This window comes from Neorhizobium sp. IRS_2294 (genome assembly GCF_050500145.1).
Classification (GTDB): Bacteria; Pseudomonadota; Alphaproteobacteria; order Rhizobiales; family Rhizobiaceae; genus Neorhizobium; species Neorhizobium soli.
The window spans coordinates 637,501-693,965 of the sequence record NZ_CP191440.1 but is presented as its reverse complement, the minus strand read 5'-3'; the positions used below and the strand labels follow the sequence as shown (position 1 = coordinate 693,965).

General features: G+C 60.1%; 54 protein-coding genes (2 of these 54 only partly in view). 28 read left to right on the top strand and 26 right to left on the bottom strand.

Annotation, left to right across the window (positions count from 1 at the left end):
* The 4 genes from rutC to ACQY1K_RS20425 all read left to right on the top strand — a co-directional run.
* Positions 1–108, top strand: partial view of a pyrimidine utilization protein C gene (rutC, locus tag ACQY1K_RS20440; protein WP_062458958.1) — the 3' portion only. It extends 279 nt beyond the left edge of the window; the window shows 108 of its 387 coding nt (coding positions 280–387); the start codon falls outside the window, past its left edge; its stop codon occupies positions 106–108.
* Positions 109–112: 4 nt separating this feature from the next.
* Positions 113–892, top strand: a complete 780-nt coding sequence (gene rutD / locus ACQY1K_RS20435; RefSeq protein WP_430259083.1) for a pyrimidine utilization protein D — start codon at positions 113–115, stop codon at positions 890–892.
* A gap of 39 nt (positions 893–931) precedes the next feature.
* Positions 932–1,453, top strand: a complete 522-nt coding sequence (locus ACQY1K_RS20430; RefSeq protein WP_062458964.1) for a flavin reductase — start codon at positions 932–934, stop codon at positions 1,451–1,453.
* Between the two features lie 685 nt (positions 1,454–2,138).
* Positions 2,139–2,897: a WecB/TagA/CpsF family glycosyltransferase gene (locus ACQY1K_RS20425; protein ID WP_192078615.1), complete on the top strand. Its 759-nt coding sequence runs from the start codon at positions 2,139–2,141 to the stop codon at positions 2,895–2,897.
* 57 nt (positions 2,898–2,954) lie between these two features.
* On the opposite strand, the gene ACQY1K_RS20420 is transcribed toward ACQY1K_RS20425, so the two are convergent.
* The 4 genes from ACQY1K_RS20420 to ACQY1K_RS20405 all read right to left on the bottom strand — a co-directional run bounded on the left by ACQY1K_RS20420 (position 2,955) and on the right by ACQY1K_RS20405 (position 8,477).
* Positions 2,955–4,538: a glucosamine inositolphosphorylceramide transferase family protein gene (locus ACQY1K_RS20420; protein ID WP_430259080.1), complete on the bottom strand. Its 1,584-nt coding sequence runs from the start codon at positions 4,536–4,538 to the stop codon at positions 2,955–2,957.
* Positions 4,539–4,544: 6 nt separating this feature from the next.
* Positions 4,545–5,729 carry a glycosyltransferase family 4 protein gene (locus tag ACQY1K_RS20415; protein ID WP_192088036.1) on the bottom strand — a complete coding sequence of 395 codons (1,185 nt, stop codon included), beginning with the start codon at positions 5,727–5,729 and terminating at the stop codon, positions 4,545–4,547.
* 149 nt (positions 5,730–5,878) lie between these two features.
* Positions 5,879–7,063, bottom strand: coding sequence for a glycosyltransferase family 4 protein (locus tag ACQY1K_RS20410; RefSeq protein WP_430260567.1), 1,185 nt, complete (start codon positions 7,061–7,063; stop codon positions 5,879–5,881).
* Positions 7,064–7,181: 118 nt separating this feature from the next.
* On the bottom strand, positions 7,182–8,477 hold the full coding sequence (locus ACQY1K_RS20405) for an O-antigen ligase family protein (protein WP_092664206.1): 1,296 nt from the start codon (positions 8,475–8,477) through the stop codon (positions 7,182–7,184).
* A gap of 208 nt (positions 8,478–8,685) precedes the next feature.
* Here ACQY1K_RS20405 and ACQY1K_RS20400 point away from each other — a divergent pair, with 208 nt between their 5' ends.
* The 5 genes from ACQY1K_RS20400 to ACQY1K_RS20380 all read left to right on the top strand — a co-directional run bounded on the left by ACQY1K_RS20400 (position 8,686) and on the right by ACQY1K_RS20380 (position 15,024).
* A complete protein-coding gene (locus ACQY1K_RS20400) occupies positions 8,686–10,221 on the top strand; it encodes a GumC family protein (RefSeq protein ID WP_430260565.1) in 1,536 nt (511 codons plus the stop codon).
* Positions 10,222–10,450: 229 nt separating this feature from the next.
* Positions 10,451–11,386 carry a hypothetical protein gene (locus tag ACQY1K_RS20395; RefSeq protein ID WP_113165123.1) on the top strand — a complete coding sequence of 312 codons (936 nt, stop codon included), beginning with the start codon at positions 10,451–10,453 and terminating at the stop codon, positions 11,384–11,386.
* A 63-nt stretch (positions 11,387–11,449) separates the two neighbouring features.
* Positions 11,450–12,529, top strand: a complete 1,080-nt coding sequence (locus ACQY1K_RS20390) for a GNAT family N-acetyltransferase (RefSeq protein WP_184655220.1) — start codon at positions 11,450–11,452, stop codon at positions 12,527–12,529.
* Positions 12,519–13,877, top strand: coding sequence for a lipopolysaccharide biosynthesis protein (locus tag ACQY1K_RS20385; RefSeq protein WP_430260563.1), 1,359 nt, complete (start codon positions 12,519–12,521; stop codon positions 13,875–13,877). The genes ACQY1K_RS20390 and ACQY1K_RS20385 overlap by 11 nt, the downstream gene beginning before the upstream one ends.
* Before the next feature lie 109 nt (positions 13,878–13,986).
* On the top strand, positions 13,987–15,024 hold the full coding sequence (locus ACQY1K_RS20380; protein WP_430260561.1) for a dipeptidase: 1,038 nt from the start codon (positions 13,987–13,989) through the stop codon (positions 15,022–15,024).
* A gap of 99 nt (positions 15,025–15,123) precedes the next feature.
* Here ACQY1K_RS20380 and ACQY1K_RS20375 read toward each other — a convergent pair whose 3' ends face one another.
* The gene (locus tag ACQY1K_RS20375; RefSeq protein ID WP_256413830.1) at positions 15,124–15,249 is read right to left on the bottom strand and encodes a hypothetical protein; all 126 of its coding nucleotides are present in this window, start codon (positions 15,247–15,249) and stop codon (positions 15,124–15,126) included.
* A gap of 92 nt (positions 15,250–15,341) precedes the next feature.
* Positions 15,342–15,650: a helix-turn-helix domain-containing protein gene (locus tag ACQY1K_RS20370; RefSeq protein ID WP_062458994.1), complete on the bottom strand. Its 309-nt coding sequence runs from the start codon at positions 15,648–15,650 to the stop codon at positions 15,342–15,344.
* Between the two features lie 75 nt (positions 15,651–15,725).
* Between ACQY1K_RS20370 and ACQY1K_RS20365 the strand changes: the two genes are divergently transcribed.
* Genes ACQY1K_RS20365 through mnhG form a run of 6 tightly spaced genes read left to right on the top strand, consistent with a single transcriptional unit; the run spans position 15,726 to position 21,726 of the window.
* Entirely contained in the window at positions 15,726–18,647 is a 2,922-nt protein-coding gene (locus tag ACQY1K_RS20365) for a monovalent cation/H+ antiporter subunit A (RefSeq protein ID WP_430260611.1), read from the top strand.
* The gene (locus ACQY1K_RS20360; protein ID WP_062458996.1) at positions 18,647–18,985 is read left to right on the top strand and encodes a Na+/H+ antiporter subunit C; all 339 of its coding nucleotides are present in this window, start codon (positions 18,647–18,649) and stop codon (positions 18,983–18,985) included. Before ACQY1K_RS20365 ends, ACQY1K_RS20360 begins: the two co-directional genes overlap by 1 nt.
* Complete coding sequence (locus ACQY1K_RS20355) at positions 18,982–20,607, top strand: monovalent cation/H+ antiporter subunit D (protein WP_062576429.1); 1,626 nt, start codon at positions 18,982–18,984, stop codon at positions 20,605–20,607. Before ACQY1K_RS20360 ends, ACQY1K_RS20355 begins: the two co-directional genes overlap by 4 nt.
* Entirely contained in the window at positions 20,607–21,083 is a 477-nt protein-coding gene (locus ACQY1K_RS20350) for a Na+/H+ antiporter subunit E (RefSeq protein WP_062459002.1), read from the top strand. The genes ACQY1K_RS20355 and ACQY1K_RS20350 overlap by 1 nt, the downstream gene beginning before the upstream one ends.
* Positions 21,080–21,361, top strand: a complete 282-nt coding sequence (locus ACQY1K_RS20345; RefSeq protein WP_062459005.1) for a K+/H+ antiporter subunit F — start codon at positions 21,080–21,082, stop codon at positions 21,359–21,361. The genes ACQY1K_RS20350 and ACQY1K_RS20345 overlap by 4 nt, the downstream gene beginning before the upstream one ends.
* Positions 21,358–21,726, top strand: a complete 369-nt coding sequence (gene mnhG / locus ACQY1K_RS20340; RefSeq protein WP_192088045.1) for a monovalent cation/H(+) antiporter subunit G — start codon at positions 21,358–21,360, stop codon at positions 21,724–21,726. Before ACQY1K_RS20345 ends, mnhG begins: the two co-directional genes overlap by 4 nt.
* Before the next feature lie 36 nt (positions 21,727–21,762).
* Here mnhG and ACQY1K_RS20335 read toward each other — a convergent pair whose 3' ends face one another.
* The 3 genes from ACQY1K_RS20335 to ACQY1K_RS20325 form a co-directional block, all read right to left on the bottom strand.
* Positions 21,763–22,476: a GntR family transcriptional regulator gene (locus ACQY1K_RS20335; protein ID WP_062576427.1), complete on the bottom strand. Its 714-nt coding sequence runs from the start codon at positions 22,474–22,476 to the stop codon at positions 21,763–21,765.
* 106 nt (positions 22,477–22,582) lie between these two features.
* Entirely contained in the window at positions 22,583–23,401 is an 819-nt protein-coding gene (locus tag ACQY1K_RS20330; protein ID WP_430260559.1) for a sugar phosphate isomerase/epimerase family protein, read from the bottom strand.
* 9 nt (positions 23,402–23,410) lie between these two features.
* The gene (locus ACQY1K_RS20325) at positions 23,411–24,151 is read right to left on the bottom strand and encodes an SDR family NAD(P)-dependent oxidoreductase (protein WP_174197515.1); all 741 of its coding nucleotides are present in this window, start codon (positions 24,149–24,151) and stop codon (positions 23,411–23,413) included.
* A 198-nt stretch (positions 24,152–24,349) separates the two neighbouring features.
* Here ACQY1K_RS20325 and ACQY1K_RS20320 point away from each other — a divergent pair, with 198 nt between their 5' ends.
* Together ACQY1K_RS20320 and ACQY1K_RS20315 are read left to right on the top strand one after the other, a co-directional pair.
* Positions 24,350–25,048, top strand: a complete 699-nt coding sequence (locus tag ACQY1K_RS20320) for a hypothetical protein (RefSeq protein ID WP_062576421.1) — start codon at positions 24,350–24,352, stop codon at positions 25,046–25,048.
* Complete coding sequence (locus tag ACQY1K_RS20315) at positions 25,045–25,950, top strand: NAD-dependent epimerase/dehydratase family protein (protein ID WP_430260557.1); 906 nt, start codon at positions 25,045–25,047, stop codon at positions 25,948–25,950. The genes ACQY1K_RS20320 and ACQY1K_RS20315 overlap by 4 nt, the downstream gene beginning before the upstream one ends.
* Here ACQY1K_RS20315 and ACQY1K_RS20310 read toward each other — a convergent pair.
* Positions 25,923–26,534 (bottom strand): TetR family transcriptional regulator, encoded by a 612-nt coding sequence (locus ACQY1K_RS20310; RefSeq protein WP_162734756.1) that lies wholly within the window; start codon positions 26,532–26,534, stop codon positions 25,923–25,925. The genes ACQY1K_RS20315 and ACQY1K_RS20310 overlap by 28 nt on opposite strands.
* A gap of 288 nt (positions 26,535–26,822) precedes the next feature.
* Between ACQY1K_RS20310 and ACQY1K_RS20305 the strand changes: the two genes are divergently transcribed.
* The 9 genes from ACQY1K_RS20305 (at position 26,823) to ACQY1K_RS20265 (ending at position 35,012) form a co-directional block, all read left to right on the top strand.
* Positions 26,823–27,656, top strand: coding sequence for a transporter substrate-binding domain-containing protein (locus ACQY1K_RS20305; RefSeq protein ID WP_430260555.1), 834 nt, complete (start codon positions 26,823–26,825; stop codon positions 27,654–27,656).
* Between the two features lie 86 nt (positions 27,657–27,742).
* Positions 27,743–28,183, top strand: a complete 441-nt coding sequence (gene aroQ / locus ACQY1K_RS20300) for a type II 3-dehydroquinate dehydratase (protein ID WP_430260553.1) — start codon at positions 27,743–27,745, stop codon at positions 28,181–28,183.
* Positions 28,180–29,241 (top strand): Gfo/Idh/MocA family protein, encoded by a 1,062-nt coding sequence (locus ACQY1K_RS20295; protein WP_430260551.1) that lies wholly within the window; start codon positions 28,180–28,182, stop codon positions 29,239–29,241. Before aroQ ends, ACQY1K_RS20295 begins: the two co-directional genes overlap by 4 nt.
* Positions 29,238–30,062: a sugar phosphate isomerase/epimerase family protein gene (locus ACQY1K_RS20290; protein ID WP_430260549.1), complete on the top strand. Its 825-nt coding sequence runs from the start codon at positions 29,238–29,240 to the stop codon at positions 30,060–30,062. The genes ACQY1K_RS20295 and ACQY1K_RS20290 overlap by 4 nt, the downstream gene beginning before the upstream one ends.
* The gene (locus ACQY1K_RS20285) at positions 30,059–30,886 is read left to right on the top strand and encodes an aldo/keto reductase (protein WP_430260547.1); all 828 of its coding nucleotides are present in this window, start codon (positions 30,059–30,061) and stop codon (positions 30,884–30,886) included. The genes ACQY1K_RS20290 and ACQY1K_RS20285 overlap by 4 nt, the downstream gene beginning before the upstream one ends.
* 37 nt (positions 30,887–30,923) lie before the next feature.
* Positions 30,924–31,586, top strand: a complete 663-nt coding sequence (locus tag ACQY1K_RS20280) for an amino acid ABC transporter permease (protein WP_092664176.1) — start codon at positions 30,924–30,926, stop codon at positions 31,584–31,586.
* Between the two features lie 13 nt (positions 31,587–31,599).
* Positions 31,600–32,244 carry an amino acid ABC transporter permease gene (locus ACQY1K_RS20275; protein ID WP_062459043.1) on the top strand — a complete coding sequence of 215 codons (645 nt, stop codon included), beginning with the start codon at positions 31,600–31,602 and terminating at the stop codon, positions 32,242–32,244.
* A gap of 73 nt (positions 32,245–32,317) precedes the next feature.
* Complete coding sequence (locus tag ACQY1K_RS20270) at positions 32,318–33,040, top strand: amino acid ABC transporter ATP-binding protein (RefSeq protein WP_430260609.1); 723 nt, start codon at positions 32,318–32,320, stop codon at positions 33,038–33,040.
* 82 nt (positions 33,041–33,122) lie between these two features.
* On the top strand, positions 33,123–35,012 hold the full coding sequence (locus ACQY1K_RS20265) for a bifunctional sugar phosphate isomerase/epimerase/4-hydroxyphenylpyruvate dioxygenase family protein (protein WP_430260545.1): 1,890 nt from the start codon (positions 33,123–33,125) through the stop codon (positions 35,010–35,012).
* Positions 35,013–35,076: 64 nt separating this feature from the next.
* Here the strand turns inward: ACQY1K_RS20265 and ACQY1K_RS20260 are convergent, their stop codons facing one another.
* The 16 genes from ACQY1K_RS20260 to ACQY1K_RS20185 all read right to left on the bottom strand — a co-directional run bounded on the left by ACQY1K_RS20260 (position 35,077) and on the right by ACQY1K_RS20185 (position 53,841).
* Positions 35,077–36,732, bottom strand: coding sequence for an OFA family MFS transporter (locus tag ACQY1K_RS20260; RefSeq protein ID WP_062459050.1), 1,656 nt, complete (start codon positions 36,730–36,732; stop codon positions 35,077–35,079).
* Between the two features lie 126 nt (positions 36,733–36,858).
* Positions 36,859–37,176, bottom strand: a complete 318-nt coding sequence (locus ACQY1K_RS20255; protein ID WP_430260543.1) for a formate dehydrogenase subunit delta — start codon at positions 37,174–37,176, stop codon at positions 36,859–36,861.
* A 305-nt stretch (positions 37,177–37,481) separates the two neighbouring features.
* Positions 37,482–40,361: a formate dehydrogenase subunit alpha gene (gene fdhF, locus ACQY1K_RS20250; RefSeq protein WP_430260541.1), complete on the bottom strand. Its 2,880-nt coding sequence runs from the start codon at positions 40,359–40,361 to the stop codon at positions 37,482–37,484.
* Between the two features lie 288 nt (positions 40,362–40,649).
* Positions 40,650–42,206 carry a formate dehydrogenase beta subunit gene (locus ACQY1K_RS20245; protein WP_430260539.1) on the bottom strand — a complete coding sequence of 519 codons (1,557 nt, stop codon included), beginning with the start codon at positions 42,204–42,206 and terminating at the stop codon, positions 40,650–40,652.
* Positions 42,203–42,682 (bottom strand): formate dehydrogenase subunit gamma, encoded by a 480-nt coding sequence (locus ACQY1K_RS20240; RefSeq protein WP_430244483.1) that lies wholly within the window; start codon positions 42,680–42,682, stop codon positions 42,203–42,205. The genes ACQY1K_RS20245 and ACQY1K_RS20240 overlap by 4 nt, the downstream gene beginning before the upstream one ends.
* 237 nt (positions 42,683–42,919) lie before the next feature.
* Positions 42,920–43,528: a J domain-containing protein gene (locus ACQY1K_RS20235; protein ID WP_062459068.1), complete on the bottom strand. Its 609-nt coding sequence runs from the start codon at positions 43,526–43,528 to the stop codon at positions 42,920–42,922.
* A 151-nt stretch (positions 43,529–43,679) separates the two neighbouring features.
* Complete coding sequence (locus ACQY1K_RS20230) at positions 43,680–44,966, bottom strand: TRAP transporter large permease (RefSeq protein WP_430260537.1); 1,287 nt, start codon at positions 44,964–44,966, stop codon at positions 43,680–43,682.
* A gap of 2 nt (positions 44,967–44,968) precedes the next feature.
* Positions 44,969–45,478, bottom strand: coding sequence for a TRAP transporter small permease (locus tag ACQY1K_RS20225; RefSeq protein WP_062459070.1), 510 nt, complete (start codon positions 45,476–45,478; stop codon positions 44,969–44,971).
* Between the two features lie 90 nt (positions 45,479–45,568).
* The gene (locus ACQY1K_RS20220; RefSeq protein ID WP_430249322.1) at positions 45,569–46,573 is read right to left on the bottom strand and encodes a TRAP transporter substrate-binding protein; all 1,005 of its coding nucleotides are present in this window, start codon (positions 46,571–46,573) and stop codon (positions 45,569–45,571) included.
* A 239-nt stretch (positions 46,574–46,812) separates the two neighbouring features.
* Positions 46,813–47,613 (bottom strand): phosphodiesterase, encoded by an 801-nt coding sequence (locus ACQY1K_RS20215; protein ID WP_430260535.1) that lies wholly within the window; start codon positions 47,611–47,613, stop codon positions 46,813–46,815.
* A 68-nt stretch (positions 47,614–47,681) separates the two neighbouring features.
* Positions 47,682–48,974, bottom strand: a complete 1,293-nt coding sequence (locus ACQY1K_RS20210; RefSeq protein WP_430260533.1) for an ABC transporter substrate-binding protein — start codon at positions 48,972–48,974, stop codon at positions 47,682–47,684.
* A gap of 45 nt (positions 48,975–49,019) precedes the next feature.
* Complete coding sequence (locus ACQY1K_RS20205) at positions 49,020–49,841, bottom strand: carbohydrate ABC transporter permease (protein WP_113110022.1); 822 nt, start codon at positions 49,839–49,841, stop codon at positions 49,020–49,022.
* Complete coding sequence (locus tag ACQY1K_RS20200) at positions 49,841–50,761, bottom strand: carbohydrate ABC transporter permease (RefSeq protein ID WP_430260531.1); 921 nt, start codon at positions 50,759–50,761, stop codon at positions 49,841–49,843. Before ACQY1K_RS20200 ends, ACQY1K_RS20205 begins: the two co-directional genes overlap by 1 nt.
* Positions 50,762–50,763: 2 nt before the next feature.
* Positions 50,764–51,909, bottom strand: coding sequence for an ABC transporter ATP-binding protein (locus ACQY1K_RS20195; RefSeq protein ID WP_430260529.1), 1,146 nt, complete (start codon positions 51,907–51,909; stop codon positions 50,764–50,766).
* Between the two features lie 161 nt (positions 51,910–52,070).
* On the bottom strand, positions 52,071–52,859 hold the full coding sequence (locus tag ACQY1K_RS20190) for a potassium channel family protein (RefSeq protein WP_062576393.1): 789 nt from the start codon (positions 52,857–52,859) through the stop codon (positions 52,071–52,073).
* A 91-nt stretch (positions 52,860–52,950) separates the two neighbouring features.
* On the bottom strand, positions 52,951–53,841 hold the full coding sequence (locus ACQY1K_RS20185; RefSeq protein WP_430260527.1) for a LysR family transcriptional regulator: 891 nt from the start codon (positions 53,839–53,841) through the stop codon (positions 52,951–52,953).
* Between the two features lie 98 nt (positions 53,842–53,939).
* On the opposite strand from ACQY1K_RS20185, the gene ACQY1K_RS20180 reads away from it, so the two are divergent.
* Both ACQY1K_RS20180 and ACQY1K_RS20175 read left to right on the top strand, forming a co-directional pair.
* On the top strand, positions 53,940–55,043 hold the full coding sequence (locus ACQY1K_RS20180) for an aldo/keto reductase (RefSeq protein ID WP_430260525.1): 1,104 nt from the start codon (positions 53,940–53,942) through the stop codon (positions 55,041–55,043).
* Between the two features lie 211 nt (positions 55,044–55,254).
* Positions 55,255–56,465, top strand: partial view of an LLM class flavin-dependent oxidoreductase gene (locus ACQY1K_RS20175; RefSeq protein ID WP_430260523.1) — the 5' portion only. 139 nt of this gene lie beyond the right edge of the window; only the first 1,211 of its 1,350 coding nucleotides appear in the window; its start codon is at positions 55,255–55,257; its stop codon lies off the right edge, out of view.

Here is a 56,465-nt window from a genome sequence, read left to right as displayed (position 1 = left end):
GCGGAGTATTTCCCGGGCGACAAGCCGGCCAGGTATTGCGTTCAGTGCGGCCTGGTGAAGCCGGACGCTCTCGTTGAGATCGCCACAGTCGCCCATATCGGCAAGTAACGGCATGGTTCACTACGATATTTTCGGCGCGTCGGGCGAGGACGCGCCGACCATCATCCTGTCCTCCGGACTCGGTGGCAGCGGCACCTACTGGACGCCGCAGATCGAAGCGCTTTCGGAGCATTTCCGGGTGATCACCTACGATCACTTCGGGACCGGCCGTTCACCCGGCGAGGTTCCGGAGCAAGGCGGCATCGCGGCCATGGCGGATGACGTCCTGGAACTAGCGGAAGAGCTCGGCCTCAAGACATTCAGCTTCATGGGCCATGCGCTTGGTGGTCTAATCGGGCTCGAAATCGCCGCACGACAGCCGGAGATGATTGACAGGCTTGTGCTGATCAATGCATGGGACAAGGCCGATCCGCATTCCGGCCGCTGTTTCGACGTGCGGATTGCGCTTCTCAAAAACTCCGGCGTCCCGGCCTTCGTGAAGGCGCAACCGCTGTTTCTCTATCCGGCCGTCTGGATGTCTGAAAACGCCGAACGCATGAATGCCGAGGAGGCGCATGCAGCGGCCCATTTTCAGGGCGAGCAGAACATCATGAGGCGCATTGCAGCTCTGAGAAGCTTCGACATCGGCGACCGGCTTGCCGAAATCACCCATCAGACCTTGCTGGTCGCCACGAAGGATGATCTCCTTGTGCCCTACACCCGCTCGGTACGGCTTTCGAACATGATGCCCAATGCCGAACTCGCTTTGCTGGATTTCGGCGCACATGCGGTGAATATCGTTGATGCACCGAAATTCAACAAACTCGTGGTAGATTTTCTAAGCCGGGTTTGATTTCATCTGTACGCTCGAGCTGAAAGTTTTGAGATAGCCATGTCCGTGAATGCATCTGCCCCTGCGCTCGACGTTAATCCAGAAGTCGTTGACGCACGGATGAACTTCCGAAACGCGATGTCGCGCCTCGGCGCCGCCGTTCATATCGTCACCACGGATGGACCGGGTGGCCGTGCCGGATTTGCCGCAACCGCTGTTTGCAGCGTTTCCGACAGTCCCCCGACGCTTCTCGTTTGCCTCAACCGAACCTCGAGCGCCTATTTGCCGCTTAAGGAAAACGGCGTCCTCTGCGTCAACGTCCTCTCGGCCGACCATGCAGACCTCAGCCAGCTTTTCGGGGGCAAGACGCCCGTCGATGAACGGTTTGCCGGAGCAACGTGGGCGCCGCTAACAACGGGCAGCCCGGCACTCGACGACGCTCTCGTCTGTTTCGATTGCCGCGTTGTGTCCGTTGCCGACGGTCACACGCATGACATCCTGATCTGCGAAGTGCTCACCACGGTGCAGCCAAAGGCTGGTCAGTCGCTTATCTATCTCGATCGAAAGTATCACGCGCTTTAGTGGGGAGTGACATTGGGGTTTATTCAGACGAGCAATGCTCGGATGATCGCCCAAGGTCAAAGCGCATGGTCTGAACGTAAGGGCAGGAGTTCATGGGAAGCACAATGTGGTGCCTGGCAGCTGTCGCGGAAATCGCGATTGTCGTCGCGGCGGTCATCTATACGGCGCGCGACCGCCGGAAGCAGCAGCGGAAAAGCCGCCGAAACGCGTACAGAAACGGCAATCGTTAAGACGTTTCTTCTGCGGTAGAAAACCGATGTTCACCGGCAGATTGTGAACCGATCCCGTCATCAAGATCTTCTGCGACCGACCGGGTTACCGAGAATGCCGCGCGAATATGTCTCGGGGTCCGGTACGGTCAGCGTTCAAGCACGCTGATTCTCATGGATCGACGCTTTGCAGGTGAACGGCGAGGTTGTCCCGAATTGGAACGCACACTCTCGCGCATGGTCCTTTTTGGTAAGCATCTGAGTGAATATCAACCACCTCATTCGCGTTGTTTTTCAACGAGTTCTGACATTGTTTCAGAATTAACTATCGCACTACATATCAATTGAGTGATGGACGGCGAGGGCTATATCTCATCGGAGAAAGGTCCCCGCAAGCCGTGGTCTGACCTTCAAACGAGGCAGATATGGGTAAGCCATCACTACATCCTGGCGACGTTTACGCACAGGAAAGCACGATGGGCCACTGGCCCACGACGCTGCTTGGCGGTCTTCCCGTTGTCCGCTGCAGCATGGATGAGGCGGCGCAGGGTTTCATCGATGAAGCGCTCCTTCACCGGGGCAGCAGTGCCAAGCCGTTCTATTCCACCTCGGCAAACGGACAGGTGATCGCGATGTGCGCGAAGAAGGCCGACTTTCAGGATTTGATGCTGGAAGCCGACCAGATCCACGCCGATGGCATGCCCATGATCATGTATTCCAGAATGTTTTCGTCGCATCCTGTATCCGAACGGATCGCGACGACCGATCTCGTGCAGTCAGTGGCACTCAAGGCAGAGCGGGCAGGTGTCAGTTTCTATTTTCTCGGCGGAACCGAAGAGGTCAACGCCAAGGCAGTCGCCGCAATGCGGACCAGGTATCCAAACCTAACCTTCGCTGGGCGCAGAAACGGCTACTTCAAGCGTGGCGAAGAGGATGCGGTGATCGCCGACATCCAGGCAAGCAAGCCCGATATTCTATGGATCGGGTTGGGCTTTCCACTTGAGCAGGCCTTTGTCAGCCGGAACATCGACCGGTTGCGATCTGTCGGTGTGATCAAGACCTCAGGCGGTCTGTTCGACTTCGTCTCGGGGAAAAACGCCCGCGCGCCGTTGTGGATGCAGCGGTACGGGTTGGAGTGGGCCTACCGGATGTATAATGAGCCGCGCCGGCTGACGATGCGGTATCTGCTGTCAAACCCGGCTGCCATTCGCGCGCTGTTCACCCACTCGAATTGATCGGGTGCTGCCTTCCGATAAAGGCAGGTCGTTGATGCGCTCGTTACGAGCCGCGCGTCACGCGCCAGGTTTGTAGAAGCTGTCGACGATGCCGGCCGCGAAGGACCATTTCGGCCGGATAATACTTCCGTCGATCGCTTCCATGTAACCATTGCCATTCAGCGTATGCAGCTTTCGGCCGGGCCAGTGCTCGCCGGGGCTCAAGTGCTTTACGATCACCTGATCGAACCGTTCGTCATCCAGGCGCGTCACTTTGGCAAGGCTCAAAGCTGCCCCATAGCCGTTGCGGCAATCCTGCACGGGACGCAGCAGTTTGCCGTCGCGCCATATCATGTTGCCCGCGGGTCTCGCGGATCGGTCGTTGATGACAAGCGGGTTCGCGGCGTGCGGTCGCCAGGGGCCGAGAAGCGTTTCCGCCGACCATAAGCAGAGCGTATCGGAATAGCCGCCGATACCATCCCTTGTCACAGCGAACATCCAGAACTTTCCCGCGTGCTGGATGATCGTCGCATCGGCGGCCTCGATGCCGGAAACAAGTGTCGCGTGTTTTTCCCAGCCGAACGGAAAGCGCGTTGCCCTGTAGATGGAAATCTCGCCGCTGAGAGACGCCTCCGGAACCATCCAGATCTCACCATCCGCTTCGATGAGGAACGGATAAGACAGATGCCAGGACTCTTCCAGAACAGGGATGGCTGGGCCCGGCCGTCCTTGTTCGTCAAACTCGACGACGCTGATGATGCCCTTCTGGGTCTTCTGATCAAGATCCTCGAAGAAGAGATAGTCCTTGCCCTGCCAACGAAACGGAAACGGGTCTGCGTAAAAATGGTCGATTGGGTCCGCGAGAACCTCCCAGGGTGTCCCGCCGAGGTCGCGTCGTTGCCAAACGTCATTGTCAGAGGCGACCCGACGCCAGCCGATCCGCCAGTGGGGAGCGTGGCAGCATAGCCGATAGGCAGCGCGGGCCGCGGCAGATGCCAGCATCTTGGCGCTACGAACAGTCACCGCTTTGCGGGTGATAGCGCGTGCGTGTGGCTGGGCCGTGTTGTCTGCAATACGCGGCGCGCGCGGTTCTTCCGGCAAAGCCTTGATGAGAAGGATGGCTGTCCGTGACCAAACGGCTTCCATCGCGCCACCGATACCAGCCGCAGCTTCGAGGGACGCAAAGCCATCGGCAACAATCCAGCGCTCGCCGGAAGGCAGGGTGCACTCAATCTCGATATGCGGTGTTCCCTCGAAAAACAGCGCCGAAGCGAGACTGAATTCACCGGCGTGGCCGTTGAACAACGGCCGATAGATCCGTGTCGATCGGGGGGATGCGCTCCGGTTCGATGTGAGGTCGATGACAATATCCGGAGCTGCGTTGTCCGACCGGGTTCGCCAGTCCGCCAACGCATCCGGCTCAATACGGTCGCAGAGGCACGGCTGGTGGCGTCGAAGCACCATCTTCTCAAGCTGCAAAAGGCTTTCGAGGGCAGGCTGCGCTGCCTGATCAGCCCCCTGGACCAATTGAAGGCGCACCGTGGTACCGGCGGCGCGCTGCTCAAGCCGACGGCAGAGCCACTGTATCCACGCCGATGTGGAGGAGCGCTCCGCCACAATCTTGATGTTCATCGGAGCGACGGAGTTTGAAACGCTGTCCATCGTCATTTATTTCTGAAGCTGTCCGGACGCCTGCAACCTGTCTTCCGATGTTTTCGGCTGTCGCCGGATCAGGCGACGGTAGCCGTCGACCATTGCATCGAGCGAGTGTTGTTCGCGCAGCCGCTGCCCGCACTCCGATAGCCTTTGCCGCAGAAGGGGATCGGAAAGTACAGCGCGAACTGCTTTTGCAAATGACGCCGTATCGGTCGTATCGACGAAAAGGGCACAGGGCTCTCCCCTGACCTGCAAGACTTCTCGCATGACGGACAGGTCGGAACTCACAACCGGAATGCCGGCCTGAGCGGCTTCCACCGGCGCGAGGCCGAACGTCTCTCCAGACGTCGGGAAAACGAAGACGTCGAGGCTTTTCAGGAAGGCGCCGATTTCGCTGGACGGCATCTCGCCTGCGAAATGAAGCCGATCCGAAACGCCGAGTTCTGCGCCGAGAGCTCGCAGTCGTGGCGCTTCCGGTCCCTGACCTGCCAGTGCCAGATGGACATCTGGCATGACCGGCAACAATCTGATGGCGAGATCAATTCGTTTGATGGCGTTGAGACGGGCGACGCTTCCGATGATCGGGACGTCGGCTGGAAGGCCGAATTTTGCCCGCGCTTCCTGCCGCGTCATCGAAACGGTTCTGTCGGCAAAGCCGTGCGGAACATAGGTCAGTCGACGCTTGTAGGATGCCGGGTGTCCTTGGTAGTCCCGCCAGGTGGCCTTCGAATTTACAGTGATTTCGTCGTAGCAGCCGGCAATGCCAAGCACCTTATCGACAAGGGCGACCGGCCGGGAAATCGTCGCCTGCGGTGAGACGTGGTTGGCAATGATCAGGGGTACGCCGAGCAAGCGACCGACCGGAGCTGCGACAACATTGCCGAAATGCTGAAAGGTCAGCATCACGTCGGGCTTTATCGTGCGCACGAGCTGCGACAGACGACGAAGCATGGCAAGGTTCTGCGAAATCCCCTGCGGTCTCGGATCGGCCGCAAAATGCGCATTTTCGAAGTGGTCGCAGCCGCTGGTCTTGCGATAGAGGAACAGGTGATGCGCCTCGAATTCGGGCTGTCCGGAAATCGCTGGTTTCGACAGCTGTTCGGCGAGAAGGCGCGTGATCTCCTGAGCGCCCGCTGCTTCAGCTTGCGTCTGGATAAAGAGAAGACGTGTCGGACGTCGCTGCGCGCTCTCGGCCATAGGTTTTCCGGTTCACTCGTATAGTGACGATAAAGACAGGGAAAGCTCAAGAGAGGCTAAACACGATACTTAGCTTTCGAACGATACTGCGTATTACTGGGATTTTCTTGGAAGTCGTTCGGTGCGGACGTTTTGCGCGGCGCATGACCTCAACTCTTCGTCTTGAACGCAGAAGAGCGGCTGGGAGCCCCTTTTTCAGCGTTGCTCTTGATGATGATCTTCGTGTACTCGCTGACCATCAGATTGAGAGAGTAACGTTCGGCGAGTTCGCGTCCCGATGCAGAGAGCCGGTCATACAGCGCCTTGTCTGCAAGCAGCAACTCGATGCAGCTGACGAATTTATCAGTGTTTTCGGCATCGACGAAGAGGGCACAGGCGGATCGCTCCACCTGCAGGACTTCGCGCAGCACCGGCAGATCGTTCGCGATGACAGGCACGCCTGCCTGCGCGGCCTCAACGGCTGCAAGCCCGAATGTCTCTGCGGCCGTCGGAAACGCGAAGACGTCGAGACACGCAAGGAAAGTCCCGATCTGCTCCGGGTTGACCTCTCCTGCGAAATGGACACGGTCTGCAACGCTAAGCGTATGGGCGAGAGCCTCGAGGCATTCTCTATGTGGGCCTTGGCCGGCAATGGCCAGGTGCAGATTTGGCAAATGCGGCAGCGTTGAGATTGCCAGATCAATGCGCTTCAGAGGATGCAACCGGGCGACCGTTCCCATGATCGTCACATCCTTGGGCAGATCGAAACAGTCCCTTGCCTTCTCTTTCGATAACGACGTGGTTTTCTGCGCAAAGCCATGCGGAATATGGACCAGCCGTTTGCGGTAGCTTCGTGCATAGGACTGGAAGTAATTCCAGGTCGCATGGGAGTTGACGGTTATCACGTCATAGAAACCAAGTGTGCCGAGGATGCGATCGGCCAGGCCAACAAAGCGGTTCACGGTTGCGGGCGAGGACACCTGATTTGCGACGATATAGGGAATGCCCATTACCCGCCCGACAAGTGCACCGAGCACATTGCCGTAGTGCTGAAAGGTCAACATCGTATCCGGCTTGATCTTGCGCACGATGGAGAAAAAATTCCGCGCGAAGGTGAGACATTCGCCGAGGCTTTGAGGCCTGCGGGGTGCTGCAAAATGGACATTGGGGAAGTGATCGCAGCCATCGGTCTTCCGGTACAGGAAAAGATGGTGCGTTTCGTATTCCGGCACACCCGTCAGTTGCCCACACGAAAGCTCCTGGCCGAGAAGCCGCGAGATCTCCTGCGCGCCCGCCAATTCCGCCTGAGTTTGCAGAAAAAGCACACGCCTCGGCTGCCTGGCTCGGTTGGACAATTTCAACTCCTAATTGGTGGGGCAATAGTAGATTGTTCGTCTAAACAATAGGCTAACAGCATCGTTTCCAACAGTAACGATGATTTGTGTGGGTATCGTAAACGTACTATTTCACTTCTCACGTTGATGCCGGCAAACGACCGCGATGAACTCGGACGCCGCCATGCAGATAAGCTGCGTCTGCTTTTTGAAGTCCTGGATAGTGCTGGTACACTTGTCGCCTGATCGAGAAGACAAGGATGAGAAAGATGAAGATCAGGAGAGACGTCGACCGACCGATTTCGTTCTCGACGAGGTTGTTGACGGTGTACATGTTGACGTAGGCAAACGACAGGCCGATGAACTTGTCTCTGACATTTCCGACCGATACGACGAGCAGAAGATAGGTCGCTGACAGTGCTGCGAGAAACAGCAGGAAGCCGGCGATGCCGCCTTCGATGATGAGCGTGATATAGCCGTTGTGGAAGTTGTCGAGCACCCAGCCATAGACGCTTTTGAAGCTCGTCAGGCGTTCCGGAGTCCAGAAGCTGTCAAGGCCGAAGCCGAAGATCTCGCGTCCCTGCAATTCACGAAAGCCGTAGCTCCAGATCTTCATGCGGCTGTTGGTATCGACAGTGATGCCTGCAACGCCGATCTTGTCGGCATCGACCACGAACGTCGTCGAGACGAGATTGATGATCGGTATCGCGAACAGGAGACCGGTGAGCAGTGCTAGTCTTTGGAGGAGCTTTGGCAGTCTGGAAATCACAATCGATGCGACGCCCAGAACTGATATAAGCTGGCCGCCGCGCGATCCTGCCATATAGACCGCGAGCAAGGCGATCCCGACCATTGCGATACGACCGACAAGCGCGCCCCATTGCGCGAGCGGCGTGACGCGTTGGCGCAGGGGAAGACCAACGCCCGCGATCAGCGCGTAGGCCGCATATGCTGCGAGCCCGTTCTTTTGCCCGGCAATGCCGCGCCACTTTCCCGCATGCTCCCAGCTGCTGTCGACACCGATCGAAGGGACCAGCAGCGCGACCAGAACGCAGACGACAACGAAGGTGGAGAGGGCCGCGAACATGACCCGCAGCGACTGTTCGAGCGTCAGCGTGTTGGCGATCGCAAGCGACGTCACCAGCGCGTTGAAGATCAGGATTGCCTTGATGTAGCTGTCGGCACTTTGCACGCCCCACACCGCGGAAAAACTGACATAGAGCAGGAACGCTGCAAGCAGGGTGCATTCTATGCCGGAGGGGATCCTGAGCCCCACCTTGATAAACGCCACCACGACGATCCAGCCGGAGAGCATCAGGAAGACGAGATAACGGGCCTGCTCCGTCCAGGAGGGCAGCTTCAGCTCTTCGGCCGGCACCCACATGGAAAGAAGCAGAAGCAGGAACATGGCCGGTGCGATATAGCGATGCGCCATTTCAAAATCCGCCTCGTATCCGTTAATCCAAATGCCTCAAAGTCCCTACTCCTGAAACCCTTAAACCGGCATTAAGCGGCGGGTCGTCGGCAAGGTTATCCGTTCGATCGGTCAGGCTTGGCTTAAAACAATCTTAAGCACAGGCTGTGATAAATGCGGTGGAATGAGAGAGCCGGTGCTCTGCCATTAGCCGTGAGACGTGAACCGAATGCAGCCTCCATATCCAGCTCGGTCGAACAGCTCCGCACCTGAAGGGCTGACAAACTACCTTCAGATCGATCTGGGGCGGCTGGCCTATTGGCTGCGCCAAAAATTCCGCTGGATCGTCGCAGCTGCCCTCATCGGATTGGTACTTGCAGTTTCCTACACGGTCATTTCCAAGCCGCGTTATACGGTGACGAGCGAACTCGTCATCGATCCCGCCGGTCTGCAGATCGTGGGCGAAGAGACGGGTTCGCGCAACGACATGCGCGAAACGCTGCTCCTCAACGCCGACAGCAAGCTTCAAACCCTGCTGTCGCGCAACGTGCTTCTCCGGGTGATCGAAAAGCTCGATCTTACCAACGACATCGAATTCGTTCCAGCTGGCGGTTTTAGTCTGTTCAGCTTCGGTGGACCCGCGACGCCGGTCGATCCGAGAATCATCGCGCTGGAATCTCTCAACAAGAGACTTGCAGCCCAGCGGGATGAGAAATCCTTCGTGCTGTTCATGTCGGTCTGGACATGGGATGCCGAAAAATCCATTCGGATCTCGCAAGCGCTGATCGAGGAGTTCAAGGCCGAACTCAATGCCGGCGATGTCGACGGCGCGAAGAGAACGACAGACTCGCTTCTTGCACGGCTCACCGAGCTGAAGAAGGGTGTCATCGAGGCCGAAGAGGCCGTCGAAACATTTCGGCGCGAAAGCGGCCTTCGCTCTTCGCAAGGCGAGCTTTCCAGCAGCCGTTCCATGGTCCAGGTCGACACCCAGTTGCGCGAGGCTCGCGAACGTCTGATCGCCGCTGACTCGCGCTACAAGCAGATGCTTGCCGGTGGCAACGATTCCTTGGCGATGCAGTCCGCAACGCTTGCCGCGCTGCGGGCCCAGTATTCGACCCTCAAGCAGGAAGCCGACGAGCAGTTGCTGACGTTCGGTACAAGGCATCCGAGAAGGGCCGCGGTTCAGTCGCGGCTGCAGTCGCTCGACCAGGAAATCGCCCGGGAAATGTCCCGGCTGACGCTTGCTGCCCGCAACGAATACGATCAGGCAAAGGCCGTTGTCGAAAAGCTCGAAGGTGAATCGAAGACCGTTTCTACCAGTGTGTTCTCGGATAACGATGCGCAGGTGCGTCTGAGGGAATTGTCGAGAGAGGCATCTGCGAGAGCCGCAGTCTACGAAGCCTTTCTCGGACGGGCGCGAATGGCAGCCGAACGGCAACAGCTCGATACGACCAATCTCCGTGTAATCTCTGCTCCCATCGCTCCAAGAGAGCGGAGCTGGCCGCCGAGCATCGCGCAGGCGGCCGTTTTCGGCGCCGCAGTCGGACTGACCCTGGGTGCACTCGGCGTGCTCGCTTTCGGGATCGCGATGGATATCAACCATCCGCAACGGGGGCCGGAACACGCCCGCACCGAGACGCTGGACGAAGACTATCGGAAAGAGATCGAGCGCAAGCCTGCACCGCGCACCGGTTCGTTGTTGTCGATGCTCCCGGACGAGCCATCGCCTGCGCCGCGCTCGTATCGGTGGAACCCGGACGCCTGATGGGGCGCAGTTCTGCCCGAGAGAATAGGGCGGATTTTAATGGTCGGCCTCACTCCATGTTAACCGAGTTGGAAAGAACAAAGCCCGCGTTTACTCATCGCTGGCCGGAGTGCTGTATCTGAGAGCAAGGTCAGCCCTTCGCTTTATCTGTTCCAGCGAAGATATCCTGAAAGTATCAAGACCGATTGTCGACCCTTGGTGACGAACGGATGTTAGGGAGTGGATTTCAATGAATTCTATGCTCATGAACAAGGACATCATTGCCAACTGGGAAGACCGCCACGCGCGTTTGTTCGGCAATGAGATCGTCAAGCTCAATCATCGCCTCCTTGAAACCGGTCTGTTCTCGAGGGAGGCTGTCGGCAAGTTGATCGAACGCTGCCCGGATAGCGAGTTCGGGCTGGAATCCATGTCCGACGACATCACCAACCCATCGCGACTTTATGGCGTCCGCAACGGCATTTCGGGCGCTGAGGCACTCGCTGCAGTCGAAAAGGGCCGCATGTGGATGAACATTCGCCGCGTGATGGACTGGGCGCCGGAATATGGCCGTTTGCTCGACACGATCTTTTCCGAATTCGCAGGCCGCATGCCGGGATTCGAGACATTCAAGCGCAACCTCGGTGTCCTCGTCTCGTCTCCCAACGCTAACGTCTTCTACCACGCCGATATCCAGGGCCAGTCGCTTTGGCAGATCGAGGGCAGCAAGCGCGTCTATCTTTACCCGCGCTCGGAAGTGTTTCTGCGCCCGATGCAGGTGGAGAAGATCCTGCTGCGCGAGACCGATGAAAAAATGCCCTACGAGACGTGGTTCGACGAATACGCAACGGCTGTCGATCTGCATCCGGGAGAAATGGTGACATGGCCGCTTTATGCACCGCATCGCGTACAGAACCATGATTGCATGAACATCTCCGTGACGATGGAGCATTGGACGAAGCAGATCTGGAATTCCTACGCGGTCCATTATGGCAACGGCGTGTTTCGCCGCACGCTCGGCGTGAAGGGCCTGTCGACCGAAAATTCGGGCCTGCATGTCTATCCGAAGGCGGCGGCGGCCTTTGCCTGGAAGAAGGCTGGGAAGCAGAAAAAGGGTGATGTCGTCATCAAGCGCGATTTCAAGCTTGATGCATCGGCCGAAGGCGGTCGGGTCGCACTGAGCTGAGAACAGGACAAACTGCTGAAGACAATTCCCCGCCAGAGTACGATCGAGAAAAGTCCTGAAGCCATGAAAGTCACCGTAGAAGAGACGTTCGATTTTTCAGGGCCGGAATATCGCCGCCTCTATTCGGAAGGGAAGGGCACTGCCTTTCAGGCACCGATGTGGCTCGACATGCTGCACCGGCGCCTCGGTCCTTCCCTGGGCGCGAAGCAGCGGACGGTGACGTTCCGCAACGAAGCCGACGACAGTCTCCTTGCCGTGCTTCCCCTCGTGATGCAGCGCTCATCTGGGGTGATGATAATCCAGCCTGCGGATTTCGGTATCAGCGACTACAACACGATCGTCTGCGACGCGGAGCGTTTCGAGCAGATCGCCGCATCACCGGCCGTTCTAAAGGCGTTGCGCGAAACGCTTCGCGGTGCCGACCTGCTGATGTTCCGCAAGGTTCGTGCCGATGGCTTCGACATCCAGCGTCTGTTCAAGGGGGCTCGCGAAAGCAGGGGCGAGAACTCGGCCCACGCTTTCGACATCGGGGAGGATTTCGATTACTGGCGGCTGAAGGTCATGAGCCGAAGTTTTACCAAGAACCTCGGCAGGCTGCAGCGACAGACGGAGACAGCCTACGGTCCCTACGAGCACAGGGCTATCACGGACGAGCAGGAAATCCGCGCCGTCTTCGAATTTCTTCGTGAGGCGCGACAGGACCGGTATGCGGAGAACCTGCTGGATCGACATGAATATTTCGATCTCTATCGTGATTATGCCGTCGCAGCGGCGGCTTCAGGAGAAGCTGTGCTCTACGTCAGCTATCTCGCTGGAGAACCTGTCGCTGCCCTGTTCGGGCTGGCAGGCGACGGCGAGTTTCACGCAACGCTGCTTGCATCCGACATCAAGAAGCATCAGAAAATCTCGGCGGGAATGCAGATCCTTTACCGCGTCGCACAGCTGCGCCACCAGGACGGCCACAGAGTAATGGATCTCTGCCTCGGCGATCCCGGGTACAAAACGCATTTTCGCCCGACGGAAACGACGATGCGCAATATCACCGTAGCCCTGTCTCTCAAGGGAGCTGCGGTCGCTGCCATTTATCACCATGCGAAACCGCTCAAGAACTTCCTGAGAAAAGGGGTCGCCAATGTCCGGTGATGCATCCGACCACGTGGCGCCCGCTGCCCACCGCACCTTTGCCGTTCGGATCGGCGAGCTTATCCGCCGGCCGGATATCGGCGGGATGGCTGTCGTCGTCGGCGTCAAGATCGGCATGGTGTTGCTCAACTTCACGCTGATCACGCTTGCTGCTCGGCTTCTCGATCCCGAAGCGTTCGGACATTACTCGATCCTCTACTCCGCAGCGGGGCTGCTTTGCATCGTGGCAGCCGCCGGACAGGAGCCGTTCGTGCTGCGGATGTGGAACGAGATGACGGCGGCGGGCAATGCCGCCAAGCTGAAAGGCGCGCTCTACTTCACGCTGCTTCTGTCGCTCAGCGGCACCGTTATCGTCGCGATCGGTCTGTATTTCTGGGCTTCCGCGTTGGTCGATGGCCAGACAGCGATAACCTCCGTCATCTATATGATGATCGTCTCCGTGCTGCAGATCTGCATGCATCTCGTGCGAACCGAGATCGGCGTTGCCTCGGGAGACGGCGCGGGCAACGCCATTGTCGGGAGCGTGCCCGTCCTCTATCTGCTCGCCTGTTTCTTCAGCGGGACACGACCGGATACGGCCCATCTTTTCCTGGCCTTGGCAGTTGGAGCAGGTCTTGCTCTTCTTCTGCAGCTCTATCTCATCCGCGGACGAATCCTGCATCGTTTTCCGGACTTTAACCGTATCCGTGCGGTTGCGGACTACCGGCTATGGCTTCCGCGATCGGTCCGCTTCTGGCTTGCGACATCCCTCGAGGCAACCAATCAGTATATCGATGTAATCATCATCGGCTATCTGATGGACCCGGTAATCGCAGGGGCCTATTTCGTGACCGTTCGCCTCGCCAATCTGTTTGCGGCTGCCGCAGATTCCGTCAATCTTTTCGGAACGCGCCATCTCCCGGGGCTCTACTATCGCGGCGAACAGCGGGCCCTCAACAAGATGCTCGATAGCCTTGCCTGGATAACCCTTGCCTTCAGCGCGATCGGCCTGATCGGCATTCTGGTAGGCGGCTATTTCGCCCTTCTGCTGATAAACGAGCCCTATGCTGCGTATTTCCCGGAACTGCTGGTCCTCTGCCTGGGCACTGCGGCGCTCGGAACGACGAGGCCCTCTGTGATCATGCTGCTTCTGGCAGGCCACGAAGGCCGCTATCTACAGATCATGGCCGTGTGCGTCGTGGTGCGGATTGCCGGCTTCTTCCTGTTCGTCCCGCATTTCGGGGTGATGGGCGCCGTTGCGACGACCGCTGCCGCTTTCGCACTTCAGTCGATCGTCTTGCGCATTGCGGACAAAGCCCTGACCGGGTTCGACTCGTCGATGTTCCGGCTTCTCTTGAGGCGGGCATGATAAAAGGGCTGCAACGAATTCTTTCCGCTGTGTCTCGCGGGTGTATTTCGGAGCCGGAGATCCTATCTAGAAGTCTTCCGCATCATGATTCCCCAGGACTTTTCCACAGATGACGAACTCTCCCGTTCCGGTTTTCGACGGCCATAACGACGTGCTCTTGCGTCTGCGCCTCAGCGACGCGAAGGATCCTGTCGGTGACTTTCTGGACGGGCGGAAGGATGGTCATATCGATCTGCCGCGAGCCCGCGAGGGTGGATTGGCCGGGGGTCTCTGCGCCATCTATGTGCCGTCGCCGTCCATGGCAAAGGACCAGAACGGCGATTTTCCGACCCCGGCTCAACCCGAGGCGCTGAACCAGACCATCGCCATGGCTCGGATCCTGTTGGATATCGAGCGCCGTTCCAACGGCGGGGTCAAGGTCTGTCGGACTGCGGACGATCTCCGCCGCTCGATTGCAACGGGCAGCTTTGCCGCTGTGATGCATATCGAGGGCGCCGAAGCAATTGCCGGGGATCTCGATGCGCTTTACGTGCTTCACCAAGCGGGCTTGCGAACTCTTGGTCCCGTCTGGAGCCGTCCGAACATCTTTGCCTATGGCGTTCCGTTCAAGTTCCCGTCAACGCCGGATATCGGCCCGGGCCTGAGTGACGCCGGACGAGACCTGATTCGTGCGTGCAACGACCTCAGGATTATGGTCGATCTGTCGCATTTGAACGATGCCGGTTTCTGGGACGTCGCAAAAATCTCGAAGGCGCCGCTTGTCGCATCCCATTCCAATGCGCACGCGCTCTCTGCGCACAGCCGAAACCTCACGGACCGCCAGCTCGACGCGATCCGTGATACAGGCGGGCTCGTCGGCATCAATTTCGGTGTCCTGTTCTTGCGCGACGACGGGCGCAGAGACGAAAGCACGAGCCTCGATGTGCTTGTGCGGCACATTGACTATATCGCCGAGCGGATCGGAATCAATCACGTCGCGCTAGGCTCGGATTTCGACGGTACGACCGTGCCTTCGGACTTAAAAGATGCAAGCGGCCTTCCGCGCCTGATCGAAGCCCTGCGTAACCAGGGCTTCTCGGACGAGGATATCGCGAAGATCTCATTCGAAAACTGGATCGACGTGCTGGACCGAAGCTGGGCTGCGTGAGCGGCACAAAGCAGCCGCCGGCAAATGTGCGAAACGTTGAAAGCGACCTGACCCGGCGTCAGACGCCAGCGCGAGTTTCTCAAACGCCTGAGAGATGCATTAGCGTGCCATCGCGTATTTGTAGGGTTGGCCGCGTTCCAGGGTGCTGCCCGACGGCAGGACGTAGGAAGCCGCGACGGCTAGGCTCACGACTGCGAACGATGCGGAAAGCAGAGCAATTTTCATGTGATAATCCCTCCCTCACATGTAGGGAGAAAGCTCTTGGCGCGAATTTGGTTCCCGGGGTCAGAAATGGTTTGCGGTGCCGATCGGCAGCCTCAGCATTCTTGCTTCTGCTCGCCGGGACAGATCCCAATTCCATTCTCGGTCACGACGAATGCAAGGCCCGCGCCTTCGAACGCCTGGCGCAGCTGAGCCTCGGTTGATCTGTGAATATCGTGTCGCTGGCCCTCGTAGTCGCGTACGGTGCTGCGCGACACGCCTGAGCGATCGGCAAGGTCCGACTGGGTCCAGTCGAGGAACCCTCGGGCCGCCCGGCAAAGCGCTGGAGACAATATACAAGTTTGCGCGGCTTGACCCATTGCTCTATTCTGCCCATATTGGTCAATACAAATCATATAGGTCAATTTTCGATAGATTGCTAGTGGCGCGTATTGTGCGCTCTCAGGCCATCGAAACGCACGAGGAACAGACACATTGGGATAACGCTGGGCCCATATTTCCTGCTTGTTCTTCTGGTTCTGCCGTTTGTCGGCAGCCTTGCTTCGGCATTTTTTCTGAAGACATCGTCGCGTGTGCTGCCATCCTGGACCGCCGGTGGGGTTTCGCTTGCGTGCCTTCTGATCGTCATCGCCTCTTACCCTTCGATCACCGAGGGCCAGGTTGTCCGCTTGACGTTCGAGTGGATCCCCCAGCTTGGGCTTGAGTTCAAGTTACGGCTTGATGGCTTTGCGTGGATGTTCGCGCTTCTGATCGCCGGCATCGGACTGCTGGTCGTCATCTATGCGCGATACTACATGTCCGAAGAGGACTCGGTTCCGCGCTTTTTCTCGTTCCTTCTGGCCTTCATGGGGGCCATGATGGGGATCGTGCTTTCCGGCAACGTCATCCTCCTCTCGGTCTTCTGGGAACTGACGAGCATCTTCTCGTTCCTGTTGATCAGTTACTGGCACAACAGTTCCGCTGCCCGCGATGGTGCGCGTATGGCCCTGACGGTGACCGGCATCGGTGGGTTCTGCCTTCTCGTCGGCCTCCTGCTTCTCGGCAATATCGTCGGAAGCTACGACCTCGACAAGATCCTGGAGGCAGGCGACGTCATTCGTGCGCATTCCCTCTATGTCCCGGCACTCGTCTTCGTCCTGCTCGGCGCTCTGACAAAGAGCGCGCAGTTTCCGTTCCATTTCTGGCTGCCGAACGCGATGGCGGCGCCGACGCCGGTATCGGCCTATCTCCATTCTGCGACCATGGTAAAGGCCGGGGTCTTTCTCCTGGCGCGCATGTCTCCGGCGCTGTCCGGCAGTTACGAATGGTTCATTCTCGTCGGTGCAGCCGGCATGATCACGCTTCTGCTGGGCGCATACTTCGCGATGTTCCAGCAGGATCTGAAGGGTCTGCTCGCCTATTCCACGATCAGCCATCTCGGCCTGATCACCACGCTGCTCAGCCTCGGGAGCCCGCTGGCAACGGTCGCTGCGATCTTTCACATGCTGAACCACGCGACCTTCAAGGCGTCGCTGTTCATGGCAGCCGGTATCATCGACCACGAGACCGGTACGCGCGATATGCGAAAATTGAGCGGGCTGTTCCGGTTTATGCCGATTACCGGGACACTTGCGATGGTAGCCAGTGCTGCGATGGCTGGGGTCCCGCTGCTGAACGGCTTCCTGTCGAAGGAGATGTTCTTCGCAGAAGCGGTCGAGACCCACGCGGACTCGTTCCTGGACCGCATTCTTCCTTACGTCGCCACTCTCGCCGGTGCGTTCAGCGTCGCCTATTCGCTTCGGTTCATCCACACGGTCTTTTTCGGGCCTAAGCCGGTTGGCCTTCCGAAGGAAAAACCGCACGAGCCGCCGCACTGGATGCTGTTCCCGATCGAACTTCTGGTCGTCGCGTGCCTGGTCGTCGGCATCATTCCGGCGATCGCCGTTGGACCGATCCTGCAGGCGGCCGCGATGGGCGTGCTCGGGCCGGACACGCCTGAATACAGCCTTTCGATCTGGCACGGCTTCAACCTTCCGCTCGTCATGAGCATCGTTGCTCTTGTCGCCGGCGCGCTGATCTACATCCTCCTTCGAAATTATCTTGCGCAGTGCAAAGACGGTGCGCCCGTGTTCAGACGCTTCCGCGGACAGCGCATCTTTGAGCGTATCCTCGTCGAAGTCTCATGGCGCTGGGCAAGGCTCGCGGAGCGGCGGATCGGTACCCGCAAGCTGCAGCCGCAGTTGCGCTGGGTCGTGTTCACCGGCTTTGTCGCAGGTCTCCTGCCGCTCTGGCTCTCCGGGTTCGAGCCGCGGCCCTTCCTCTTCTCCGGGGTCGACAAGGCCTTCGCGGCCATTTGGCTGATCGGGATTTGTCTGGCGCTCGGCACCGCGTTCCTCGCGAAATATCATCGTCTCGCGGCGCTCGTCATGCTTGGCGGCGTCGGGCTGATCGTCTGCGTCACGTTCGTTTGGCTGTCGGCGCCCGATCTCGCCATCACGCAGCTTCTGGTAGAGATCATCACGACCGTGCTTATCCTTCTCGGTTTGCGCTGGTTGCCGAAGCGTAACGAAATCAATGATGCACCGATTACCGTCCGCGCCCGGCTGAGACGCTTCCGGGATCTTGCGCTCGCCGTTTTCTGCGGTGTCGGCATGACCTTCATATCCTATGCGGTGATGACGATGCCGGTGCCGGACGCTATCGCTACTTATTTCCTGGAAAACGCCTATTCGCAGGGCGGAGGCCGCAACGTCGTCAACGTGATCCTCGTGGACTTCCGCGGCTTCGATACGTTTGGCGAAATCGCAGTTCTCGGCGTGGTCGCGCTCACCGTCTATGCGCTGCTTCGCCGTTTCCGGCCGGCCGACGATACGATGGCGATGCCCGAACAGCAGCGGGCACAGAACCGCTTCGACGAAGAGCGGCCGGATCGGTCTGCGGGCGATACGGCTCGGGACTACATGCTGATCCCGTCGGTCATCATGCAGTGGCTCTTCCCTGTCATCATCATGTTCGCTGTCTATCTGTTCCTGCGTGGTCACGACATGCCGGGCGGCGGGTTCTCGGCAGGCCTGACGCTGTCGCTCGCCTTCCTGCTGCAGTATCTGGCCGGCGGAACACGCTGGGCAGAAGATCGGATCCGAATTCTGCCGCTGCGCTGGATGGGTGCTGGTCTTCTGACTGCCGCCTTAACGGGTATTGGAGCCTGGGCTTTCGGCTACCCATTCCTCACCTCGCACTTCCAGTATATCGAGCTCCCGCTTGTCGGAAAAATGCCGGCGGCAACGGCATTGCTGTTTGATCTCGGCGTCTTCTCGCTCGTCGTTGGCTCGACGGTTCTGATCATGGTGGCGTTGGCGCACCAGTCGATCCGCATCAATCGCCTGCGGGCAATCGATGCAGCAAAGACGAAGGAAACCTGATGGAAATCATTCTCTCCATCGCCATCGGCGTCATGACCTTTTGCGGCGTGTGGCTCATCCTGCGCCCACGGACCTATCAGGTCATCGTCGGGCTTTCCCTCTTGGCCTATGCCGTCAACCTGTTCATCTTCAGCGTCGGCGGGGTGAAGACGAATGTGCCGCCGGTTCTCGTGGACGGCACGGCCACCGCAAGCCTCGCGGATCCCGTGCCCCAGGCACTCGTGCTGACGGCAATCGTCATCGGTTTTGCCACGACGGCACTGTTTCTGGTCGTGCTGCTCGCCTCCCGCGGCCTGACCGGCTCCGACCATGTTGACGGCAGGAGCGACCCGTCATGAACGGCTGGGCGCATCACCTCATCATAGCACCGATCCTGGTCCCGCTGCTTGCGGCGGCAGTGCTGTTGTTCATCGACGAACGACAGCGCGTTGCCAAGGCGATGGTCAGCCTGACGTCGGTGGTGATCCTCGTCTGCGTTTCGTTCGTGCTGTTTCGTATCGAGAGCGGTCCGAGCGATTTCGAAGGCGTCTACCTGCTCGGCAACTGGGCAGCCCCGTTCGGGATCGTGCTGGTGCTCGACGGGCTGTCGGCGATGATGCTGCTTCTGACGGCGCTGGTGGCGCTTGCGTCGCTCGTCTATTCGATGGCCCGCTGGCATACGGTCGGCGCCCATTTCCACACCATGTTCCAGCTGCTGCTGATGGGGGTGGACGGCGCATTCCTCACCGGCGATCTTTTTAACCTCTTTGTTTTCTTCGAAGTGATGCTTGCTGCATCCTACGGTCTGCTTCTGCACGGCTCTGGTCCGCTGCGGGTAAAGGCCGGCCTCCATTACATTGCCGTCAACCTTGCCGCAGCACTTCTCTTCCTGATCGGCGTCAGCCTGATTTACGGCACGGCCGGTACGCTGAACATGGCCGACCTTGCCGCGCGCATTCCGCAGATCGAGCCGGACCGACGCATGCTGATGGAAGCCGGCGCCGGCGTGCTCGGGATCGCATTTCTCATCAAGGCCGGCATGTGGCCGCTCTGCTTCTGGCTTCCGACCGCCTATAGCGCCGCTTCGGCACCCGTCGCGGGCGTTTTCGCGATCCTCAGCAAGCTCGGCATCTATGTCATCTTGCGGCTGATCATGCTGCTGTTTGAAACCGGGCCATCGGCCGGGTTCGGATCGACATTCCTGCTCATCGGCGGTATCGCGACAGTGGTGTTTGGAACGATCGGCGTGCTCGCGTCGCAGGCCTTGGGCCGGTTGGCCGGATATTCGGTTCTGGTGTCGTCCGGCACGCTTCTGATGGTGCTCGGCATCAACGATGGTGCGGTCTCGTCCGGCGCACTCCTCTATCTCGTGAGCTCGACCCTGACGATCAGCGCCTTCTTCATGCTGATCGAACTTGTCGAGCGTGGTCAGGATGCGGGCGCTAGCGTCCTCACCGTGACGATGGAAGCTTACGGCGACGCCGACGACGATGAGCCGCAAGAGGGCGACGGGGTCACGATGCCCGGGACGATGGCGATCCTCGGCATATGCTTTGCAGCCTGTGCGATCCTTCTGTCCGGTCTGCCGCCACTGTCTGGCTTTATCGCCAAATTCGCGATGTTGTCCGCGATGATGGGCACCGGCGCCATTGGCGTGCCGCCGACTGCTGCGGTCTGGACGCTCATCGTTCTCGTCATCCTGTCAGGCGTCGCAGCGCTTATCGCGATGACGCGTGTTGGCATCAGGACGTTCTGGAGCTCGATCGAGGGCACCGTGCCGCGGGTGCTGGTCATCGAGATCGTACCAGTCATGTTCCTTCTGAGCCTTACCCTTGTGCTGACGGTTCAGGCTGGACCCGCGATGCAGTACATGGACACGACGATACGGACCCTCGCCAGCCCGGAAAATTACATCAACGCCGTCAGAAACGCGACAGTCCTGAAGGGCGTCGCCGACAGCAACGGACAGGGAGGCGATTGATGTTTCCCTTCCCGATCCTTGCCGTCTTCCTGGTCCTCATGTGGCTGCTGCTGAACGGGTTCACGCTCGGCCACCTGATTATCGGCACAATGGTCGCAGTCTTCGCCTGCTGGGCTATGGCTTCCCTGAGACCGGAAAAGCCGAGACTCGGCAAATGGTACCTTCTCCCGAAGCTATTGGGGATGGTGCTCTACGACGTTGCAAAGTCGAACGCGCAGGTTGCCGCAGTCATCCTGAGGAGCGGTTCGCGGCGGCATAATCCGGCCTTCCTGACGATCCAGCTGCAGACGCACAACCATTTCTCGCTGGCGGTGCTCGCGATCGTTCTGACGAGCACGCCCGGCTCAGCCTGGCTGGAATACGATTCCAACGACAATACCGTGCTGTTGCATGTCCTCGATCTCGACGACGAGGCGAAGTGGCGCGATATGGTCAAGAACCGCTATGAAAAGCTTTTGATGGAGATCTTCGTATGAGTGCCATCATCGTCTTCACAGCTGTGGCTGTCGCACAATTGATGCTGGCTGCGGCCATGGCTATCGCCTCTGTGCGCATGTTCGGCGGCCCGAGGGCGCAGGACAGGATCATTGCCTTGGACACGCTCTACATCAACGCGATGCTGATGCTCGTCACGTTCGGGATCGGCACGGGTCGGGTCATCTATTTCGAAGCGGCGCTGGTGATCGGCATGCTGGGTTTCGTGGCAACCGTTGCGCTCGCCAAATTTCTGATGCGGGGTGAGGTGATCGAATGAGTGAAGCCACTGATCTGCCGCTCTGGGCCGCCATCGCGGTCGCGGTCTTCCTGCTTGTCGGTGCGTCGCTGGCGCTGATCGGCGCGATCGGCTTTCTCCGGCTGCCGACGTTTTACGAGCGCATCCATGCGCCAACCCTCGGCACCAGCTGGGGTGTGGGCGGCGTCATGGTCGCGTCGATGATCTTTTTCTCCGTGACATCAGGTCGACCAATGATGCACGAGATCCTCATCGGGATCTTCGTCACGGTTACGACGCCGGCCACCTTCCTTCTCCTCGCACGCGCCGCGCTGCATCGAGACAGAGTTGAGAAGACGAAAGGCGTGCCGGAGAAACATCGCGCCGATATCGTAAACAACGATTGAGACGGATCTGTCCTGCGGTCCGGTCCGGTTGCGGGACTAGTCCGGCAGAAGGCCGATATGGTCGAGTTTCGCGCTGCGTGCGGCTCGTCCACCGGGAAGTCGTAGCGGCTCTTCCTCAATACCGTACCGAACCGCCATCATCAGGACATGGGTCCCAAGCATGTCCAGTCCTTCGGTGATCCGATTGCTTTCCAGAAGCTCGACGATGGCGATATGTTCAGCACTCGCGTTTTTGCGCGTGGGCAGCGTGGAACGGTGCGATCGAAGTGCTGCGACCTTGCTCGACACGAGCTGGTAGGCGTTGAACAGATACGGGTTGCCGCAATTCTCCAGCGATGCATCGTGGAAATGATCATCAGCGCGGGCGGATCGATGGTTGTCGCCCGCCTCGCACGCCGCCATCATGTCTTCGGCAGCTGCCCGCATCGCCTTTAACGTTTCATCGCGACGACGCGACATGGCGAGGCGAACTGCCTCGATCTCGATCGTCTTGCGGAATTCGCACAGGTTTTCCGTGTCTTCGCGAGTCGGCAGAAAGACGAAGCTTCCCCTTTGCGGACGCACATCGATGAGGCCCTGCTGTTCGAGCGTTGCAAAGGCTTCTTTCACCGGGCTCCGACTGACGCCAAGCGTGGTCGCCAGCTTGTCTTCCGAAAGTGCGTCACCCAACTCGAGCTCGCCATCGATGATGGCTCGTCTCAGCCTCTCGGTCACCCTTGCGCCCAGCGAGGATCGTGGTTTTGCATCCATTCCTACGGTCCCTTCCTTCCCGGAGCGGATCATACGCTCCGACGCGGCATAACCGAATTCTGTACGCGCCCTCAGGGAGTGAGGCAACATTCCCTGAGGGCGCTTGTCAGGTGGCGATCTCGTCCAGGAAGCGCCGCGTGGCAGCCATTCCCATTTCGGCGCGCTGCATGAAGCTGAGCGCCGCGTCTCCTTTATGCGGGGTTTCGACGCTGATCACGACATCTGCGGGCAGGGCGGCCATCAGATCCTTCAACCACAGGCCGCCGTCGCCTGGAAACATCCGGGCAGTGCGTGCCTCGGCAATGCAACCGGCGTTGTCTGCCGGTTGCTCGGCCGGCGCGTCGCAAAGCTGGAGATACAGCGCCTGGCTCTTCGGCAGGCTTGCGACATCGGCGGGGCTGCCGCCGGAGCGTGACAGGTGTAGCGCGTCTATCAGAAGGCCGACATTGTTCCGCCCCGTCGCACTCGCCAGGCGGCTTGCATCATGGATGTTGGCAGTGGAACGCCAACGCATGAACTCGATCGACATTTTGATGCCGTATTGCGCCGCCGCGTCGGCAATGCGGCCGAGATTGTCTGCTGCTCGGGAAAGATCCGGGTCCTCGCAGGTGATCTGCATGATCGGCATTGCGAATTCACCGGCAGTCTCGATCACCGGAAGCCAGGTTTTGATGTCCGTCTCCGGCAGGAGGGTGAACACCTCGCCGTCGTAGAACGACATGCCCGTGTCCGACGCCGCGGCGTTGATTTCGCGGATCAGCTTCTGGTTCCCAACGATTGGATGGGCAAGCTCCAGCCCGTGTGGAGCAATCAGCCGCAGGCTGACGAGATCGTAACCGCAGGCGGCTGCGATCCTGACGTTCTCGACCGGAGGACAACCGAACACGGTCAGATAGGCGAGCGAAAGGGTATGTTGCTTATACATTGTGCGACCTCAATACGTCGCGCGGCCGCCGGAGACGTCGAACACGGCGCCGGTCGAGAACGAGCATTCCTCAGACGCCAGCCAGTTGACGAGCGATGCGACTTCCTCCGCTTCGCCGAGGCGACCGACAGGGATCTTCGCTGTTACATAGGCTTTGAATTCCGGTGTCAGCTGGTTCATCATTTCCGTTTCGATCGCAGCCGGCGTCACGCAGTTGACGCGGATCTGCGTCGTTGCCAGTTCCTTGCCGATCGATTTCGTCAGGCCGATAACGCCCGCCTTCGAAGCGGAGTAGGCGACCGCGTTGGGATTGCCTTCCTTGCCGGCGATCGAGGCGATATTGACGATGCGGCCATAGCCGGTCTTCAGCATTTGCCGAACCGCCGATTGGCAGCAGTAGAATACTGCATCGAGATTGAGCGACATGACGAAGCGCCAGCCGTCATGCGGGTAATCAACGAATTTTTCGAGCGGGCCATTGTGACCGGCGCAGGTCACGAGAATGCCGAGCGGCCCGAGATCCGCGACCGCTTGCTCCGTGGCTGCCTCGACCGCGGCGGGGTCCATGACGTTGACCACATAACCCTTGGCGCCCGGAAGCTTGGCAGCAGCCTCTTCGACCCGTTCCTTGTTGATGTCCCATAGCGCGACCTTGTGGCCCTTGGCCGCAAGTCTTGCTGCGATCGGAAATCCGAGCCCGCCGGCCCCCCCTGTGACGATCGCAACGCGAGGTGTTTCCTGGTTCGCCATGTGTATCTCCTCCCTGGCATTACGACCCGTTTCCCAAGAGCCGCTTTCTTTTCGTTTGTCGTCTTCACGCGTTCGTATGGTTGAAACCTTGCGCTTGACATTTGTAGCATACTAACATTCTAGTGGCCTACATGGGTCGCAAATGACCGGCTTGTCAAGCGCTGAGGATGCAGGGCGAGTGAATGGGAGGAGAAGACGATGGGAATGAATGGCAACGCCTTTCTGGCGATCTGGCACGACATCGAAGAGGGCGGGCATGCCGAATATATCGAATGGCATACCCGCGAGCATATGCCCGAGCGCCTTTCGATCCCGGGCTTCAGAACCGGCAAGCGGCTGCATGCTCCTTCTGCCTCCCGCTATGTTTTCGGCACCGTCTATTCCGGCGAGACCCTGGAGACCTTCCGTTCTCCCGACTACCTCGAACGTTTGAACAACCCGACACCCTGGACGACGGCTGTTGCGCCGAGTTTCCGTAATTTTCTGCGCGTCGCCTGCGAACGCATTGCTGAGGCAGGCCATGGTGACGGTGGCAGCATGGCGACGATCCGCTTCGATCTTTCGGGCGACGATGGCGAGACCCGGCTGCGGGCAAATGCTCAGGCACTCGCGGACACGATGCTCGCGGTGCGTGGTGTCTCCTGCGTCCACGTCGGTGTTTCCCGCAACGAGGTTTCGAGCGTCCGCACCAAGGAAACCGAGCTGCGGGCTGTAATGAACGAGACTGTCTTCGACGTCGTCGTTCTGGTCGAGGGGTCGTCGAGCGCAGGACTGCGGGCGGCCTTGCCCGAGGTGGAGCGGCTGGCAGTTGAAAGCGGCATCCTTCAAGCGCCGGTCACTGATATCTATGAGACCGCCTTCTCGATTACCTCGGAAGATATGCGGGGCGCGCCATGACCCGGATTCTGATGACCGGCGGCGCCGGCTTTCTGGACGGCTGGATCCTCAAGGCGTTGAAAGCCGAAGGCCATGACGTGCGGATTTTCGATCGCTCGCCCGACCGCCGCATATTGCGGGACATCGCTGGCGACGAAGCGGATCACGTCGAGTGGTTTGAGGGCGATATTACCGATGGCGCCGCGGTCAAATCGGCCGCCAAAGATTGCGCATCCATTATTCATCTCGCCGCTCTGCTGACGCCAGCCTGCAAGAACGACCCGGTGCTCGGCGCGACGGTGAACCTGATCGGCACGCTGAATGCGTTCGAAGCGGCCAAGGCTAACGGCATTGCGCGGATTGCCTATGCCAGCAGCGCTGCCGTCTTTGGCCCCGATGACGGCACGACGCCGCATCCGGTCACGCATTACGGCGCCTTCAAGCTTGCCTGCGAAGGAAGCGCCCGCGCGTATTGGGCGGATGCTGGTATCTCAAGCATTGGCCTTCGCCCGACGGTTGTCTACGGGCCTGGGCGCGAAAGTGGACTGACTGCGGGGCCAACGCTTGCATGCCGCGAAGCGGTTCTCGGCAATGCCTACACGATCGGATATTCCGGTCCGCAGGATCTCGTTTTCGTCGCCGATGTTGCAGCGGCCTTCGCGGCGGCGGCAACAAGACCGTTCGAGGGCGCGCATGCGTTTTCGGTCGGCGGTGCCTGCGAGGACGTCCCGGACGTGATCGCAGCGATCAGAGCCGAGATCCCCGGCGCAAACATTGATTTTGGCGGCCCAGCTGTGCCGATGGCGCCGGATATCAAAGCTACCGACAATCAGGCTCTGCTGGGCCCGATCCCGGTTACTCCCCTCCGGCAGGGAATATCACAGACTGTCGCCCATTACCGATCGATCGCGGGGAGGGGCTGATGACCGTCCGCAGCGACATATCGCAGGATCATGTCGGTCATGGTTTCCAGGCGTGCCTCGACCGCGTCTGCAGCCATGAGGTCGCGTCCGAACAGGACCTTCAGCGTGTGGCGATTGGAAACATAGGTAAAGCCGAGGGCGGAAATCGAGATGTAGAGATCGAGAGGGTCCACGCGTCGGAAAAGGCCCTTTGCGGCACCGATATCGAGGATCGTCGAGACCTTCGTCACGACCGAGCTGTTAAGCCCCTTCATGTCGCCGGCCGACTGCAGATGCGCTGCGCCGTGCAGGTTTTCTGTGTTGATCATTCGCACGAAGGCGGGGTTGTCGATATAATACCGGAAGGTAAAGGCGATCAGCGCCTTCATCGCACCGACGGGATCTTCCGGATCGAGCACGAGGGCGTCTTCGGCACTGCGGATGCCGGTGTAAAGATGCTCCATCGCGGCAAGGTAGAGATCCTCCTTGCTGCCGAAGTAGTGGTAGACCATCGCCTTGTTGGAATTCGCGCGCTGAGCGATGCGATCGACCCGTGCGCCACCGATTCCGTAGGTCGAAAATTCCGTGATTGCCGATTCCAGCAAAAAGCGTCTGCGCCTTTCCGGCGACCTTTGGCCCGGGTCAAGACTCGTATCAGCGGACATCTTTTCGGTGGTCGTCATCTCAATTCCTCGGCCTCGCGGCCCCGTTACCACAGCAGGCAACAGGGAGCAGCGGCTTAAGTGTAAGCAATCAATCCGCGAGCAGGAATAGCACGTCGATTGACATCAACCAACTGGTTGGTTAATTGAAATACGGGTATTTCCATTTGGGTTGCGAAGAGGAGTCGCCGCCCAAACATCAAAAGGCATCAACCCTGAGGAGGACATTTCATGCCAGGCAAATTTTCATTCCGCACACTCGCATTGACGCTCGTTGCAGGCGTCAGCATCGCGCTCGGCGCGTCAGCCGCCCATGCGCAGGCTCTTGAGAAGATCAAGAGCGCCGGCGTCATCCGGGTCGGCGTCATGGGCGAACAGGCACCATGGGGCTCGATCGACGCCAGCGGTCAGAACATCGGCTATGACGTCGATGTGGCCAAACTGATCGGCGAGGAAATGGGCGTCAAGGTCGAGTTCGTACCGAACGCCGTCTCGGCCCGCATCCCGAACCTTCTGACCGGCAAGGTCGATCTGCAGATGGCCGTCATGGGCATGTATCCGGATCGCGCCAAGGCCGTGCAGTTCAGCAAGCCTTATGCAGGCCTGAAGATCATTCTTCTGTCGAGCGCCAAGAACAAGATCACCGCGATCGAGGACGCAAAGAGCCTGCGCATCGGCGTGCCGCGCGGCGCAGCACAGGACAAGGCGATCACCACCCTTCTGGGTGACGTTCCCAACATCCGCCGCTTCGACGACGACAGCTCCAACATCCAGGCTCTCGTCTCCGGTCAGGTCGATGCGATCGGTGGCAACACGACCTACAAGATCAACCTCGACCGCGCATCGCCAGGCAACGACTACGAACAGAAGCTGGTCTTCAACGAACAGTGGATGGGCGTTACCACCAAGCTCGGCGACAAGGAAATCAACGACTGGCTGAACAAGTTCATCGACAAGATCAAGGCCGATGGCCGTCTCGAAGCGATCAACAAGAAGTGGCTGGCAGCAGACGCGCTTCCTAATTTCCCGGAAAAGCTCGAGGGCATCCCCTTCACAGTACAGTAAAAGTTAGCGTCAATTCCACGACCGCATGACGAAACGGGGCGCGCAGCCGCGATTGGAAAAGCGCGCCTCGATCTGCAGCAAAAGGCATGGACATGCGCACGATCTTTATTCTGAACGGACCCAATCTCAATCTTCTCGGTCAGCGCGAGCCGGATATCTACGGCCGCACGACGCTCGACGAAATCCGTGCCTGGTTGGAAGCGGATGCTGCCGAACTCGGCGTCGCGATCGATTTCCGCCAGTCGAATTTCGAAGGCGAGATCATCGAATCCATTCATGCGGCGCGCCATGATGCCGCCGGCATCATCATCAATCCTGCTGCCTACACGTTCACGTCGATCGCAATTCTGGATGCGCTGAAGACCTTCGACAAGCCGAAGATCGAGCTGCACATTTCCAACGTGCACCAGCGCGAGGAAATCTATCACAAGTCGCTCGTCTCCAAGACCGCGACGGCAGTCATGGCGGGCTTCGGTGCCTACGGCTATCGCCTCGCTCTGCGGGCCATGGCGGAGATGACGCAATGACCCGCGTCGGTCTGATGGGTGCAGGTCTGATCGGCCGCGAACATGCCGACCTCCTGGTGTCCAACCGCCGCGCCGAAATTGCCGCGATCTGCGATCCGTCGTCCGCTGCAGCCGAACTCGCCGCGCGCCTCTCCGTCCCGTACTTTGCCGACTACGACACCATGCTCGACGAGGCAAAGCCCGACGGCGCCATCATCGCGCTGCCGAACAATCTTCATACACCGGCCGCTCTCGCCTGCATCGAGCGCGGCGTGCCCTGCATGATCGAGAAGCCGATCGCCGAAAGCATCGCCTCGGCTGCCCGCATCGTCGAGGCTTCGGAACGAAGCGGCGTGGCCGTCCTTGTCGGTCATCAGCGCCGCCACAGCCCCGACATCCGTTCCGCCAAACGCGCCATCGACGCTGGAGAGCTCGGACCGTTGGTCGCCGTCAGCGGCATGACCCTGTTCGACAAGCCGGACGACTATTTCAACACAGAATGGCGCCGCAAGCTTGGCGGCGGCGTGTTGTTGATCAACCTCATCCACGATATCGACGTCCTGCGCTATCTGGTCGGCGAGATCGAAAGCATCCGCGCTTTCACATCCTCGGCCCGCCGCGGCTTTGAAGTGGAAGACACGGCAAGCATTTCGATCCGCTTCGTCAACGGCGTGCTCGGCACGTTTCTGATTTCGGACGCAGCCGTCAGCCCCTGGGCCTGGGAATATACGTCCGGGCAGGCGCTTTATCATCCGGCACAGCCCGGTCCCTGCCTTTTCCTCGCCGGACGAAAGGCAGCACTGTCTGTCTCCGACATGTACCTGTGGCGGCACGCGGAGGAAAACGATCACTGGCAGCATCCGCTGGTTCGCGAATACCGCCCCGGCGATGGCTCGCTGACCTATGTCAACCAGCTTGACCACTTCGTCGATGTGATCCGTGGCGATGCGCAGCCGCTGATCAGCGCGCGCGATGGCATGTCGACGCTTGCCGCGACGCTTGCGGTCGATCTCGCCGGCCGCGAGGATCGCACGGTGACGCTCGCTGAAATGCTAGCACCGGCAAAGGTGGCGGCATGAAACGTAAGTGGTCCCTTTCCTTCCTGACCGGGCTCGGCGTCGCGCCGGAAGAGGCCGTGCGTGCGGCAGCTGAGGCCGGATACGACTATCTCGGCCTGCGCCTGATGCCGGCATTTCCCGGCGGCCTTGCTTATCCGCTGATGGATGACCCGGCGCGCGTGAAATCCCTGATAAGCTTGATGGCCGACAGCGGCGTCGCAGTGTTCGATATCGAGATGATCCGGATTTCGCCGGATTTCGATCCGGAACCGCTGCTGCCGTTTCTCGAATGTGCCGGCCAGCTCGGCGCCCGCGCCATTCTTGTTGCCGGTGACGATGCGGACGAGGGTCGTCTGACAGCCTCCTTTGTCAAACTCTGCGAGGCGGCACGTCCGTTCGGCCTCTCGATGGATCTCGAATTCATGCCGCAATCGGAGCTGCGGGATCTCGCAGCCGCCACCCGCGTCCTGACTGCGGCAGACCAACCGAACCAGGGCGTCATCATCGATACGCTGCATGTCTCGCGGGCTCGCACGACCATCGAAGAGATCACTGCTGTGCCGCGCAAGTGGCTGAACTACGTGCAGATCTGCGACGCTCCGGCCAAGATCCCGGAGACGCGGGAAGAACTGAACTACACGGCCCGCCATGCTCGGCTTCTGCCGGGCGAGGGGGAGCTCGACCTTGCCTGCATGTTTGCCGCCATGCCGGCGGATCTGCCTGTCGCCGTGGAAATTCCCAACGACGAGCAATCGGCGGGCCTGTCCGCCGCCGAATGGGCGAAGCGAACGCTGATCGCGTCGCGCAGAATTCTCGAACCCGAATCCGAAGAGGCCCAATGACCGGCTTGCAAATAAAGACCATCCAGGGCGTGGATATCCCGAGCCTCGGCTTCGGTACATTCGAACTGAAGGGACCGGAAGGCGAGGCGGCGATCCGTACCGCCATCGAACTCGGTTACCGCCAGATCGATACCGCGATACGGTACGGAAACGAAGTCGAGGTCGGCAACGCTATTCGCCAAAGCGGCGTGGCACGGGGAGAGCTCTTCGTCACCACCAAGATCTGGTTCAACGATCTCGATCCGGAAACGGTCGCGGCCCGCGTTGATGAGAGCCTGGAGCGGCTGGGTTTCGACTATGTCGATCTGCTCCTCGTTCACTGGCCAACCAAGGACGTGCCCCTTGGCGAAACGCTTGACGCATTCGCTCAAGCCAAATCCAAGGGCAAGACAAGGCTGATCGGTGTCAGCAATTTCACCGTGGCACTGCTCGACGAGGCGCTCGACGTTCACAAGGCCGAGCTGTTCTGCAATCAGGTCGAATACCATCCCTTCCTGTCGCAGGAAAAACTGCTCGAGCGCATGCGCCGGGCCGACATGCTGCTCAATGCCTATCAGCCGATTGCGCGCGGCAAGGTGTTCAGCTCCAAGCTGCTGACCGAGCTCGGAGCGAAGTACGGCAAATCGGCGGGTCAGATCACGTTGCGCTGGCATATCCAGCAAGACCATGTCGGTGCCATTCCGCGCTCCGCGAAGGCCGAAAACATCAGGTCCAACATGGACATTTTCGATTTTGAACTGTCGTCGGAAGACATGGCTGCCATTCATGCGCTGGCGCGTGGCGAGCGCTATTCCCGTTTCGAGTGGGAACCCGCTTGGGACTGAGACGCGGCGATGGTGAAGGCAATGAGGGAGGTAGAACATGACACTTGATTTCAGCGTCGTCACCGATGCTTGGCAATCGCTGGTCTATGGTACGTTGGGAACCCTGTTCCTGGCCGTGGCCGGCATGATGATTGCGACTGTTATCGGCGTGCTGGGCGTGGCGATCCTCAGAACGAACATGGTCATCCCGTCCTTTCTCGTCACGGCTTTCGTCGAGGTGATCCGCAACACGCCTTTCCTTGTGCAGATCTACTTCATCTTCTTCGCGCTGCCACTCGCCGGCGTCCGGCTTAATCCGACCATGACCGCGGTTCTGGCACTGGGGTTGAACGGTGGCGCCTATGCGATCGAGATTATTCGCGGTGGTGTAGAAAGCATTCCCAAGGGACAGACCGAAGCCGGGCTGGCGCTGGGTCTCCACAATCACGAAGTCTTCCGGATGATCGTGCTGAAGCCGGCGCTGCGGGCCATCTATCCCTCGCTGTCGAGCCAGTTCATCCTGCTGACGCTGACGACGGCGATCTGCACCTCGATTTCGGCCTACGAACTGACCTCGGTCGGCCAGCGTATCGAGGCTGAAACCTTCCGCAGTTTCGAGACCTATTTCACCCTGACCGGCATCTATCTCGTGATTTCGATGGTGACCATGTGGACGCTTGCCGCCATCGGCCGGCGTGCCTTCAACTATCCGCAGCGCTGAGGAGGACCAGGATATGGGATACCAAGAACTGACCTACCTGCTGCAAGGCCTCGGCTGGACCCTTGTCCTGACCGCGATGGCCTTTGTTGGCGGCATCATCTCGGGCGTCATCGTGGCGCTGATGCGGGTGTCGAGGATCGCCTTGGTCCGTTATATCGCGATCGGCTGGATCGGGCTCTTCCAGGGCACGCCGCTTCTGATGCAGCTCTTCGTCGCCTATTTCGGCCTGCCGCTTCTGGGCTTCGATCTGCCCGGTTGGGCCGCCGTCGGCATCGCGTTGACCGCGCATGCTTCGGCATTTCTCGGCGAAATCTGGCGCGGCGCGATCGAGGCCGTGCCGAAGGGCCAGACCGAAGCTGCCGATGCGCTCGGCCTCCACACCCGCAGCCTGATGTTCGACGTCATCATGCCGCAGGCGTTCAAGCTGTCGCTGCCGGCAACCGTCGGCTTCCTGGTCCAGCTTCTGAAAGGCACGTCGCTTGCTGCCATCGTCGGCTTCATCGAGCTGACGCGTGCCGGTTCGATCGTCTCCAACCAGATCTACCAGCCGCTTCTCGTGTTCGGCGTCGTCGGCGCCATGTATTTCGCAATGTGTTGGCCGCTGTCCCTGTGGGGACGACGCATCGAGCGGCGTATGTCCGCCGGTTTGGCAAGATAGAATAGGGAAAATGACCATGGCAATTGTGACCAACACCAACGCCCAGCCGACCGGCAAAGAGCCGATGATCATGATGCGCGACGTGGAGAAGTGGTACGGCGCATTCTACGCCCTCAAGAAAGTCAACCTGACAGTGGCGAAGGGTGAGAAGATTGTTCTCTGCGGTCCGTCGGGATCGGGCAAGTCGACGCTGATCCGCTGTATCAACCGGCTCGAAGCAAGCCAGGGTGGCAAGATCGTCGTATCGGGCCATACCGTGAAGGATGACCAGAAGGCGATCGATGCGGTGCGCCGCGAGGTTGGGATGGTTTTTCAGCAGTTCAACCTGTTTCCGCACAAGACGGTGCTCGAAAACTGCATTCTCGCGCCCATGCGCGTGCGAAAACTGTCGCGCTCCGAGGCGGAAAAGACGGCCCGCAAATATCTGGAGCGGGTCCGCATCGGCGATCAGGCGGACAAATACCCGGCCCAGCTTTCCGGCGGCCAGCAGCAGCGCGTCGCGATTGCCCGCGCGCTCTGCATGGAACCCAAGGCGATGCTGTTTGACGAACCAACCTCGGCGCTCGACCCTGAAATGGTCAAGGAAGTGCTCGATACGATGGTGTCGCTCGCCCGCGATGGTATGACGATGATCTGCGTGACGCATGAAATGGGTTTCGCTCGCCAGGTCGCCGACCGCGTCATCTTCATGGCCGATGGCGAGATCGTTGAGGAAAACGATCCCGAAAGTTTCTTCAGCGCGCCGGCCCATCCCCGGACCCGGGCATTCCTGGGCGAGATCCTGTCGCATCATTGATGGGGTGGAGCCAAGTGGGCACCTGCATGCGTTGGCTACTGAGGCATATCGCAAACGAGGCTAGAGCAAACGAGGGCAAGTCATGAAGACGTCCATAGCGACCGTATCGATCAGCGGCGAACTTCCGGAAAAACTTGCAGCGATCGCGCAGGCGGGGTTCAGCGGTGTCGAGATCTTCGAGAACGACTTCCTCGCCTTCGACGGCACGCCGGCCGATGTCGGGCGCATGGTGCGCGATCATGGCCTGGAAATCACGCTCTTCCAGCCGTTCCGCGATTTCGAGGGCATGCCTGAACCGCACCGCTCGCGCCTGTTCGACCGGGCGGAGCGCAAGTTCGATATCATGCAGGAGCTGGGCACCGATCTGGTCCTCGTGTGCTCGAACGTCTCGCCGCTCGCGCTCGGCGGTATCGACCGGGCGGTGGCGGATTTTCACGAACTCGGGGAACGCGCTGCCAAGCGTGGCCTGAAAGTCGGTTACGAGGCGCTCGCCTGGGGCAAACACATTTCCGATCATCGCGATGCCTGGGAGGTTGTCCGTCGCACCAACCATCCGAGTATCGGCATCATCCTCGACAGCTTCCACACGCTGTCGCGGCAGATCGACATCAATTCGATCCGCTCGATCCCGAAGGAGAAGATCTTCATCGTCCAGCTGGCCGATGCGCCATTGATCGACATGGATCTGCTTTACTGGAGCCGACACTTCCGCAACATGCCGGGCGAGGGAGATCTGCCGGTCGAAGCATTTACCAGCGCCGTCGCCGAAACCGGCTATGATGGCTATTTCTCGCTGGAGATATTCAATGACCAGTTCCGCGGCGGCTCGGCAAAGGCTATCGCGGCAGATGGTCACCGATCACTGATCACGCTTGGAGATCGGGTGCGTCGCAATCCGAATGCGTCGGGCCTGACGCTCCCGGTCATGCCGGACCGCAGCGCCGTGCAAGGGGTCGGCTTCGTCGAATTTTCGGCAAGCGAGGCCGACGCCGGAGAACTGGCCGGCATCTTGCGCACGCTCGGTTTTTCCAAGACCGCACAACACCGCAGCAAGAAAGTCAGCGTGTTTTCGCAGGGCAATATCAAACTGCTTCTGAATACGGACGAGATGGGCTTTGCGAGTGCATCCTACGCCGTGCACGGCACCTCGGCCTATGCAATGGCTTTGAAGGTGGACGACGCGCGCGATGCGATGGATCGTGCGGTGGCATTGGGCGCCGAAGTGTTCAATCAACCCGTCGAGACGGGCGAGGTGACGATCCCCTCTATCCGCGGTGTCGGCGGAGGTCTGATCTACCTGCTCGATGACAAGACGGATCTTTCCCGCATCTGGGATATCGATTTCGCCCCAGTCGATGATGAGCATAAGAAGCAGGATGCCCACCTCCTGAGCGTCGATCATATCGCCCAGACGGTAGCGTATGAGGAGATGCTCACCTGGGTGCTTTTCTACACCTCGATCTTCGAGATGCAGAAGACGCCGATGGTCGACATCATCGACCCATCCGGCGTGGTGCGCAGCCAGGTTTTCGAAGCGCCGCAAGGCTCGCTTCGCATTACGCTCAATGGTGCGGAAAACCGGCGAACGCTTGCTGGACATTTCATTGCGGAGACATTCGGGTCCGGCATCCAGCATCTGGCATTCGAAACTGCGGATATCTTTGCGACGGCCGCAGCCCTGAAGGCGAACGGCTTCCGTCCCTTGCCGATCTCGCCGAACTATTATGGCGACGTGGAAACCCGCTTCGGTCTCGATCCGGACCTGACGGAGAGGCTGAAGGCGGAGAACATTCTCTACGACCGCGACGAGAACGGCGAATACTTCCAGCTCTATAGCGGCACGTTCGGGGAGGGGTTCTTCTTCGAGATCGTCCAGCGGCGCGATTATCGCGGTTATGGCGCAGCAAACGCGATCTTCCGCATTGCGGCCCTGAAGAAGCAGATCAGGCCGGAAGGTGTGCCACGGCTTTAGGCGTCGCGGGAGCCTTTGGTGATTAGGGGCCGGCCGGGTAGGCCGGCCCCGTTTGCTATTTGTGTTAGCCGAACAGGACGAGGCTGCTTTTCAGCGTGACCCAGATGCCCCAGATCATGGGGATGCCGACGACTGCCCAGGCGAGAGCGGCCTGAGCGGAGAAGCCGCCCTTGCCGATGCCGAATGAACCGGTTGGACCGGCATTTGCAGCTGCAGTCTTTGCCTGCAGCGAGGCAACCTCTGCGTCGGACATAAACCATTTGTCGGCAAGCGGCCGCACCAGTGAGTTGGCAATGAGGCCAAGCACGAGCATGCCCGCAAGTATATACATTGTGCCGGTGTAGAGAGCCGGTCCCGGCGCAACGCCGGCAGCAATCTGCGCTTCACGAATGTAGTTCACCACGACCGGACCGACGATGCCGGCAGTCGCCCAGGCGGTCAGAAGACGACCGTGGATCGCGCCGACGAACTGGGTTCCGAAGATATCGGCAAGATAGGCCGGGATGGTTGCGAAGCCGCCGCCATACATGGACAGGATGATGCCGAATGCCAGAACGAACAGACCCTTGTTGCCGAGATTGGCAAGTGTCGGTGCGGTTGCATAGAGGATGATGCCGAGGATGAAGAACGTATAGTAGGTGTTCTTGCGGCCGAGCTTGTCGGAGAGCGAGGCCCAGACAAAGCGTCCGCCAATATTGAAGAGCGACAGAAGGCCGGTGAAGCCTGCAGCGATTGCTGCGATCTGTGCCTTCTGTCCAGCGTCGAGCTGCGCGAACGCGACGTCCGGCAGACCGATCAGCGAACCGGCGAAGATTTCCTGCAGCATCGGCGATGCCATGCCGATAACGCCGATACCGGCGGAGACGTTGAGGCAAAGCACGGCCCAGATCAGCCAGAACTGCTTTGTCTTGTGGGCGTCACGCAGGTGAACGTGTTTCGTGGTGATCATCGTCGACTTGGAAGCGGGCGGTGTCCAGCCTTCAGGACGCCATCCTGCCGGCGGGATGCGGTAGCCGAAGGCGCCGCCCATCATGAAGCAGAAATAGATCGCAGCCATGGCGATGAAAGTCTGCCACACACCGACAGACACGTCGGTCTTGAAGAAGTTCATCAGAAGGTTTGCGAGCGGAGCGCCAATCATTGCGCCGCCGCCGAAGCCCATGATCGCCATGCCTGTCGCCATGCCGCGACGGTCCGGGAACCACTTGATCAGCGTTGACACCGGCGAGATATAGCCGAGACCGAGACCGATGCCGCCGATAACGCCGGCGCCGACCCACATCATCCACAGCTGATGGGTCATGACGCCCATGGCTGCGACGAGAATGCCACCGCACCAGCAGCAGGCGGAGACGAAACCAGCCTTGCGTGGACCGACCTTTTCAAGCCAGCCGCCCCAAATGGCGGCGGAGCAGCCGAGCAACACGAAGAACAGCGTGTAGATCCAGCCAAGATCGGCAACGCGCCAGTTGCAGCTCGTCGTAAACAGTGCCGTCAGCAGGCCCATGCCTGTGCATGACGGGTCGGCCGCACCTGGAATGGCGCGCGAAAGCGGCAGCCAGAATACGCTGAAGCCGTAGGCCATGCCGATGCAAAGGTGAATAGCGAGGGCTGCCGGCGGCACAAGCCAACGGTTGAAGCCCGGTTTTGCGATAATACGTTCCTTATCCAGGAGGCCCGCGTCAACGACGCCGCCTCCTGCTGTTCCTGCAACTGCCATAAAAGAAAATCCCTCTCTGAGTAATGGCTTTCAACGTGAACTCACCACTGCCCTCCAGCTGAAGGCGAGCGCACGTGATGCTTTCCGGTGTGATCTGCCGGAAGCGGTTTCGTCTGGCCCCGTTCCCTAACGTCCGAAAGTACCCCCGGCCGTTCCCTCTTTGGTTCCCGTACCCATACCGTCCGTTTCTTTCGGTCGGCGGATCAGTGTCGAAGCCTCGATGACAAGCGGCAGAAGTCCTGCGCCGCCGGCATCGAGATGCTCGAAAAGGTGCCGGCGCATGCGCGGCTCCCAGAATTTGTTGATATGTGTCGCAACACCATTGGTTCGCACGCTCTCCGGCTGGGATAAGAAAAACGTGGCGATCTGGTTTGCCATCCGGACCAGCTTTTCGTGGCCGTGGGTTTCATGTGGCACTGTGTCGTCCAACTGATCATGCACCATCGCAAAAAGCTCCGATGGCGATCAGACGACCCTTCGTTGCAGCAGCCGGATACGGTCCGGAGATCCGCGCAGTTGAAGCGCGGCTGCCGTGATAGCTGAAACCTATCGTACGATTGGCCTGTACCGAGATTGAGCGAGTTGCACTGTTTCCGTTACGACGGCTAGTTTCAAGAACTGCACTTGCGACGAACAATGGCGTCATAGGACTCTGCGACAAATTGGCACTCCCCCTTAATCTGGTTCTTGACCTGTTTGCAAGAGCCCTACGGCCTCACCGATTGCCTATTTGCAATTGATAATTCCGATTACTCCGCAGCCTCCATTCGACCTGCGATGCGTCGCGATCTGCGCGACAGGTCGCCGTAGTCCTGCTGCCACTCCGTCGGGCCATTCGACGGCGAAACCTGCACCGCCGTGACCTTGTATTCCGGGCAGTTGGTGGCCCAGTCGGAATAGTCGGTCGTGATCACGTTCGCCTGCGTATCGGGATGGTGGAACGTGGTGTAGACGACACCCGGCGCCACGCGGTCGGTGATCAGAGTCCGCAGCGTCGTATCGCCGGCTCGGCTGGCAAGCTTGATCCAGTCGCCGTCCTTGATCCCGCGCTGCTCGGCATCGTGCGGGTGGATCTCGAGACGGTCCTCCGCATGCCAGACGACGTTTTCCGTCCGTCGCGTCTGCGCGCCGACATTATACTGCGACAGGATACGGCCGGTGGTGAGCAGAAGCGGGAACCGCGGCCCGGTGCGTTCGTCGGTCGCGACATATTCGGTGCGAATGAACTTGCCCTTGCCGCGCACGAAGCCGTCGACATGCATGATCGGCGAACCGAGCGGATGCGCTTCGTTGCAGGGCCACTGCACCGAGCCCATCTCTTCCAGATAGTCGTAGGACACCTTGGCAAAGCTTGGGGTCGTTGCGGCGATCTCGTCCATCACCTGCGACGGATGGGTGTAGTTCCACGGCAGTCCCATGGCCTGCGCCAGTTTCTGCGTCACTTCCCAGTCGGCCAAGCCGTTCTTCGGGCTCATCACCTTGCGAACCCGGTTGATGCGCCGCTCCGCATTGGTGAACGTGCCGTCCTTTTCGAGGAAGGTCGAGCCGGGGAGGAAAACATGCGCGAAATTGGCGGTTTCGTTGAGGAACAGGTCGTGCACGACGACGCATTCCATCGCTTCGAGACCGGCGGACACATGCTTGGTATCCGGGTCGGACTGCAGGATATCCTCGCCCTGGATGTAGATGCCCCTGAACGTGCCTTCGACCGCCGCATCCAGCATGTTGGGAATGCGCAGGCCCGGCTCGTTGTTGAGCGTTACGCCCCACAGCTTTTCGAACGTCTCGCGGGTGGCATCGTCGGAGATGTGGCGATAGCCCGGCAGTTCGTGCGGGAAGGAGCCCATGTCGCAGGCGCCCTGGACATTGTTCTGGCCCCGCAGCGGATTGACGCCGACGCCGGGCCGACCGAGATTGCCGGTGACCATGGCGAGGTTGGCGATCGCCATCACCGTCGTCGAGCCCTGGCTGTGCTCGGTGACGCCGAGACCGTAATAGATCGAGCCATTGCCCCCGGTCGCAAACAGCCGTGCGGCACCACGCAGCAGATCGGCGGGAACGCCGGTATAGGCCTCCGTCGCTTCCGGGCTATGCGCGTCTTCCGAAACAAACGCCGCCCAATCCTCGAATTCCGACCAGTCGCAGCGCTCGCGGATGAAGGCTTCGGCAAACAGTCCCTCGGTGACGATGACATGCGCCAGCGCGGTCAGGACAGCCACATTGGTGCCTGGCTTTAAGGGGAGGTGAAACGCTGCCTCGACATGGGGCGAGCGGACGATATCGGTGCGGCGCGGATCGATGACGATGAGTTTCGCACCCTGCCGCAACCGCTTCTTCAGCCGCGACCCGAACACCGGATGCCCGTCGGTCGGGTTGGCGCCGATGATCACGACCACGTCGGTGTGCTCGACGCTGTCGAAATTCTGCGTTCCGGCCGAGGTGCCGAAAGCCTGGCCGAGCCCGTAACCAGTCGGCGAATGGCAGACGCGGGCACAGGTATCGACATTGTTGTTGCCGAAACCGGCCCGGATCAGCTTCTGGACGAGGAATGTCTCTTCGTTGGTGCAGCGCGACGAGGTGATGCCGCCGATCGACTCGCGGCCATACTGATACTGGATGCGCCGGAACTCGGAGGCGACATGGCTGAACGCTTCTTCCCAGCTGACTTCCCGCCACGGATCGGAAATCTTCTCGCGGATCATCGGATTGAGGATGCGGTCCTTGTGGCTCGCATAGCCATAGGCAAACCGTCCCTTGACGCAGGAATGGCCGCGATTGGCCTGGCCGTCCTTCCACGGTACCATCCGCACCAGTTCTTCGCCGCGCATTTCAGCCTTGAACGAACAGCCGACGCCGCAATAGGCGCAGGTCGTCACCGTCGAATGCTCTGGCTGGCCGATTACGATCACCGACTTCTCGGTCAGTGTCGCGGTCGGGCATGCCTGCACGCAGGCACCGCAGGAAACGCATTCGGACTCGAGAAAATGTTCGTGCGCGCCGGGAGAGACGCGGCTTTCGAAACCGCGGCCTTCGATTGTCAGCGCGAACGTGCCCTGCACTTCCTCGCAGGCGCGGACGCAGCGCGAACAGACGATGCATTTGGAAGGGTCATAGGTGAAGTAAGGGTTCGACTCGTCCTTCGGCATCCACTTGGCATTGATGGCGCCGTCGGTCCGGGCCCTCACATGGTTGTCGCCCTCGTAGCCATAGCGAACGTCGCGAAGGCCGACGGCACCCGCCATGTCCTGCAGCTCGCAGTCGCCATTGGCGGCGCAGGTGAGGCAATCGAGCGGGTGGTCGGAGATATAGAGCTCCATCACACCCTTGCGGATCTGTTTCAGCCGCTCCGTCTGCGTGTGGACGACGATCCCGGGCGCAACCGGCGTGGTGCAGGAGGCCGGCGTGCCGTTGCGGCCCTCGACCTCGATCAGACAGAGCCGGCAGGACCCGAAGGCATCCACCATGTCGGTGGCGCAGAGCTTGGGCACCTGGATGCCGGCCTCCATCGAGGCGCGCATGATCGAGGTGCCGGCGGGAACGGTGATCTGGCGCCCGTCGATGGTGAGCGTCACCGTATCGGTGGATTTAGAAACGGGTGTGCCGTAGTCGATTTCATGAACGAGGGACATGATGCGTCTCCTGTTTGAACATGGGGGTGCGGACTGGGCGGCGGGGAGAAAGTCCCCCTCTGGCCTGCCGGCCATCTCCCCCACAAGGGGGGCGAATAGATGCCGCGCCGACTTCACCCAATAGGGAAGCAAGCCGCGCGGCAGGTTGAGCCCTCCCACCTGTGGGGAGGGCGGCGAGCAAAGCGAGCGGGAGGGGTCTTGTTGCCCGCCCTTCGCTATAGCTGCGGGCATTCGTAATTCGAAAAGCCAAATCGTTGGCTTTTCGTCTGCTACGCAGAGCACTCCTCATCATTCCGCCGCCTCCACCATCGGTGCCGGCGCAAAATCCTCCGGAAAATGGTTCATCGCGCTCATCACAGGATAGGGCGTGAAGCCGCCGAGCGCGCAGAGCGAGCCGAACTTCATCGTGTTGCAGAGATCCTCCAGCAGCACCTTGTTCTTGTCAGGCTCGATGCCGGCCCGTATCTTGTCGACGGTTTCGACGCCGCGGGTGGAGCCGATCCGGCAGGGGGTGCACTTGCCGCAGCTTTCGATGGCGCAGAATTCCATCGCGAAGCGAGCCTGTTTCAGCATATCGGCGCTGTCATCGAACACCGAGATGCCGGCATGGCCGATCAGCCCGCCTCTTTCGGCAAATGCCTCGTAGTCGAAGGGCGTATCGAACAGTTGCCTAGGGAAGTAGGCGCCGAGTGGACCGCCCACCTGCACCGCCTTGACCGGCCGCCCGGTTGCCGTGCCGCCACCGATATCATCGATGATCTGGCCGAGCGTCAGCCCGAAAGCCGTCTCGAACAGGCCGCCATGCTTGACGTTGCCGGCGATCTGGATCGGGATCGTGCCGCGCGAGCGGCCCATGCCGAAATCCCGGTAGAATTCGGCGCCCCGCTCCATGATCACAGGCACAGAGGCGAGAGAGATGACGTTGTTGACCACCGTCGGCCGGCCGAGAAATCCCTGCAAAGCCGGTAGCGGCGGTTTTGCGCGCACGGTACCGCGCTTGCCTTCCAGCGAGTTCAAGAGCGACGTCTCCTCGCCGCAGACGTAGGCGCCGGCACCGGAGCGGATCTCGATGTCGAAGGCATAGACCGAGCCCATCACCGAAGGCCCGAGGATGCCGGCCGCGCGGGCGAGCTCGACGGCCTCGGTCATCGTGGCAATGGCGTGCGGATATTCCGAGCGGGTATAGACGTAACCCTTCGCGGCACCCGTTGCGATGCCTGCGATCGCCATGCCCTCGATCAGTACGAAGGGATCGCCCTCCATGATCATCCGGTCGGCAAACGTGCCGCTGTCGCCCTCGTCGGCATTGCAGACGATAAATTTCTGGTCGCCCGGCCCGTCCATGACCGTCTTCCACTTGATGCCGGTCGGAAAACCGGCACCGCCGCGGCCGCGAAGACCGCTGTCGGTAACCTTTGCGACGATCTCCGCCTGCGACATCGCGATGGCGTTCCGAAGACCCACAAGTCCGTTGTGCCGCTGGTAATCCTCGAGCGACAGGGGATCGGTGATGCCGCAGCGGGCAAAGGTCAGCCGGGTCTGCTGACGAAGGAAAGGAATTTCCTCCGTCAGCCCGAGACAGAGGTCGTGGCCTCCGCCATCCATCAACCCGGCATCGAACAGACCCGCCACGTCGCCGGTCTTGACCGGACCGTAGGCAACGCGCCCTCTGTCCGTCTCGACCTCGACCAGCGGCTCCAGCCAGACCATGCCGCGCGAGCCGTTGCGCACCAGTCTTGCATCCAGCCCGCGGCTGTCGATTTCCTGCGCGATGGCCTTTGCCACCCTGTCTGCGCCAAGCGCCAGAGCTGCGGCATCGCGCGGAACGAAGATCGTAACCGTCATCGCCTTGCCTCCCGTACCATGTCGCCGAGACACTGCTCGTCGACCCGACCATAGAGTTCGCCGTCCATCATTGCGGCCGGTGCGCAGGCGCAGAGACCGAGGCAGTAGACCGGCTCCAGCGTCACCGCGCCATCGAGCGTCGTCTGGTGAAAGTCGATCCCGAGAACCTGCCGGGCGCGATCCGCGATATGGTCGCCGCCCATCGACTGGCAGGCCTCGGCCCGACAGAGCTTCAGCACATGACGGCCCGCCGGATGATCGCGGAATTCGTGATAGAAGGTGACGACGCCGTGCACCTCGGCGCGAGACAGGTTGAGTTCGGTCGCGATCACCTGCTTGACCTCATCCGGCACGTAACCGAACTCCGCCTGAATGGCATGCAGGATGGGCAGCATCGGCCCTTCGAGATGCTTCAGGCTTGCGATAATGCTCAGCGACCGCGCGGTGAACTCACCGGCGGAAATATGCATGTTCATATGAGCGGCCTCCCCGCTGATCCCGCAAGCCGCCCTCCACGACAGCCAACGGGGTCAAAACACGTGCAAGGTGGGCGAACCCAGCTTCACGATGCAGGAAAGTGTCTCATCTCATGATTTTTGGTCAATAGTGCAGAACGGTTACGCAATAGAACAAAGCTATCGCACAACCTGCCGCCATTCGGACGCGTCCGAGTCTTAACTGTAAGACCCGCAACTATAGCGATGCACGAAGTCTCAGCAGAAGCCGTTCAGCTTGAGGATCTTGTGCGCCTCGATCGATGCGCGAAGCTCGTCTTCCGATGTTCGGCTGCCCTGGTTTGCATCGGGATGGTGCATCTTGAGGCGCTCCTTGTAGCGGAGCCTGATCTGCGCGGGCGTTGCGTCTTGCGGAAGTCCGAGTGTCTCGAACGCCTTTGCTTCGAGAACCTTGAGCTTTCTTGCCTGCTGTTCCGCCTTTTGCGCCTTGCGCTGCTCCGCGCTCTTTCGCGCGTTGAGCGCCTTTGCCGACCCGGAGCGGGTCGTCAGCGGCATCGGGATCTCGGTCGGCTGCTTGACGCCGGTGCCCAATGTCGAGCGCTGGCCAGCGACCGCTTCCTTCTGGTAGCGGGCGACCACAGGATCCGACTGGGCCGGAGAAAAGTTGTAGCCCTTGTTGTAGTCCTTGATGTGCTCGAGACAGAATAGAAGATACAGGCCTTCGCCGCCCTGGCCGACCGGCGCGCGGTGAGAACCCTTCTTCTCGCAGCCATCCCACTGGCATCTCGGCCCGGATGTGTCGCTCTGCGGCGCAGGCTTTTTGCGGATGGACTTCAGGCCCACAAATATCTTCGAATCGACTGTCATAGGCGTCTATATGGCGGCAAGCTGCGATCTCGGCAAGCGGCGAACCTGCGTTCCACATTTATCCGTGTTTTTCGGAAAACAACTGTGCTTTTGGCGGCGATATCCGGCGTTCGTTACCGAGTGTCGCCGCGGCTATCTTGGGAGTACCGGATCAAAATCCGGTGAGACGCGGCAGCCAGGTCGACAGCGCCGGAATGAAGGTGATCACCAGCAGGATCACGACGTAGGCGACGAGGAACGGTGTCATCTCCCTCGAGATCTCGCTGACCCTGATCCTGACCGCGGCCGAAACGACATAGAGAAGCTGGCCGACTGGCGGAGTAATCAGCCCGATCGTCAGGTTGAGAATAACGATCATCGCAAAGTGGATCGGATCGATCCCCAGGCTGAAGGCGATCGGCGCCAGGATCGGCACCAGGATCATGACGCCGGGAAGGGGATCCATGAATGTGCCGAACAGCAGCAAAAGGACGTTGACGGCGAGAAGGAACATGATCGGGCTGAGGTTCCACGATATGATCAGGTCCGCCATATATTGCGGCACGCCTTCAATGATCAGCACCCAGGCAAAGGCGCGTGCGGCAGCGAGGATGAGCAGAATGCCGACGGTGATCATCGCCGAGCGGAAGATGATATCAGGCAGATCCCGCATGTGCAGGGAGCGGTAGATGAACATGCCGCAGAACAGCGAGTAGAATACCGCGATGACGGATGCCTCGGTCGGGGTGAAGTACCCGGCGCGGATGCCACCGACGACGATGACGATCAGGGCAACTGCCGGCAACGCGTAAACGGTCGTCCTCACCATCTCGGCCAGCGTCGGCCGCAGATCCATTGAGCGGTAGTTGCGCTTGCGGGAAATGTAGAAATTGACCGCGCACATCGCGGCGGAGATCAGGAGACCCGGAATCACACCTGCGACGAAGAGCGCTCCCACGGAGACGCGATTGTCCTGCAAGGCATAGATGATCATGGTGATCGACGGCGGGATGATCGGATCGACGATTGCCACGGCTGCAGCCAGCGCTGACGCATAGCGCTTCTCGTAACCGCTTTTCTCCATCATCCGGATTGTCATCGCGCCCGGTCCGGCCGCTGCCGCGAGTGCCGAGCCGGAAATGCCGGCAAACAGTGTCGTTGAGATGATGCTGGCATAGCCAAGCCCGCCGCGAGCGCGGCCGACGAATTGCGCTGCAAGGCGCAGAAGGTGATGGGTCAGTGCGCCGCCCGTCATCAGTTCAGCCGCCAGGATAAAGAACGGGACGGCGAGCAGCGGAAAGCTGTCGACGCCGGAGAACATTTCCTTGATCACGACGATCTGCGGATAGCGGCTTCCCAGGATGACGGCGAGCCAGGTCGAGATCGCCAGCGTGAAGGCGATTGGAACGCCGACGGCCATCAGGATGAAGAACGAGCCGAAGAGAATGGAAATCATCATGGTCAGGCAGCAACCGGCGGGAGGTCGTCTTCGCCCTGCAGCGCGCTCATGCCGCCGATGACGTAGGTGCGCAGAACCAGGAGAAGATGGATGGTCAAAAGGGTGAAGCCGATCGGGATCGCGAGATAGATATAGCCGAAGGGGATCTGCGTGGACGGCGTCGTCTGCAGCATCGTGCGGCCAACGTAGGTTTTGCCGGCCCAGATCATCACCGCGAAGAACGCGAACATGATGATCGCCGAGATGATGCGAAGGATGCGGGCTTTGCGATCTCCGACCGCGATCTGGACGTTGTCGATCGCCGTCAACGAACCGTGCCTGAGCGTAATGCCGGCTCCGATGAATGTCAGCCAGATCATCAGGTGGCGGGCAACTTCGTCCGACCAGGTGATCGACTGATTGGTGAGAAACCGAAGGCAGACGTTGAGAAACACCAGGATCGCCATCGCAGACAGTATAGCGATCAGCAGCCAGCGATTGAGATCGACGAAAATACGTTCGAATTTCTGCATTGCACCCCCGGCGCTCGAAGCGCCGCCCCTCGGATCGATCCGCTGACGGGCGTCCACCTGAAGAGGGCGCCCGTCGAAGTGTTGACGCGCTTATTTCGTGGCGATGATCTGGTCGACAAGTTCCTTGGTATAGGTCTTGTAGTAACCGTCATAGGCGGACTGGATCGACTTCTGGAACGCGGCCTTCTGCTCGTCACTGAGCACGTTGACCTGCATGCCTGAAGCCTTCGCCTTTTCCACGCCGTTCTTTTCGGAGGCGTCGACAAAGGCGCGCATGGCTTCCTTGCCCTTCAGCGCACCGTCGGCAAAGATCTTCTGTTCGTCCTCGGAAAGGCTTTCCCAGAACGATGGCGCCACGATCAGCATTGCCGGCGAATAGACGTGTCCGGACACCGTCAGATACTTCTGAACTTCCCAGAGCTTGGCGGAGACGATGACCGAAAGCGGGTTTTCCTGTCCGTCGATCGCGCCCTGCTGCAGGGCTGGAATGACTTCCGGCCAGGACATTGGCGTCGGTGCGGCACCAGCCGTCTTGAAGGCCGCGATATGGACCGGATTTTCCATGGTGCGGATCTTCAGGCCGGCCAGATCCTCCGGCTTTTCGATCGGCTGGCGGTTGTTGGTGATGTGACGAAAGCCCTGCTCGCCCCATGCAAGGGCGATCAACTCTCGGTCGCGGAATTTTTCGAGGATGCCTTCACCGATCGGTCCGTCCAGCACGGCGCGCGCATGCGTCAGGTCGCGGAACAGGAACGGGATATCGGTGACGCCGATCTCGGGCACGAAGTTGGAGAGAGCGCCGGAGGAAACCACAACGGCCTGGACGCCGGTTCCAAGCTGCAGGCCTTCGATGACTTCGCGCTCGCCACCTTGTGCGGAGGACGGGAAATGCGTGAACTTGAATTTGCCCTGGCTGGTTTCGGTAACGTATTTGTCCCAGCCATCGGCGGCGGCACCGTAATGGGAATCGCGCGCCAGCGCGTAGGCGATCTTGACCTCAGTTGCCTGTGCGAAGGCCCCCGTGGCCCAGGTTGCTGCAAGGGTGGCAGCCGCAAAGGCGCCAGCGAACGTCCGTCTGTTCAACGCATGAAACACGTGTTTTCCTCCCGTAGAGCGCGTCGTCCTCATCCGCGCATGTGGACGACCTCCATCCGCGAAAACCTGATAGACGTCAAGTTCATCCAAGGCCGATAAAAGAGCCTCGCCGGGGGTATTTCGGTTGCGGTCTGATTGACGGCCGATGTCTGTGGTGGAAAAGGCTCATCGCCTGCTTTCAGGCTCTGCGAGACGCAGGCTTTGGTCGAGGCGCACGACTTCGCCTCGACCGCCTGAAATCATGGTCCTTCGCAGATCGGCGCCTGTCCGGTGACCGTCTCGCCCACTTCGACGGCATAGGCGCGCAGGCCATGTCCATCGAGGTTGATGATCCGGTAGCAGGGATTGCCTCCCGTCCAGAACGGCTTCGGATTGGCAAGGTCGGTGACGAACCGATGTGCGCAGGCCTGACCGGAGCTGTAGGCGATGCCTTCGGCGCTCGTTCCCGACATTGGCACATGGATATGGCCGAACAGGATATGACGGATGCCCGCTTCGTGGCCGGCAAGCCGGCGCATGATCCGCCCGTCGTCATGCATGCCGATGTGATCGAAATGGGCAATGCCGCAGTCGATCGGCGGGTGATGGATAAAGACTGTCACCGGGTGCTGGCCGGCACCTTCAAGCGCCTCGTCCAGAAACGCCATCCGGTCTTCGCCAAAGATACCGCCGATGACACCCGCCTCATGGCTGTCGAGAAAGACAAGCCTTCCGAACTCCGTATCGAGGAAGGACTGGACATATCCGTTTGCATCGAGGGGATGGGCAGGGAAGGCCGCCCTAAAATTCGGCCGGTCGTCATGATTGCCGAGCATCAGGCGCACCTCGAACGGGACGGGCGCCAGAATATCCTTGAGGATGTCATAGGCTTCGGGATCACCGTGATTGCAAAGGTCGCCGGTCATCACCAACAGGTCCGCATCGGCATGCTTCTCGAGAATATCAGCCACGGCAGCGCGCAGCTGTTTCTCCGGGTCGACACCGTTCACGGACTGGCCTGACAGCATCAGGTGCGTATCGGTGATCTGCAGAATTTTCATCGTCGGTCTCTTAAAGAAATGAGTTGGCCGCGGAGAGGCTCCCCGCGGCCGTAGGCATTGGTTAGTGATTACTTCATCAACGCGTTGGTCTGCTCGACGATCTGCTTCAGACCGGCCTCGGGCGTGACTTCGCCGCGCATGACGGTGCCGATGATGTCGCGCTGGGTGCGCCAGATGCGTACGGAATCACCACCCGGATAACCGGCCCATGGCAGCGAGCGCTCAGCCTGGAGCGAAGCGGTTTTGACGTTCGGATGCTCGGCATAGTAGGGCGCCAGGAATTCCGGACCGGTGGCGAGCTTGTTGGTCGGCAGGTAACCGGTGATGCGAACGATGACGTTCTGCGCTTCCGGGCCTGTCACCCACTTCATATACTTCCAGGCTGCGTCCTGCTTTACCTTGTCCTGGGTCAGCATCACGGCCGAGTTTCCGCCGGTCGGCACGCCGCCCTTTTCAGGGTTATCCAGCGGGAAGGTCGAGGTCACCAGCTTGAAGCGGTCACCGACCAAGGCTTCGATCGTCTGCACATGGGCAGGCGTCGAGAAGATGAAGCCGGTCAGGCCAGCGCCGAACTGCTGACGCGACTGGTCCCAGTCAAGCAGGTTCTGGCCGCCTTCGGTCACGAAGCGTCGGGCGAGCTTTAGAGCGTCGAGGCCGATCTCGTTGTCGAAGCCGACGGTCTTGGTGGTCTCGTCGACCAGTTTGCCGCCCTGATTGGTGATGAGCGCCTGCCACAACCAGTCATCCGGCCACAGGTTGATATCGTAGCCCATGCCGGACACCTTGGCGTCCTGCGCATGGATCTTGTTCGCAAGCTGGATCAGGCCGTCGAATGTCTTCGGCATGTTGTCCGGGTCGCCGCCGGCTTTGCGCACCAGTTCGGCGTTGACATAGATGATCGGCGAAGAGGCGTTGACGGGCAGGCCGTACTGCTTGCCGTCGACCATGCCGAGCGCTGACATCTTCGGCGAATAGTTCTTGTCGAGGAAGGCCTGGCCGCCCTCCTTTTCGATGAACGGCGCGAGATCGGTGATCTGCTTGCGCGGTGCGAGTGTGTGGACCAGTTCTGCCGTCAGATTATAGCCGGAGAAATAGACGTCCGGCAGGTTGCCGGTGACGGCTGCGCGCAGAACCTGCTGCTGGCCATCGTTATAGCCGGGCGCTGGCGCCAGGAAGTTGATCTTGACGTCTGGATTGTTCTTCATGAACTCATCGGCCAGCGGCTGATGGAATTTCGTGAAGCCCGGCAGGTTGTAGAGCACGTTCAAAGTGACATCCGCTGCAGATGCTTGCGTGGAAAAACCTGTCAGCGCGAGGCCGAGAGCCAGTCCGCCAAGCGCGGTCCGTCTGGTGATATGCATTTTGGTCTCCGAAGAGTTCGGTTGGGGGAGGGAGGAGGAGAGCAGTTACTTCACGCCGGTCATGGTGATGCCGGCGATGAAATGTTTTCTGGCAAGAAGGAAGCAGACAACCATCGGAGCCGTGATAATCGTCGCACCCGCCATCAGCGCGCCGTAGTTCGCGCCTGATTCCACGTCCGCGAAAAACAGCATGCCGAGCGGCGGCGGCGCCAGATTGGTGTCGGTGACAACGATCATCGGCCAGTAGAGGTCGTTCCAGTGGGCGACCAGCGAGAACACCGAGAAGGCCGCAAGCGAAGGCAGAGAGCCGCGCAGCACCAGCCGGAAGCAGATCTCGAGTTCCGAAAATCCGTCCATGCGCGCAGCTTCGATGATCTCGTCGGGATAGCTGCGGAACGACTGGTTGAAGAGGAAGATCGCAAAGACCGAAAGAAGAAACGGCATCATCATCGCGAAATAGGTGTTGAGCAGCTGCGCTTTCGCGAGCCCCACGAAGAGGGGCAGGGCGAGCGCCTGAATCGGCACGGTCAGTGCGGCAATGACGAGCGTCAGCAGCAGTTTGCGTCCGGGAAAGCGGAGTTTCGCGAGCGCGTAGGCAGCGGGAACCGCTGTTAGCACCTGCACGAACAGGATGCCGAAGCAGACGATCACGCCGTTCATCATGAAGCGGAGCATCGGAACCTGACTGGCGGCCCGCGAATAGTTGTCGAGGGCTGCAAATTTCTCCGGGATCGGCCAGAGCGAGACGCTGAAGATCTCGGCGGGCGAACGGATGGAGGTCAGAAACATCCAGTAGAACGGCAGCAGCATCACGAAGGCCCCGGCGGCCAGAACGACATGCGGCAAATATCTGCGGAGCGCGGCCATCAGTAATGTACCTTCCGGTCCATATGCACCGTCTGGCCGATCGAGAGCACCAGGACGATGGCAAGGAAAATCAGGGTGAGGGCGGCCGCATAGCCGGTGTTGGAATATTCGAAGCCTTCAAGGTAGAGCGCGAACAGAAGCACTTCCGAGCCCGAGCGACCCTTGGTCAGAACCGCGACGGTTTCGAAAACCTTGAATGCGGATATCGACGTGGTGACGATGACGAACATCATCGTCGGTCCGAGCATCGGCAATGTGACCGTCAGGAAGCGGTCGATCGGGTTCTTCGCGCCGTCGAGCCGGACAGCTTCGTGCAGATCCTTCGGGATCGCGGTCAGACCGGCCAGGAAGAGCACCATGTTGAAGCCCAGCACCTGCCAGATGCCAATGATCGCCATGGTCGGGATCAGCAGCGACGGGTTGGACAGAAAGCCGACCGGCTCGAAGCCGAACCACTTGATCGCGGCATTGACCGGGCCGAGCGAGGGGTGCAGCAGGAACTGGAACACGGTTGCCATCGCAACGAGCGTCGCCGTCACCGGCAGGAAATAGGCGATCTCCCAGAAGCCGCGGCTGCGCTTGCGGTTATAGACGAGAAGTGCCACCCCGAGCGCCAGGATGACACCCGCCGGAATGACGATGACCGCGTAAAGCACCGTGTTCCACAATGCCCGCAAGAATACCGGATCGCTGAACGCCTTGCGAAAGTTGTCGAGGCCAACGAAGCTGGTGGACATGGCGCCGAGCTGATAGTCCGTGACCGAGAAGACGGCGAGAACAACCATCGGAATGATGTAGATGGCGAGCATCAGCAGCACTGCCGGAGCCACGAAGAAAAGCCCCCGGCGCGCCATGCGGCGTGCAGTCGAGGATTTGCGTGGTCGGGCCTCTGAAATCGCCTCTACCGTTGAAGCCGCCATACTCACGCCGGCACCTGTTCGTGAACGGTGATCTCGCGGCGCTTCTCGTCGGACCCGAAAAGATGGACGCCTTCCTTTGAAAACGCCAGCCGAACATTGCCATCCGCATCCGCGCCAAGATCGTCACCGACCCGCTGCCGCATGACGATGGAAATGGAAGGATCGCAGGTGAGATTGAAGGTGACGAAACGGTCTGCGCCCTGCGTTTCAGTCCGCACGAGGCTTGCCTCGATGCCATCAGCTGCGGGAAAAACGTCTTCGGCGCGGATGCCGAGTGTCGCAGGTCCCGGCCATGCGTTGCGCGCGGTGATACCGAGCTTTTGTCCGAACAGAACGATCTCTCCCGATGCGTCCAATTCGACGGGCAGGAGGTTGATCGATGGCGTTCCGATGAAACGTGCCACCGTCAGGGTCGAAGGGCGCCGGTAAAGTTCGTCCGGTGTGCCGAGCTGCTCGATGCGGCCTTCCGACATCAGGGCAATGCGGTCCGACATGGTCATCGCTTCGATCTGGTCATGGGTGACATAGATGAAGGTGGCGCCAAGGCGGCTGTGCAGGTTGGTCAGTTCGCCACGCATATGTGCGCGCAGTTTCGCGTCTAGATTGGACAGCGGCTCATCCATCAGGAAGGCGGAAGGCGAACGGACCAGGGCGCGGGCAAGCGCCACGCGCTGGCGCTGGCCGCCGGAAAGCTGTGCCGGCCTTCGATCGAGCAGATGGCCGATCTGCAGCACGTCGGCTGCTTCCTTTACCGAAGCATCGATCTCGCGGAGCATTTCGGCATTCGCGATCATGCGCCCGATCAGCGGCAACCTCGACCAGACCGAAAGGCGGCGCATGCGTAGCGGCGTCGCAATATTGTCGCGCACTGTCATGTGAGGATAGAGCGCGTAGGACTGAAAGACCATCGCCAGATTGCGGTCGGACGGATCCACATCGGTGACATCGCGGCTCCCGATCGACACCGTTCCGCGGTCTGCCGTCTCAAGCCCTGCGATGATCCGGAGCAACGTGGACTTGCCGCAGCCGGACATGCCCACGAGCGATAGAAACTCGCCAGGACGGATGGATAGGTCGATGCCCTTCAGGACGTCGTCGGCCCCGAAGCCTTTCCCTATGCCGGCAATGTCAAGCGATTGAGGCTGCATTCTGAGCTCCTTTTCGAAGGGGCTATGCAGCCGCGACATGACGGTGTTGCGACAGTTTTGAGAAGGTTATGTAACGGAGGAGGAGGGCGGGACGTGGACTGTTGGGTGCTACGCCTGCCCCTCAGGGTCGACGGCGGTTGGAGGCGTCGCCGGTCATTCGTTCAACTGCCCTCATCCGGAATGTTCAACACCTCTCCACAGGCCTTGCAATGCACCGCGTCTGCGTCATGGCGTTGCAGAGCGCAGCGCGGGCAGGGAAACGTGACCTTGTGCGGCCGGACGATCGCCTGCGCCAGCCGGACAAACAGCGAGATGCCGATGATCATGGTGAAGACGGATGTCAGCTTGCCGACCGTTCCCGGAAGCGTGATATCTCCGAAACCGGTTGTGGTGACCGTTGCCACCGTGAAGTAGAGCGCGTCGATGAAACCTTCGCTTCCGTCACGATTGTAGAAGAACGTGGTGTAAACGAACCCGGTCATCAGAAACAGGAACACCAGGAAGTTCAGCACGGCGCGCACGACGTCCAGATAGGACACGCAGCCCGCACGCCGCAGAACCTCCTTCAGCAACGGGCTTTGTCCGATGGCCCAGAGCCGCATGACGCGAAGAAAAGCAAAGTTGAACAGCGCGTCGGGGAAAAGCAGCGTCACCAGGAGGACGAGATCGATCCACGTCAACGGCCTTGCGAGCCAATGTCGCAGTGACGGCGCTGCGACGGCGCGGACCATGAGCTCCAAGCCGATCCAGGCTGCGATGATGTAATCGACGATCAGATAGGACGGGCTGGATCGAAGATACGGGCCGAGCAGGAAGAATGCCAAGATCGCCAGATCGACGACCGCAAATGCTGCCTGCATGGCGATGGCGTTCCGACCCGTAGGGCGCTCGAGCAACCGCACGCAGTCCCTGAACTTCATCCGGTCGCTTCTTTTTTCGACAATTTTCATGAGGTCCAGATAGATCGAAAGGAGATGTCATCAAGCGTACGCACAAAAACACGTTGCTGACCGCGCCAGTAGCAAATTGCGGAGGCATTGCTCAACTGGTTTTCAAGGCAGCGATCAGCGCCCGCAACGCCGGCGGGGATTGTCGCCGGCTCGGGTGATAAAGATGAAAACCTGGGAATCTTGGGCACCACTCGGCGAGGACCTGGATGAGCTTGCCCGACGCGATATCCTCCGCCACGTCATGCTCCATGATGTAACCAAGTCCGGCGCCCGCTCGTACGGCTGCAGCCGGAAGATCGCCGTCGTTGGCGACCAGAGGCCCGCGGGTGCGGATCTTGATTTCCTTGTCACCCCTCTGGAATTCCCAGGGAAGAAGTCCGCCCGATGTCTTCAGCCGATAACCGATGCAGGCATGACGGTCGAGATCATAGGGTGTCAGGGGAGGCGGGTATCTCTCGAAATAGGAGGGCGTGCCGACGACCACCGTCCTCAGGTCCGGGCCGATCTTGACTGCGATCATGTCCTTGTCGACCGTTTCTCCCAGCCGGATGCCCGCATCGAAACCAGCCGCGACGATGTCGGTCAAGCCATCATCGATGTTGACCTCCACGCGCACATCCGGGTTTGCAAGCAGGAATCCCGGCAGTTTCGGGAGGAGAACGATCCTGGCCGCATAGGCAAAGGTGGTGATCCGCACTGTGCCAGACGGGTTGTCGCGCCATTCAGCCATTGCCTGCAGGCCGTCTTCTATCTCCGCCAGCGCCGGGTTCAGTGATCGAAGCAGCCGCTCGCCCGCGTCCGTCGGAGACACGCTGCGTGTCGTGCGCGCCAGAAGCCGAACGCCCAGCCTCTCTTCCAGCCCGCGCATCGCATGGCTGAGTGCCGATGGCGACATGGCGAGGATCGCGGCCGCACGGGTAAAGCTGCACTCTCGTGCGACCGTCGCGAACGCCACGAGATCATTGAGGTGGTTGCGCTCCATTGCTGCATGCTGCTCACAAGTTCATGCCGCACGCAACCTCTAATCGGCAGGAGCAGGTGTTGCTAGGTTCTTCGTCATCACCAGCATGGAGAAGACGCATGGATCTCACGCATTACCGCACACTCGGCAAATCCGGACTGATCGTCAGCCCGCTCGCGCTCGGCACCATGACCTTCGGCGCCGGTCGGTGGGGCGCCGGTGAAAAGACGTCGCGTGCTTTGTTCGATACCTATACCGACGCCGGCGGCAACTTCGTCGATACCGCCGACATCTATTCGGGCGGCGAAAGCGAAACCATGCTCGGCACGTTTATGAGGGAAAAGGCCAACCGGGATCGTCTGGTGGTTGCCACCAAATCCGGTTTTTCCCGCGCGCGGGGGACGCCGCTCTGGGGTGGAAATGGCGCGAAAAACATCCGGCTCGGGATGGAGGGTTCGCTGCGGCGGATGAAAACCGATTATATCGACATGTACTGGATCCATGTCTGGGATCGTACGACGCCCGCCGAGGAGGTGCTGCAGACCCTGGCGGACGCGGTGCACGCCGGAAAGATCCTGCATTACGGCTTTTCCAACACGCCGGCATGGTATGTCGCCAAGATTGCAACACTTGCGGAAGCGCACGGCCTTCCGAAGCCGATCGGCCTGCAGTACAGTTATTCGCTCATCGACAGAGGCGTCGAGCTCGATGTTATCCCGGCAGGTGCCGAGTTCGGCTTGGGGCTCGTTCCATGGAGCCCTCTCGCTGCCGGCTTGCTGTCCGGCAAGTATGGTCGCGACAAGATTGCCGATGCGGGGCGCGCCACAGCGATGCCCGATAGCGGTGCACCGACGAGCGAGGGAGACAGCGACGGCCGGTTGAACGGGGACAATCCGTTTGGGGGCATGCTGTTCACCGAGCGCAACTTCGACGTGGTCGATGTGGTGAAGACGGTCGCAGACGAGATCGGCCGTTCCCCGGCGGAAGTTGCGCTTGCCTGGGTTGTCAACCGACCCGGCGTGTCCTCGGTTCTGATCGGTGCGAGCCGTGTCGCCCAACTCACGGAGAACGTCGCGTCGCTCGGGATCACACTGAGTGATGATCATTTGCAACGGCTGGAACAGGCAACGATGCTGCCGCTCCTCAATCCGTATTTCATCTTCCAAATCCCACGGGAAACATTGTTCGGCGGTCAGGCGGTTCAACCCTTCGCACCGTCCTGACGGGCAGGACCCTTGCCGATGTTTTACCGTTGTCGGCCGGGATATCGAGCGGGCTGATCCCCTTGCCCTCAGATTGCGTGCGGTATTTGCGCGAAAACAACCGGTCGGTTCTTGCCGACCGGGAGGCTGCTGCTAAGCTTCGGGCAAGTGTGCGCAGAGCGGATCGATACCGCGCACCGATCGGCATCAATCGGGAGTTCGAAATAACAGCATGGCGCGTCGCGACAAACTCAAGCTTGGCACATTCGTCTATACCTTCGGCTTTCATCCCGCTTCATGGCTGCATCCTGATAGCGATGTGACCGGCGCCAATGACTTCGCCCATCTCCTCAACGTTGCGAAACTGTCCGAAGCGGCCAAGTTCGATTTCATGTTCATGGCGGATTCTCCCGCGGCCGCTGTCGGCGATCCGGCAGCGCTGGCACGACAGCCGACCAAGATGAACCGTTTCGAGCCGCTGTCGCTCCTGTCAGCACTCGCGGTTTCCACCGAAAAGCTCGGCCTGGTCGCGACCGTTTCGACCAGTTATTACGAACCCTACAACGTCGCGCGCATCTTTGCCTCGATCGATCATTTGAGCGGCGGCCGCGCCTGCTGGAATGTCGTGACATCAGATCACAACGAGACGGGCTATAACTTCAACCGCGACGGACTCGATCCCCACGCCCTGCGCTACGAGCGGGGTGCGGAATTCGTCGATGTCGTTTTCGGTCTGTGGGACAGTTTCGAGGCGGACGCGCTCAAGCTGGATCGAGAGACCGGGATCTATTACGACAAAGACAAGCTGCATACGCTCAACCATGTGGGCAAGCATTTCCAGGTCCGGGGTCCCCTCAACATCGCACGTTCGCCCCAGGGCCGCCCGGTGATTGCTCAGGCCGGCGGGTCGGAGCCCGGCATGGATCTTGCCGCGCGCACCTCGGAGATCGTCTTCAGTCTCGCCTCCAACATCGATCGCAACCGGGCCTTCTATAAGAACGTCAAGGATCGCATGCCCGCCTACGGTCGTGATCCCGATGATCTCAAGATCATGCCGGGCATTGTCATCAATGTCGGCGAGACCGAAGCCGAGGCACAGGCCAAGGTCGATTTCATGATCGACAAGCTCCATCCCGATGTCGGTCGGCTGATGCTGTCGGAATTTCTTGAGGCGGATCTCGCAGGTGTTCCTCTCGACCAGCCGTTCCCCATGGACCGTCTGCCCGAGACGCCACGCGGCTCGCGCGCGCTGTTCGACGAGCTTGTGGATTTCGTCAAAAGCGGCCGGACGGTCGGCGAGCTGATCCGTCACTATGCGGAAAAGCACACCGGCAATGGTATCACCGGGACGCCCACCCAGATTGCCGACTTCATGGAGGAATGGTTCGAGACCCGGGCAGCCGACGGCTTTATCCTGATGTTCCCGACCCTGCCGTCCAGCCT

What these genes read in the sequence shown, in the direction of transcription:
- rutD (WP_430259083.1), top strand. Translation starts at nt 113, where the DNA reads ATGGTTCACTACGATATTTTCGGCGCGTCGGGCGAGGACGCGCCGACC.
- ACQY1K_RS20430 (WP_062458964.1), top strand. Translation starts at nt 932, where the DNA reads ATGTCCGTGAATGCATCTGCCCCTGCGCTCGACGTTAATCCAGAAGTC.
- ACQY1K_RS20425 (WP_192078615.1), top strand. Translation starts at nt 2,139, where the DNA reads ATGGGCCACTGGCCCACGACGCTGCTTGGCGGTCTTCCCGTTGTCCGC.
- ACQY1K_RS20420 (WP_430259080.1), bottom strand. Translation starts at nt 4,538, where the DNA reads ATGGACAGCGTTTCAAACTCCGTCGCTCCGATGAACATCAAGATTGTG.
- ACQY1K_RS20415 (WP_192088036.1), bottom strand. Translation starts at nt 5,729, where the DNA reads ATGGCCGAGAGCGCGCAGCGACGTCCGACACGTCTTCTCTTTATCCAG.
- ACQY1K_RS20405 (WP_092664206.1), bottom strand. Translation starts at nt 8,477, where the DNA reads ATGGCGCATCGCTATATCGCACCGGCCATGTTCCTGCTTCTGCTTCTT.
- ACQY1K_RS20400 (WP_430260565.1), top strand. Translation starts at nt 8,686, where the DNA reads ATGCAGCCTCCATATCCAGCTCGGTCGAACAGCTCCGCACCTGAAGGG.
- ACQY1K_RS20395 (WP_113165123.1), top strand. Translation starts at nt 10,451, where the DNA reads ATGAATTCTATGCTCATGAACAAGGACATCATTGCCAACTGGGAAGAC.
- ACQY1K_RS20390 (WP_184655220.1), top strand. Translation starts at nt 11,450, where the DNA reads ATGAAAGTCACCGTAGAAGAGACGTTCGATTTTTCAGGGCCGGAATAT.
- ACQY1K_RS20385 (WP_430260563.1), top strand. Translation starts at nt 12,519, where the DNA reads ATGTCCGGTGATGCATCCGACCACGTGGCGCCCGCTGCCCACCGCACC.
- ACQY1K_RS20380 (WP_430260561.1), top strand. Translation starts at nt 13,987, where the DNA reads ATGACGAACTCTCCCGTTCCGGTTTTCGACGGCCATAACGACGTGCTC.
- ACQY1K_RS20375 (WP_256413830.1), bottom strand. Translation starts at nt 15,249, where the DNA reads ATGAAAATTGCTCTGCTTTCCGCATCGTTCGCAGTCGTGAGCCTAGCC.
- ACQY1K_RS20360 (WP_062458996.1), top strand. Translation starts at nt 18,647, where the DNA reads ATGGAAATCATTCTCTCCATCGCCATCGGCGTCATGACCTTTTGCGGC.
- ACQY1K_RS20355 (WP_062576429.1), top strand. Translation starts at nt 18,982, where the DNA reads ATGAACGGCTGGGCGCATCACCTCATCATAGCACCGATCCTGGTCCCG.
- ACQY1K_RS20350 (WP_062459002.1), top strand. Translation starts at nt 20,607, where the DNA reads ATGTTTCCCTTCCCGATCCTTGCCGTCTTCCTGGTCCTCATGTGGCTG.
- ACQY1K_RS20345 (WP_062459005.1), top strand. Translation starts at nt 21,080, where the DNA reads ATGAGTGCCATCATCGTCTTCACAGCTGTGGCTGTCGCACAATTGATG.
- mnhG (WP_192088045.1), top strand. Translation starts at nt 21,358, where the DNA reads ATGAGTGAAGCCACTGATCTGCCGCTCTGGGCCGCCATCGCGGTCGCG.
- ACQY1K_RS20335 (WP_062576427.1), bottom strand. Translation starts at nt 22,476, where the DNA reads ATGGATGCAAAACCACGATCCTCGCTGGGCGCAAGGGTGACCGAGAGG.
- ACQY1K_RS20330 (WP_430260559.1), bottom strand. Translation starts at nt 23,401, where the DNA reads ATGTATAAGCAACATACCCTTTCGCTCGCCTATCTGACCGTGTTCGGT.
- ACQY1K_RS20325 (WP_174197515.1), bottom strand. Translation starts at nt 24,151, where the DNA reads ATGGCGAACCAGGAAACACCTCGCGTTGCGATCGTCACAGGGGGGGCC.
- ACQY1K_RS20320 (WP_062576421.1), top strand. Translation starts at nt 24,350, where the DNA reads ATGGGAATGAATGGCAACGCCTTTCTGGCGATCTGGCACGACATCGAA.
- ACQY1K_RS20315 (WP_430260557.1), top strand. Translation starts at nt 25,045, where the DNA reads ATGACCCGGATTCTGATGACCGGCGGCGCCGGCTTTCTGGACGGCTGG.
- ACQY1K_RS20305 (WP_430260555.1), top strand. Translation starts at nt 26,823, where the DNA reads ATGCCAGGCAAATTTTCATTCCGCACACTCGCATTGACGCTCGTTGCA.
- aroQ (WP_430260553.1), top strand. Translation starts at nt 27,743, where the DNA reads ATGGACATGCGCACGATCTTTATTCTGAACGGACCCAATCTCAATCTT.
- ACQY1K_RS20295 (WP_430260551.1), top strand. Translation starts at nt 28,180, where the DNA reads ATGACCCGCGTCGGTCTGATGGGTGCAGGTCTGATCGGCCGCGAACAT.
- ACQY1K_RS20290 (WP_430260549.1), top strand. Translation starts at nt 29,238, where the DNA reads ATGAAACGTAAGTGGTCCCTTTCCTTCCTGACCGGGCTCGGCGTCGCG.
- ACQY1K_RS20285 (WP_430260547.1), top strand. Translation starts at nt 30,059, where the DNA reads ATGACCGGCTTGCAAATAAAGACCATCCAGGGCGTGGATATCCCGAGC.
- ACQY1K_RS20280 (WP_092664176.1), top strand. Translation starts at nt 30,924, where the DNA reads ATGACACTTGATTTCAGCGTCGTCACCGATGCTTGGCAATCGCTGGTC.
- ACQY1K_RS20275 (WP_062459043.1), top strand. Translation starts at nt 31,600, where the DNA reads ATGGGATACCAAGAACTGACCTACCTGCTGCAAGGCCTCGGCTGGACC.
- ACQY1K_RS20270 (WP_430260609.1), top strand. Translation starts at nt 32,318, where the DNA reads ATGCGCGACGTGGAGAAGTGGTACGGCGCATTCTACGCCCTCAAGAAA.
- ACQY1K_RS20265 (WP_430260545.1), top strand. Translation starts at nt 33,123, where the DNA reads ATGAAGACGTCCATAGCGACCGTATCGATCAGCGGCGAACTTCCGGAA.
- ACQY1K_RS20260 (WP_062459050.1), bottom strand. Translation starts at nt 36,732, where the DNA reads ATGGCAGTTGCAGGAACAGCAGGAGGCGGCGTCGTTGACGCGGGCCTC.
- ACQY1K_RS20255 (WP_430260543.1), bottom strand. Translation starts at nt 37,176, where the DNA reads ATGGTGCATGATCAGTTGGACGACACAGTGCCACATGAAACCCACGGC.
- fdhF (WP_430260541.1), bottom strand. Translation starts at nt 40,361, where the DNA reads ATGTCCCTCGTTCATGAAATCGACTACGGCACACCCGTTTCTAAATCC.
- ACQY1K_RS20245 (WP_430260539.1), bottom strand. Translation starts at nt 42,206, where the DNA reads ATGACGGTTACGATCTTCGTTCCGCGCGATGCCGCAGCTCTGGCGCTT.
- ACQY1K_RS20240 (WP_430244483.1), bottom strand. Translation starts at nt 42,682, where the DNA reads ATGAACATGCATATTTCCGCCGGTGAGTTCACCGCGCGGTCGCTGAGC.
- ACQY1K_RS20235 (WP_062459068.1), bottom strand. Translation starts at nt 43,528, where the DNA reads ATGACAGTCGATTCGAAGATATTTGTGGGCCTGAAGTCCATCCGCAAA.
- ACQY1K_RS20230 (WP_430260537.1), bottom strand. Translation starts at nt 44,966, where the DNA reads ATGATGATTTCCATTCTCTTCGGCTCGTTCTTCATCCTGATGGCCGTC.
- ACQY1K_RS20225 (WP_062459070.1), bottom strand. Translation starts at nt 45,478, where the DNA reads ATGCAGAAATTCGAACGTATTTTCGTCGATCTCAATCGCTGGCTGCTG.
- ACQY1K_RS20215 (WP_430260535.1), bottom strand. Translation starts at nt 47,613, where the DNA reads ATGAAAATTCTGCAGATCACCGATACGCACCTGATGCTGTCAGGCCAG.
- ACQY1K_RS20210 (WP_430260533.1), bottom strand. Translation starts at nt 48,974, where the DNA reads ATGCATATCACCAGACGGACCGCGCTTGGCGGACTGGCTCTCGGCCTC.
- ACQY1K_RS20205 (WP_113110022.1), bottom strand. Translation starts at nt 49,841, where the DNA reads ATGGCCGCGCTCCGCAGATATTTGCCGCATGTCGTTCTGGCCGCCGGG.
- ACQY1K_RS20200 (WP_430260531.1), bottom strand. Translation starts at nt 50,761, where the DNA reads ATGGCGGCTTCAACGGTAGAGGCGATTTCAGAGGCCCGACCACGCAAA.
- ACQY1K_RS20195 (WP_430260529.1), bottom strand. Translation starts at nt 51,909, where the DNA reads ATGCAGCCTCAATCGCTTGACATTGCCGGCATAGGGAAAGGCTTCGGG.
- ACQY1K_RS20190 (WP_062576393.1), bottom strand. Translation starts at nt 52,859, where the DNA reads ATGAAAATTGTCGAAAAAAGAAGCGACCGGATGAAGTTCAGGGACTGC.
- ACQY1K_RS20185 (WP_430260527.1), bottom strand. Translation starts at nt 53,841, where the DNA reads ATGGAGCGCAACCACCTCAATGATCTCGTGGCGTTCGCGACGGTCGCA.
- ACQY1K_RS20180 (WP_430260525.1), top strand. Translation starts at nt 53,940, where the DNA reads ATGGATCTCACGCATTACCGCACACTCGGCAAATCCGGACTGATCGTC.